The 57,671-nt window shown below is 46.0% G+C and carries 57 protein-coding genes (1 of these 57 running past the window's edge); 20 read left to right on the top strand and 37 right to left on the bottom strand.

Annotated features, from left to right (window positions below):
* From RIC07_RS16030 to RIC07_RS16020, 3 genes are all read right to left on the bottom strand, one after another.
* A protein-coding gene (locus RIC07_RS16030; RefSeq protein WP_446395404.1) for a GAF domain-containing protein crosses the window boundary here: on the bottom strand, nt 1-403 show its 5' portion. 1,928 nt of this gene lie to the left of the window's left edge; 403 of the gene's 2,331 nt are visible here — the first part of the coding sequence; the start codon lies at nt 401-403; the stop codon falls past the left edge of the window.
* An 842-nt stretch (nt 404-1,245) separates the two neighbouring features.
* The gene (locus RIC07_RS16025; RefSeq protein WP_446395403.1) at nt 1,246-1,461 is read right to left on the bottom strand and encodes a hypothetical protein; all 216 of its coding nucleotides are present in this window, start codon (nt 1,459-1,461) and stop codon (nt 1,246-1,248) included.
* Nucleotides 1,440-4,325, bottom strand: a complete 2,886-nt coding sequence (locus RIC07_RS16020; protein ID WP_446395402.1) for an NACHT domain-containing protein — start codon at nt 4,323-4,325, stop codon at nt 1,440-1,442. Before RIC07_RS16020 ends, RIC07_RS16025 begins: the two co-directional genes overlap by 22 nt.
* Before the next feature lie 317 nt (nt 4,326-4,642).
* Between RIC07_RS16020 and RIC07_RS16015 the strand changes: the two genes are divergently transcribed.
* Complete coding sequence (locus RIC07_RS16015; protein WP_446395401.1) at nt 4,643-6,007, top strand: NAD-dependent succinate-semialdehyde dehydrogenase; 1,365 nt, start codon at nt 4,643-4,645, stop codon at nt 6,005-6,007.
* A 235-nt stretch (nt 6,008-6,242) separates the two neighbouring features.
* Complete coding sequence (locus tag RIC07_RS16010; protein WP_446395400.1) at nt 6,243-7,889, top strand: acetolactate synthase large subunit; 1,647 nt, start codon at nt 6,243-6,245, stop codon at nt 7,887-7,889.
* A gap of 102 nt (nt 7,890-7,991) precedes the next feature.
* Here the strand turns inward: RIC07_RS16010 and RIC07_RS16005 are convergent, their stop codons facing one another.
* From RIC07_RS16005 to RIC07_RS15985, 5 genes are all read right to left on the bottom strand, one after another.
* Nucleotides 7,992-9,146: an AAA family ATPase gene (locus RIC07_RS16005; protein ID WP_446395399.1), complete on the bottom strand. Its 1,155-nt coding sequence runs from the start codon at nt 9,144-9,146 to the stop codon at nt 7,992-7,994.
* Nucleotides 9,147-9,344: 198 nt separating this feature from the next.
* Entirely contained in the window at nt 9,345-10,124 is a 780-nt protein-coding gene (locus RIC07_RS16000) for an RNA ligase family protein (protein WP_446395398.1), read from the bottom strand.
* Nucleotides 10,125-10,647: 523 nt separating this feature from the next.
* Complete coding sequence (locus tag RIC07_RS15995; protein WP_446395397.1) at nt 10,648-11,280, bottom strand: hypothetical protein; 633 nt, start codon at nt 11,278-11,280, stop codon at nt 10,648-10,650.
* Nucleotides 11,281-11,742: 462 nt separating this feature from the next.
* Nucleotides 11,743-11,979 (bottom strand): addiction module protein, encoded by a 237-nt coding sequence (locus RIC07_RS15990; protein ID WP_446395396.1) that lies wholly within the window; start codon nt 11,977-11,979, stop codon nt 11,743-11,745.
* Between the two features lie 227 nt (nt 11,980-12,206).
* Nucleotides 12,207-12,833: a Uma2 family endonuclease gene (locus RIC07_RS15985; RefSeq protein WP_446395395.1), complete on the bottom strand. Its 627-nt coding sequence runs from the start codon at nt 12,831-12,833 to the stop codon at nt 12,207-12,209.
* A 254-nt stretch (nt 12,834-13,087) separates the two neighbouring features.
* On the opposite strand from RIC07_RS15985, the gene RIC07_RS15980 reads away from it, so the two are divergent.
* Nucleotides 13,088-13,441 (top strand): DUF433 domain-containing protein, encoded by a 354-nt coding sequence (locus tag RIC07_RS15980; RefSeq protein WP_446395394.1) that lies wholly within the window; start codon nt 13,088-13,090, stop codon nt 13,439-13,441.
* 191 nt (nt 13,442-13,632) lie between these two features.
* Here RIC07_RS15980 and RIC07_RS15975 read toward each other — a convergent pair whose 3' ends face one another.
* From RIC07_RS15975 to RIC07_RS15955, 5 genes are all read right to left on the bottom strand, one after another.
* Entirely contained in the window at nt 13,633-14,883 is a 1,251-nt protein-coding gene (locus RIC07_RS15975) for a DUF4365 domain-containing protein (protein ID WP_446395393.1), read from the bottom strand.
* A 286-nt stretch (nt 14,884-15,169) separates the two neighbouring features.
* Nucleotides 15,170-15,505: a XisI protein gene (locus RIC07_RS15970; protein WP_446395392.1), complete on the bottom strand. Its 336-nt coding sequence runs from the start codon at nt 15,503-15,505 to the stop codon at nt 15,170-15,172.
* The gene (locus tag RIC07_RS15965; RefSeq protein ID WP_446395409.1) at nt 15,493-15,657 is read right to left on the bottom strand and encodes an element excision factor XisH family protein; all 165 of its coding nucleotides are present in this window, start codon (nt 15,655-15,657) and stop codon (nt 15,493-15,495) included. The genes RIC07_RS15970 and RIC07_RS15965 overlap by 13 nt, the downstream gene beginning before the upstream one ends.
* Nucleotides 15,629-16,258 carry a TIGR02646 family protein gene (locus RIC07_RS15960; protein ID WP_446395391.1) on the bottom strand — a complete coding sequence of 210 codons (630 nt, stop codon included), beginning with the start codon at nt 16,256-16,258 and terminating at the stop codon, nt 15,629-15,631. The genes RIC07_RS15965 and RIC07_RS15960 overlap by 29 nt, the downstream gene beginning before the upstream one ends.
* Nucleotides 16,242-17,615, bottom strand: coding sequence for an AAA family ATPase (locus tag RIC07_RS15955; protein ID WP_446395390.1), 1,374 nt, complete (start codon nt 17,613-17,615; stop codon nt 16,242-16,244). Before RIC07_RS15955 ends, RIC07_RS15960 begins: the two co-directional genes overlap by 17 nt.
* Nucleotides 17,616-17,649: 34 nt before the next feature.
* On the opposite strand from RIC07_RS15955, the gene RIC07_RS15950 reads away from it, so the two are divergent.
* Entirely contained in the window at nt 17,650-17,772 is a 123-nt protein-coding gene (locus RIC07_RS15950; protein WP_446395389.1) for a hypothetical protein, read from the top strand.
* Between the two features lie 29 nt (nt 17,773-17,801).
* Here the strand turns inward: RIC07_RS15950 and RIC07_RS15945 are convergent, their stop codons facing one another.
* Complete coding sequence (locus tag RIC07_RS15945) at nt 17,802-17,930, bottom strand: element excision factor XisH family protein (RefSeq protein WP_446395408.1); 129 nt, start codon at nt 17,928-17,930, stop codon at nt 17,802-17,804.
* A gap of 177 nt (nt 17,931-18,107) precedes the next feature.
* On the opposite strand from RIC07_RS15945, the gene RIC07_RS15940 reads away from it, so the two are divergent.
* Entirely contained in the window at nt 18,108-18,965 is an 858-nt protein-coding gene (locus tag RIC07_RS15940) for a bile acid:sodium symporter family protein (RefSeq protein WP_446395388.1), read from the top strand.
* Nucleotides 18,966-19,140: 175 nt separating this feature from the next.
* Here the strand turns inward: RIC07_RS15940 and RIC07_RS15935 are convergent, their stop codons facing one another.
* Both RIC07_RS15935 and RIC07_RS15930 read right to left on the bottom strand, forming a co-directional pair.
* Nucleotides 19,141-19,620, bottom strand: coding sequence for a GNAT family N-acetyltransferase (locus RIC07_RS15935; RefSeq protein ID WP_446395407.1), 480 nt, complete (start codon nt 19,618-19,620; stop codon nt 19,141-19,143).
* 85 nt (nt 19,621-19,705) lie between these two features.
* Nucleotides 19,706-19,894: a hypothetical protein gene (locus RIC07_RS15930; RefSeq protein WP_446395410.1), complete on the bottom strand. Its 189-nt coding sequence runs from the start codon at nt 19,892-19,894 to the stop codon at nt 19,706-19,708.
* Nucleotides 19,895-19,939: 45 nt separating this feature from the next.
* On the opposite strand from RIC07_RS15930, the gene RIC07_RS15925 reads away from it, so the two are divergent.
* On the top strand, nt 19,940-22,999 hold the full coding sequence (locus tag RIC07_RS15925) for a poly(A) polymerase (protein WP_446395387.1): 3,060 nt from the start codon (nt 19,940-19,942) through the stop codon (nt 22,997-22,999).
* On the opposite strand, the gene RIC07_RS15920 is transcribed toward RIC07_RS15925, so the two are convergent.
* The 4 genes from RIC07_RS15920 to RIC07_RS15905 form a co-directional block, all read right to left on the bottom strand.
* A complete protein-coding gene (locus RIC07_RS15920; RefSeq protein WP_446395386.1) occupies nt 22,994-23,632 on the bottom strand; it encodes a hypothetical protein in 639 nt (212 codons plus the stop codon). The two genes, RIC07_RS15925 and RIC07_RS15920, sit on opposite strands and share 6 nt — an antisense overlap.
* 190 nt (nt 23,633-23,822) lie before the next feature.
* Entirely contained in the window at nt 23,823-25,166 is a 1,344-nt protein-coding gene (locus RIC07_RS15915) for a CmpA/NrtA family ABC transporter substrate-binding protein (RefSeq protein ID WP_446395385.1), read from the bottom strand.
* Nucleotides 25,167-25,411: 245 nt separating this feature from the next.
* Nucleotides 25,412-25,984 carry a hypothetical protein gene (locus tag RIC07_RS15910; protein WP_446395384.1) on the bottom strand — a complete coding sequence of 191 codons (573 nt, stop codon included), beginning with the start codon at nt 25,982-25,984 and terminating at the stop codon, nt 25,412-25,414.
* A 175-nt stretch (nt 25,985-26,159) separates the two neighbouring features.
* Nucleotides 26,160-26,930, bottom strand: coding sequence for a gamma-glutamyl-gamma-aminobutyrate hydrolase family protein (locus RIC07_RS15905; RefSeq protein WP_446395383.1), 771 nt, complete (start codon nt 26,928-26,930; stop codon nt 26,160-26,162).
* Between the two features lie 109 nt (nt 26,931-27,039).
* Between RIC07_RS15905 and purU the strand changes: the two genes are divergently transcribed.
* Nucleotides 27,040-27,909 (top strand): formyltetrahydrofolate deformylase, encoded by an 870-nt coding sequence (gene purU, locus RIC07_RS15900; RefSeq protein ID WP_446395382.1) that lies wholly within the window; start codon nt 27,040-27,042, stop codon nt 27,907-27,909.
* A 208-nt stretch (nt 27,910-28,117) separates the two neighbouring features.
* Here the strand turns inward: purU and RIC07_RS15895 are convergent, their stop codons facing one another.
* Nucleotides 28,118-28,327 (bottom strand): hypothetical protein, encoded by a 210-nt coding sequence (locus RIC07_RS15895; RefSeq protein WP_446395381.1) that lies wholly within the window; start codon nt 28,325-28,327, stop codon nt 28,118-28,120.
* A gap of 104 nt (nt 28,328-28,431) precedes the next feature.
* Between RIC07_RS15895 and RIC07_RS15890 the strand changes: the two genes are divergently transcribed.
* Entirely contained in the window at nt 28,432-29,367 is a 936-nt protein-coding gene (locus tag RIC07_RS15890; protein WP_446395380.1) for an NAD-dependent epimerase/dehydratase family protein, read from the top strand.
* Here the strand turns inward: RIC07_RS15890 and pgsA are convergent.
* From pgsA to RIC07_RS15865, 5 genes are all read right to left on the bottom strand, one after another.
* Nucleotides 29,313-29,870, bottom strand: coding sequence for a CDP-diacylglycerol--glycerol-3-phosphate 3-phosphatidyltransferase (gene pgsA / locus RIC07_RS15885; RefSeq protein WP_446395379.1), 558 nt, complete (start codon nt 29,868-29,870; stop codon nt 29,313-29,315). The two genes, RIC07_RS15890 and pgsA, sit on opposite strands and share 55 nt — an antisense overlap.
* Nucleotides 29,800-30,369: a hypothetical protein gene (locus RIC07_RS15880; RefSeq protein WP_446395378.1), complete on the bottom strand. Its 570-nt coding sequence runs from the start codon at nt 30,367-30,369 to the stop codon at nt 29,800-29,802. The genes pgsA and RIC07_RS15880 overlap by 71 nt, the downstream gene beginning before the upstream one ends.
* A gap of 128 nt (nt 30,370-30,497) precedes the next feature.
* Nucleotides 30,498-31,133 carry a sugar transferase gene (locus RIC07_RS15875; RefSeq protein ID WP_446395406.1) on the bottom strand — a complete coding sequence of 212 codons (636 nt, stop codon included), beginning with the start codon at nt 31,131-31,133 and terminating at the stop codon, nt 30,498-30,500.
* A 606-nt stretch (nt 31,134-31,739) separates the two neighbouring features.
* Nucleotides 31,740-33,470, bottom strand: coding sequence for a hypothetical protein (locus tag RIC07_RS15870; RefSeq protein ID WP_446395377.1), 1,731 nt, complete (start codon nt 33,468-33,470; stop codon nt 31,740-31,742).
* A gap of 411 nt (nt 33,471-33,881) precedes the next feature.
* The gene (locus RIC07_RS15865; protein ID WP_446395376.1) at nt 33,882-36,233 is read right to left on the bottom strand and encodes a hypothetical protein; all 2,352 of its coding nucleotides are present in this window, start codon (nt 36,231-36,233) and stop codon (nt 33,882-33,884) included.
* A gap of 456 nt (nt 36,234-36,689) precedes the next feature.
* Between RIC07_RS15865 and RIC07_RS15860 the strand changes: the two genes are divergently transcribed.
* The 5 genes from RIC07_RS15860 (at nt 36,690) to cobT (ending at nt 41,225) form a co-directional block, all read left to right on the top strand.
* A complete protein-coding gene (locus RIC07_RS15860; protein WP_446341464.1) occupies nt 36,690-37,397 on the top strand; it encodes a Crp/Fnr family transcriptional regulator in 708 nt (235 codons plus the stop codon).
* A 134-nt stretch (nt 37,398-37,531) separates the two neighbouring features.
* A complete protein-coding gene (locus RIC07_RS15855) occupies nt 37,532-38,365 on the top strand; it encodes a DUF2232 domain-containing protein (RefSeq protein WP_446395375.1) in 834 nt (277 codons plus the stop codon).
* 211 nt (nt 38,366-38,576) lie between these two features.
* On the top strand, nt 38,577-39,080 hold the full coding sequence (locus tag RIC07_RS15850; protein ID WP_446395374.1) for a DUF4278 domain-containing protein: 504 nt from the start codon (nt 38,577-38,579) through the stop codon (nt 39,078-39,080).
* Nucleotides 39,081-39,114: 34 nt separating this feature from the next.
* Nucleotides 39,115-40,077, top strand: a complete 963-nt coding sequence (cysK, locus tag RIC07_RS15845; RefSeq protein WP_446395373.1) for a cysteine synthase A — start codon at nt 39,115-39,117, stop codon at nt 40,075-40,077.
* Nucleotides 40,078-40,118: 41 nt separating this feature from the next.
* Nucleotides 40,119-41,225 (top strand): nicotinate mononucleotide-dependent phosphoribosyltransferase CobT, encoded by a 1,107-nt coding sequence (cobT, locus tag RIC07_RS15840; protein ID WP_446395372.1) that lies wholly within the window; start codon nt 40,119-40,121, stop codon nt 41,223-41,225.
* A 13-nt stretch (nt 41,226-41,238) separates the two neighbouring features.
* On the opposite strand, the gene RIC07_RS15835 is transcribed toward cobT, so the two are convergent.
* Entirely contained in the window at nt 41,239-41,658 is a 420-nt protein-coding gene (locus RIC07_RS15835) for a hypothetical protein (protein ID WP_446380741.1), read from the bottom strand.
* Nucleotides 41,659-42,090: 432 nt separating this feature from the next.
* Here RIC07_RS15835 and RIC07_RS15830 point away from each other — a divergent pair, with 432 nt between their 5' ends.
* Nucleotides 42,091-43,284, top strand: a complete 1,194-nt coding sequence (locus RIC07_RS15830) for an extracellular solute-binding protein (protein WP_446395371.1) — start codon at nt 42,091-42,093, stop codon at nt 43,282-43,284.
* Nucleotides 43,285-43,344: 60 nt separating this feature from the next.
* Here RIC07_RS15830 and RIC07_RS15825 read toward each other — a convergent pair whose 3' ends face one another.
* The 3 genes from RIC07_RS15825 to RIC07_RS15815 form a co-directional block, all read right to left on the bottom strand.
* Nucleotides 43,345-45,006, bottom strand: coding sequence for a pentapeptide repeat-containing protein (locus RIC07_RS15825; RefSeq protein ID WP_446395370.1), 1,662 nt, complete (start codon nt 45,004-45,006; stop codon nt 43,345-43,347).
* A 338-nt stretch (nt 45,007-45,344) separates the two neighbouring features.
* Entirely contained in the window at nt 45,345-45,488 is a 144-nt protein-coding gene (locus RIC07_RS15820) for a hypothetical protein (protein WP_446380738.1), read from the bottom strand.
* A 103-nt stretch (nt 45,489-45,591) separates the two neighbouring features.
* A complete protein-coding gene (locus RIC07_RS15815) occupies nt 45,592-46,377 on the bottom strand; it encodes a hypothetical protein (RefSeq protein ID WP_446395369.1) in 786 nt (261 codons plus the stop codon).
* Nucleotides 46,378-46,807: 430 nt separating this feature from the next.
* Between RIC07_RS15815 and zds the strand changes: the two genes are divergently transcribed.
* From zds to RIC07_RS15800, 3 genes are all read left to right on the top strand, one after another.
* Nucleotides 46,808-48,277: a 9,9'-di-cis-zeta-carotene desaturase gene (gene zds, locus RIC07_RS15810; protein WP_446395368.1), complete on the top strand. Its 1,470-nt coding sequence runs from the start codon at nt 46,808-46,810 to the stop codon at nt 48,275-48,277.
* 290 nt (nt 48,278-48,567) lie between these two features.
* On the top strand, nt 48,568-49,017 hold the full coding sequence (locus RIC07_RS15805) for an SRPBCC family protein (RefSeq protein WP_044207922.1): 450 nt from the start codon (nt 48,568-48,570) through the stop codon (nt 49,015-49,017).
* A 337-nt stretch (nt 49,018-49,354) separates the two neighbouring features.
* Nucleotides 49,355-50,377, top strand: coding sequence for an acyltransferase family protein (locus RIC07_RS15800; RefSeq protein WP_446395367.1), 1,023 nt, complete (start codon nt 49,355-49,357; stop codon nt 50,375-50,377).
* Between the two features lie 164 nt (nt 50,378-50,541).
* Here RIC07_RS15800 and RIC07_RS15795 read toward each other — a convergent pair whose 3' ends face one another.
* Nucleotides 50,542-51,777, bottom strand: coding sequence for an RRXRR domain-containing protein (locus RIC07_RS15795; RefSeq protein WP_446395366.1), 1,236 nt, complete (start codon nt 51,775-51,777; stop codon nt 50,542-50,544).
* Between the two features lie 304 nt (nt 51,778-52,081).
* On the opposite strand from RIC07_RS15795, the gene RIC07_RS15790 reads away from it, so the two are divergent.
* Nucleotides 52,082-52,318, top strand: a complete 237-nt coding sequence (locus RIC07_RS15790) for a hypothetical protein (protein WP_446395365.1) — start codon at nt 52,082-52,084, stop codon at nt 52,316-52,318.
* A 58-nt stretch (nt 52,319-52,376) separates the two neighbouring features.
* On the opposite strand, the gene lipA is transcribed toward RIC07_RS15790, so the two are convergent.
* Nucleotides 52,377-53,306 carry a lipoyl synthase gene (gene lipA / locus RIC07_RS15785; RefSeq protein ID WP_446395364.1) on the bottom strand — a complete coding sequence of 310 codons (930 nt, stop codon included), beginning with the start codon at nt 53,304-53,306 and terminating at the stop codon, nt 52,377-52,379.
* A 302-nt stretch (nt 53,307-53,608) separates the two neighbouring features.
* On the opposite strand from lipA, the gene RIC07_RS15780 reads away from it, so the two are divergent.
* Together RIC07_RS15780 and RIC07_RS15775 are read left to right on the top strand one after the other, a co-directional pair.
* Entirely contained in the window at nt 53,609-54,163 is a 555-nt protein-coding gene (locus tag RIC07_RS15780; RefSeq protein ID WP_446395363.1) for a response regulator, read from the top strand.
* A 36-nt stretch (nt 54,164-54,199) separates the two neighbouring features.
* Nucleotides 54,200-54,991, top strand: a complete 792-nt coding sequence (locus RIC07_RS15775) for a tryptophan-rich sensory protein (protein ID WP_446395362.1) — start codon at nt 54,200-54,202, stop codon at nt 54,989-54,991.
* A 99-nt stretch (nt 54,992-55,090) separates the two neighbouring features.
* On the opposite strand, the gene RIC07_RS15770 is transcribed toward RIC07_RS15775, so the two are convergent.
* From RIC07_RS15770 to RIC07_RS15750, 5 genes are all read right to left on the bottom strand, one after another.
* Nucleotides 55,091-55,978, bottom strand: a complete 888-nt coding sequence (locus RIC07_RS15770) for a hypothetical protein (RefSeq protein WP_446395361.1) — start codon at nt 55,976-55,978, stop codon at nt 55,091-55,093.
* 67 nt (nt 55,979-56,045) lie between these two features.
* Nucleotides 56,046-56,207, bottom strand: a complete 162-nt coding sequence (locus tag RIC07_RS15765) for a hypothetical protein (protein WP_446395360.1) — start codon at nt 56,205-56,207, stop codon at nt 56,046-56,048.
* A 103-nt stretch (nt 56,208-56,310) separates the two neighbouring features.
* Nucleotides 56,311-56,820 (bottom strand): hypothetical protein, encoded by a 510-nt coding sequence (locus tag RIC07_RS15760; RefSeq protein WP_446395405.1) that lies wholly within the window; start codon nt 56,818-56,820, stop codon nt 56,311-56,313.
* A gap of 11 nt (nt 56,821-56,831) precedes the next feature.
* On the bottom strand, nt 56,832-57,140 hold the full coding sequence (locus RIC07_RS15755) for a hypothetical protein (RefSeq protein ID WP_446395359.1): 309 nt from the start codon (nt 57,138-57,140) through the stop codon (nt 56,832-56,834).
* Nucleotides 57,141-57,160: 20 nt separating this feature from the next.
* Nucleotides 57,161-57,671, bottom strand: a 511-nt coding sequence (locus RIC07_RS15750) for an IS200/IS605 family accessory protein TnpB-related protein (protein WP_446395358.1), incomplete at its 5' end; no start/stop codon positions are given.

Below are 57,671 nucleotides of genomic sequence, written 5' to 3'. Positions count from 1 at the left end.
ATAACTGTTCGAGGGTTTTAGCATCAACGTTTATAAATAAATCAAATAGGTGAATGCCCTGGTGTTGTAAGTTCCCCGTGGGAGAATCAATCCCGATTAAGCGGCAAAAAGCATGATTGGCATAATACAGAGCGAAGTTCCCCGGCTCAACCCACGCCATCAACAGCTTGCTATGGTGCTGAAAACGCGCCAACCAATCATGATTTCCCGAATTCGCCTGATTTGTCATCGTCGTGCGATCGCTAAATGTTGATTCATCCGTTACGGGTTGAGAATGGGAATTAGAGTTAGACATCGCAGGCGGGTTAATCTCCGGGGAATTATCGGGAATGGAGTATCGGTTTTTCTGCCACATCAGGGTAAAAGGGTGATGAAACCATAAGCCGTCTTTCCATTTGATCATAGAATTTAAAACTTGACAAGTGAAGCGAAATATAGTCTTAAAATTTTGCAAAATTTTTCTCATAAACCACTTGTCATGAGTCACGATTAACATAAACCCCATCGTAGGGTGGGTTAGGCGGTGTTTAATTAAGCCAATAATCATTAAAATTGATATCCGCCGTAACCCACAAAAATGGAATAGATATTACGATTAAATCGGGCGCACGTCAGCCGTAGGGTGGGTTAGGCAGTATTTAATTAAGCCAATAACCCTTAAAATTGATATCCGCCGTAACCCACAAAAATGGAATAGATATTACGATTAAATCGGGCGCACGTCAGCCGTAGGGTGGGTTAGGCGGTGTTTAATTAAGCAAATAACCCTTAAATTTGATGTCCGCCGTAACCCACCAAAATGGAATAGATATTACGATTAAATCGGGCGCACGTCAGACGTAGTGGCGTGGCACATCTTAATTGGTGGATTAGCATTGTAGGGGCGCAAGGCTTGCGCCCATTTTAACAGTAAAATCTCTCCCACAATTTTAGCTGTGTCACGCCGCCATCGTGAGTTAGGCAGTATTTAATTAAGCCAATAACCCTTAAAATTGATATCCACCGTAACCCACAAAAATGGAATAGATATTACGATTAAATCGGGCGCACGTCAGACGTAGGGTGGGTTAGGCGGTGTTTAATTAAGCCAATAACCCTTAAAATTGATATCCACCGTAACCCACAAAAATGGAATAGATATTACGATTAAATCGGGCGCACGTCGGTGCGCCCCTACGGTTTCTGGGCAAAATAATCTATCACATTAGGTGTGCCACGCCACGACAAGGTGACGAACCTTGCTTGTTAATCCGTTGCCACCATATCCCACAGCGCATCAATCCCGCAGCCGATATAGTCTGAATCCTGGTGCTGCTCAATCCATTGCACGATAAGTGGCAAAATATCAGGGTTATTTTTGCCCAATTTACCTAAAGCTTCAGCAGCCGATTCACGCACGTCAGAATCGTCATCATCTAAGTGCAAAAGCAGAGCATTGACTACCTTTTCTCGGCAGTCCATACAGACACAAGAGAATTTTGATCATCTAAGCGTAAAAGCAAGGCATTGACTACTTTTTCTGAAGTGTGTCCCAACTCGCCTAACGCCCGGGTAGCCGAGGCACGTATGAGAGAATTCTGATCATCTAAGCGTAAAAGCAAGGCATTGACTACTTTTTCTGACGTGTACCCCAACTTGCCCAAAGCATGGGCAGCCATGAAAAGCACAGAATAATCATCTAAGTGCACAAGCATAGCATCGACCACTTTTTCTGAAACCTGCTTTAAGTTGCCCAAGACAAAGGTAGCCCAGGTACGCACACCAGAATTCTCATGGTCTAAACACAAAAGTACGGCATTGACTACTCTTTCTGAACCCTGCGCTAACTTACGCAAGACAAGGGCAGCCAAAGCAGAAACAACAGGGTCCTGATCATTTAAACGCAAAAGCAAGGCATTGACTACCTGTTCTGAGTCTTCTCCCAACTTGTTCAAAGCTTCAGTAGCTGATTTACGCACATCAGCATTCTCATCTTTTAAACGTGATAAAAGAAGTTCGATGACTGCTTCCCGTTCCCCCAACGCTGCCCGATATTCCAGCAATCGCTCTTCATTAATCCTTTCCGCCCTTGCCTTCAAAAGTTCCAGCGCTTGCTGCTCAAACTCCGTCTCATTCAGATGGCAAAAAATCTCGTAAACCTGCTGGCGAACCCTTTCACCCACCCGCGCCTTATCACTCACCTCCAACTCCACTAATCCCGTCAAAATCTCCTCAACTAAACCCTTATCAGCCCCCTTCAACCCCTTAATATTTTCCGTCAACAAGGTGCCAGCCCAGAATAAATCCCGATGCAGCCATGACTCATACTCACTCTGATGATTCAAAATCGCCCGTATCGCTTTCGCCGCCTTCTTCGGCTTTTGCTGGGCAATCAACAACAACAAAACCTCTCGCCAATGCGGATCATGCAGATGCTCTCGGATATGATTGAGAATAATCTCAAAATCCCCCTCATTATCTGCTTGATAATCAATCTCCTGAGCGCAGAAATATTCCTGAAATGTCTTATGCACAAAAGCATAATAATCTTGCCCTTGTTCATTCAATAATCCCGTGCGTTCTCGAATGAAATTGACAAACCGCTCCGCCTCTTTCTTTGCCTCATAGCGTTGAATCTGTTTCAGCGTCTGAATCTCTCGACTCAACTGATCAATCAAATCATCCTTCTCAATTAACGTTCCGCCCTCTTTATCCCCGCCACTGCCTTGGGTATGAATCCAATATGCCAGGATTTCCATCAACCGCCGTAAATCATCTAACTCTAGATACTTTAATTCAGTCTGATTCGTCAGTTCTTTATTGGCATCCCAGGAGGTTAATAGCGTTTCCACTGCCTTATCATACAGCTTGTACCGTTCTTTTGGTAAATGAGCTTGATAGCGGTGAATCAGGGCAATAATCGTTAACAGTAGCGGATTTCGCGCCAGTAATTGAATCCGGGGATTATCTGATAGTGCCGTTCTTAAACTCTGCTTACGCCGCTCTGCTTGTGCTTTATCGGGAACGCGGCTATCATACCAACGGTTAATAAATTCCTCAATCTGGTCATCATTAAAAGGTTGTAACTGATAGTGAGGAAACTCCTGGGTTTTAAAGAAATCTCGCTTATATCCCGCCAGACGAGAGGTAATAATGGCGCGGTTTTGCTTATATTGCCCCAGAAAATTCTCAATCCGCCGCACCACCTGATAACGTTTGCCTTCTTCGGCAACTTCATCCAAGCCATCTAATAAAATCAGCGCCCGTCCGTCTTCTAACCAATACTTAAAAAATCCCTCTGGTAAGGGTTTAACTGCCATTGTATCTTCAGCAAACTGCCGCACATAATCGAGAATACTGATCTCCGGTTGTCGAGCCAAGTCGCGAATTTTAATTAAAATCGGTAGCCAATCTATAGTGGTATTTAACCCTAATACATTGTTCCCACTATCTCTATGTAATTCTCCTATCTCCCCCCTTTTTAAGGGGGGCTGGGGGGGATCTAAATTGTCAACCGCAGCGAAATCAGTCAAGACATAATTTTGCTGCGCCAGCATCACAGCAAAATAACTCATTAACGTGGTTTTACCTGAACCGGGCGCACCCAACAGCACGACTTTTTTCTGACGTATAGACTCCAGCCCTCCACCGAACAACTGCTGTGCATTAAACCGTCTACCTGCACGGTTTTCTAACTTCACTCGTTTTCCTTGTTCGCGGAGCAAATCCAGTTGATGATTCTCAAATGATCCATGTCCTGAGAAATGCAAAATCTCCCCTTTTTGCCGTTCTTCCACGACATCGGGCATGACAAAAATTTGGGCAAGATGTTCAGATTTTTCTATCTCTTGTCCAGCAACGGAAATTCCAGCAAACTTAACATCATCAAACCAATTGACCAATTGCTGACAATAATCAGCTTTCGCTACCTGAAATCTTAAATACTCCGTCGTTCGCTGAAAATAAGTACGAACAAATACCTCCATCCACGGCTGAACCAGCGACTCGTTAATCTGGTTCATCTTAGAATCCTGTTTTGCCGCTTGTTTAAATGCGGCGACTAAATAATCAACGTCTGGTATTCCTTGATTATTCAGGGGTTTCTGTAACTCGGCTAATCCAGAACCCTTGAAAAACTGTGCCAAAAACCGAGGGATAAAATCTGGGGGACAGCTATAGAATAATAGTCTGTGTTGTTCCTGTGCTGCTGTCGTCGCCGCTTTTAAGGCTTTGTCTATGTCTTGAGGATTAAGTTTACTGCGAACTCCGGTGAGTAAGGTTTCCGCAATCTTTAAGGTAGCAAATTCGCCTAACCATCCACCAAGCATGATTGATACGGGTTCCATCTCTGATTTGAGCAATCGCCTTTCATTGTTATTATTGCTTACTTGATTAGGGGCAGACAGCCAACAGAACGGGGAATGGTACTGACTTAATCTGGCTTTGTCTCGGCTAGAAGCGAAGACAGCGCTTACTACAAACCTGGCTTTGTAGTCGGTACGAAGCGTGCCAGAAGCGAAGACAGCGCTTACGACAAACCTGCCGACCCATGCTAAAATGTAAAGCAATGTAAATGTATTGTCTTTTACCAGACACCATCGCAGTAGACTTGAGAATGAAACTGCTAACTCCATCAAAAGTAATGGAGTCGAAGAGGAAGGCTATGGGGATCGCCACAATTAACCCAGCAACGGGAGAAACGCTCAAAACCTTTGAGCCACTAGATCATGAGTCGATAGAAGCCAAACTCAGCCTGGGACAACAGGTGTTTGAGTCGTACCGGAAGACGCCAATGGCGCAACGGGCAAACTGGCTGAATGCGGCGGCGGATATTCTGGAACGGGATAAGGTCAAGTTTGGTCAACTGATGACCTTGGAAATGGGCAAACCGATCAAAAGTGCGATCGCGGAGGTGCAGAAATGTGCCTGGGTTTGCCGTTACTACGCTGAGAACGCGGCGACGTTTTTGGCAGATCATCAGATTGCCACCGATGCCAGCCAGAGTTTTGTTCGCTATCAGCCCTTAGGGATTATTTTAGCGGTAATGCCGTGGAATTTTCCGTTCTGGCAAGTGTTTCGGTTTGCTGCACCTGCGTTAATGGCGGGAAATGTCGGTATCCTGAAACACGCCTCGAATGTGCCGCAATGCGCCTTGGCAATTGAGGACATTATAAAGGAAGCAGGGTTTCCGGAAGGGGCATTCCAAACCTTATTAATTGGTGCGAGTCAAGTTGAAGCCATTGTCAGTGACTCCCGGATTAAAGCCGCTACCCTAACCGGAAGTGAACCCGCAGGCGCATCGTTAGCCGCTACTGCTGGGAAACACCTAAAGAAAACCGTGCTGGAACTCGGTGGAAGTGATCCATTCATTGTCCTGGAAAGCGCCGACTTAGACGCCGCCGTTACCACCGCCGTTACCGCCCGGATGCTGAATAATGGTCAATCCTGCATCGCCGCTAAACGCTTCATTGTAGCCGATGCGATCGCGGATGAGTTTGAAAAACGTTTGGTTGAAAAATTTAAAGCCCTGAATGTGGGTGATCCAATGGAGGAAAGCACCAATATTGGTCCGTTGGCAACGCCTAGCATCCTCCAAGAGTTAGATCAGCTAGTACAAGCTTGTATCGAAAAAGGCGCTAAAGTTCTGATTGGAGGCAAACCCTTAGATCGTCCGGGTAATTTTTATCCGCCGACTATCTTGGCGAACTTTCCTCCAGGAACCCCCGCCGATAACGAAGAATTTTTCGGACCGGTGGCGTTATTGTTTAGAATTCCTGACATTAACGCGGCAATTGCTAAAGCCAATGCGATTCCGTTTGGTTTAGGGGCGAGTGCGTGGACAACGGACGAAACCCAAGCCCAACGGCTCATTGACGAGATTGAAGCTGGCGCTGTCTTTATCAATGGATTAGTTAAATCTGATCCGCGTCTACCCTTTGGCGGAATTAAGCGCTCCGGCTATGGACGGGAATTAGGGATACAAGGAATTCACGAATTTGTCAACATTAAAACCGTTTGGATGAAATAGTTAAGAACTATGGACGGGAGACGACCGTAAAGGCTATTGTTAAAAAAACCGAATTTTAACAATAGGATTTTGATCCTTAGCTTTGAATTTTTACCGGGGATAGCTAACAGCCAGTCCTAGCTTTAGCCCCCTCTAACTTGTCCTGCTGAAATGACAGCAGGCACGAATTGCGACGAAATAGGACATTGCGCCAACCATCAAACGATAACCAAAACAGATTAAGGGGAAAATTGAGATGGGCGAAATGAATACAGCCGACATGCTAGTCAGATGCCTGGAAAATGAAGGCGTCGAATATGTGTTTGGATTGCCGGGAGAAGAGAACTTGCATGTGTTAGAAGCACTCAAGCACTCCTCCATTCAATTCATCACCACCCGCCATGAACAAGGGGCAGCCTTTATGGCGGATTTGTATGGACGTTTAACCGGAAAGGCGGGCATCTGCCTTTCCACTTTAGGACCAGGGGCAACCAACTTAATGACTGGGGTAGCTGACGCTAACCTAGATGGTGCGCCAGTGGTAGCGATTACCGGACAGGTGGGAACCGATCGCATGCATATTGAATCCCACCAATACTTGGACTTGGTGGCAATGTTCGCCCCCGTAACCAAGTGGAATACGCAAATTGTCCGTCCGAGTAATACCTCGGAAATTGTCCGTAAAGCCTTCAAACTGGCGCAAAGTGAGAAACCGGGCGCAGTTCACATTGATCTGCCGGAAAATATCGCCGCCATGCCCGTTTTTGGGGAACCCCTGACGAAAGATGAACGGGAAAAAACCTATGCCTCATTCCGGAGTATCGGCAAAGCGGCGGTTGCCATCTCCAAGGCAAAAAATCCCTTAGTTTTAGTCGGGAATGGGGCAATTCGCGCCCATGCGGCAGAAGCCTTGACGGAATTTGCCACCCGGATGAATATTCCAGTGATCAATACGTTTATGGGCAAGGGGGTGATTCCCTATACCCATCCCCTAGCCCTATGGACAATGGGATTACAACAGCGTGATCACGTTAGCTGTGCCTTTGATGAAACGGACTTAGTGATTGCGGTGGGTTACGATTTAATCGAATATTCACCGAAGAAATGGAATCCAGAGGGCAAGATTCCGATCATTCACATTGGTGCTAGCCATGCTGAAATTGACAGTAGCTTTATTCCGTTGGTGGAAGTGGTTGGCGATATTTCGGATTCGCTGAATGAAATTATGAAACAAGCGGATCGCGAAGGTAAGGCGACGCCCCATGCGGTGGAATTACGTTCCGATATCCGGGCGGATTATGAACAGTATGCCAATGATGAGGGATTTCCGATTAAGCCGCAAAAACTCATCTATGACTTACGTCAGGTGATGGGACCTGAAGATATTGTTATCTCCGATGTTGGTGCCCACAAAATGTGGATGGCACGCCACTACCACTGCGATCGCCCTAACACTTGTATTATCTCCAATGGTTTTGCGGCTATGGGGATTGCCATGCCGGGCGCGATCGCGGCAAAATTAGTGCATCCGGATCGGAATGTTGTCGCGGTGACGGGGGATGGCGGTTTCATGATGAATTGCCAGGAATTGGAAACCGCCCTGCGAGTCGGCACAAACTTTGTCACCTTAATTTTTAATGATGGTGGCTATGGGTTGATTGAGTGGAAACAACACAATCAATTTGGCGACTCAGCATTTATTAAATTTGGCAATCCCGATTTTGTCAAGTTTGCTGAAAGTATGGGGTTAAAAGGCTATCGGGTGAATTCAGTGGCGGAGTTTATTCCCACGCTGAAAGAAGCCTTAAGCCAAGATGTGCCGACGGTGATTGATTGCCCTGTAGACTACGGCGAAAATCTCCGCTTTAGTCAAAAAGCTGGGGATTTGAGTTGTAAGATGTAGGTCATAAAACTGGCGTTTTCTGAAGTCTTGAGTGACGCACAAACGCCACCTATCGTAGGGGCACGACAATGCCGTGCCCCTACAGGTATAGCTTTCACTTATTCAGCAAGCCCTATCTACAACCCACTCTACCTGATGAGCTTCAGTAATATCTGGAACCTCTAAGCGATCGCGCATCCGTTGCATCACCGCTTCCGGCACTTTGGCAGCGCGAGAACGATTGCGCCGCAGCAATTCTTCCCAAGCAACTTCTAGGTAGACAATGCGAATTCGTGCATGGTAGGCAGAAAATAGACTAATTAGCGACGAACGCAGTTGGCGAGAGAGATTGGTCGCATTCCAAACAAAGGATTTTTCGGCTCTCATGTAGTCTTTCGCGATCGCTCTTGCTCGCTCTGCTACAGCAGCTTGGTTATCTGTAGGAGAAATCTTCATCGCTTGTCGCAGTTCATCTAAGGAGATTACTGTCCAATCGGGAAGATTCTCCTGAATCCAAGAGTCTTTACCAGCACCCGGTAAACCTGACATCAGGACAACCTCGAAGCGAGTGTCATCAAAAGCAGCATAGTTGGGATCGCGATCGTCTTTTTGGAAATAGACAAATCGACTATGATCTGAGGGGAACGGTCGGGGATCAACGAAGCAATTATTCTCTTGACAATATTCTCGAAAGAACTCAACCCGCTCCAGCAGTTCTAGCGGGTCATCACACAGGCGACCCCGAATATCCGCTTCTGCCAGCAGTGCCAGCAGGTCGCAGCGAATCACTTGACTGGCTTTAATCACAGCGCGTTGGGGGTTGGGTTTGTCCCAAAACCAGAGGGGAAGACTGCCATGCTGCACCAGCGAGACAATTGCCTCCCGTTGATGAAGGGGTACATTGAGCGACCAGAGGATTTGCCGCGCCATTTTTGCCCCTTGGCGGACATGACCCTTGGACGTGATCCTGCCATCGGCTTCAATTTCAGTAGCCGCAGGTTTTGCTACATCATGGAGTAAGGCAGCCGCAAATACAAGCGATCGCTCAATAGAGGGTAACTCCCGCCAAGTGGGTAATGCAATTAACGCCTCACAAACCAAGCGAGTATGGGTGAGAACATCGCCTTCTGCATGGTAGCGGGGGTCTTGGGGACAATCCTGAAGCGATTGAAGCCAGCTAAACTCAGCCTGAAGCGATGCCCAATCTAGCGTCCAGTCTGGAGGCGTGGGACACCAAGGAAATGACCAGGATGGCAATTGAGAAACAGAAGAAGTCATATAACATTACGTCTTAAGGTGAATGGCACTGACTTTAGAGTTTGTAGTAAGCGCTTCAGCGCTTCTGGCACTAAAGTGCCTACTACGAACCCAGCTTAAGTCAGTGACATTCGTCTTAAGGTTAGGACACATCTTTAGGAAACTCAATCACAGCTTACTGTTGCCTGTTGCCTATTGCCTGTTCCCTAGCGCGTAGCGCTATAACTGAAACAAATCAACGCCGGGACGTAGGAGATTGGGTATGATGGGGCGGTTGAGCCAATGGCTATCCGATTGCAGTATGGTGGTTGAAAAGCTAGGACGGACGTATTTGTAACGAGCCGTTACAACTGTTTCCTCTTCGACCTTAATATACAACCCTTCCATCAGGGGACTGGGGTCAGTTTGTTTGAGACTTCGCTCCACATCCAATCCCTGTTCCTCACAGGCTTGGCGGAAGCGTTCTAAATGCCCTGACTCAATGAAATGCGAGTGACCCAGCAATCCCATTAGCTGCTTGTGGGACGTTAATACACCGGAAAACAAGACGGGAACGGAAACCAGGGGTAATCCGGCGAGTAACTCCTTCCGCCGTTGGGTACTGAGAAACTGCTGCTGTTCAACATCTAGCACATCAAATTCTAAGAAATAATGGGGTAAGGTGTCGTAAAAGACGGTGTGTTTGGCATAGAGCCATTCGCCATAGAGGATATAGCGATCGCCCAGCACCTGCCAAAAGGTTCCAGTATGACTGTACGCCCATTGTTTGAACAAGTTAAAATGCTTTTCTCGCTCTCCTCCGGTTAAATAATGTCCCCGACTTTGCAACAGTATTTGCCCATCAGGACTAAAACTGATGGCAGCATTGGCTCCATCCACTTTTTCTTCGACTACTACATATTGAGAGGCGATCGCGCTGAAAGGCACGTTATCCAAGTCTTCATCCCCCGGTTGGAGCCGTGAACCTTGGATATGAGGGGTGCGAGGGTATTTGTACATCAAATAACAGAAGCTGAAATTGTTATTTATTGGATAGGTTATTCAACAAATCCAGGATGAGTTTTCTACAACTGGAGAAAAGGAGTTTAACTGTCGCGTGGGAAGAAATGCGAGTGCTGACATAGTAAGCTGATGTGTATTTAATTAGCATAAGCTGAATCACAGGAAGGACGCGGGGACATGGAGATGCAATTTAAATGACGATTAGCTTAAAACTTTCCTCTCTCCACAGGACTAAGTTGAAGGCTAGAATGCGATCGGGAAATTAGATTTCAAACTGTAAATCTAGCAGTCACACTTCACTCTCGAAGCATTGGTCGTACCTGCAATCTCTAAAAGTTCTAATTAGAATCTCCAATGATTAGCCTTCATTTGATTACAACCTGTCGCTTATGTTGCATACATAGCGTTCTAACGGTTCGGGTCAGCGGGGTCTTTGTATCCTACCCAAGCGGCTTCGGTCAATCTGCTGTACCCGAATTGTTAGCCTGCCGTCTATAACAGCATATGGTTAGGCATTACTTCAATCTAACTGTGCCTCTACCTCTTCCATTAGGCTTCCTAAAAAATTGTTTACTCCATTCAAATAACGCTGCATATCTAACGGAACCTCCATCAGCTTTTCTCCCTTGTAGGGGGCGAAGTATGGAAATTCCTCCAACTTCTTTCCAACTGTTGGATTATGTTTAATGGCATTATTAACCACTCTGCACTCATTAGCATCCTGAAAGCTGTCACACTTAGAGAGGACAACACCCATGCTTCTTTCATACTTCTTATTAAAGTCATCCCATCCAGAGGGTGAAGAGACCGTGTCGGCATCAACGCTGGTTGTAACAGCAATATATTTTCTGTATATCTTCCCTAGAAATTGCTCTGCAAGCGCCCATAAACCTACAACGCACATCTGATCAATAAAACCAATCACACGCTTATTTTCTTGATCCTGAGCAATAATTGAATCTAAAGTTCTTGTTTTCTGTAGTTCTTTGTAATACTCTTCTTCCGACAAATCAAGCGTTGAGCTTAATGTAAGTTCTCCCTTATTTTCCTGAGTAAAGCGAGTCAATCCTTCCTCAATATGCACTATTTCTTTGTACACAATTTGGTGCATACGGCAGAAATCAAAGAGCAATAACCGTAACTCAGTATACATTATTCCTAGATGACCTACAACCCAATAACCATTGGGACCACCTGGGATTGCAGATGGATACTGAAAAGTTGAGTAGATTGGCTTTCTAGTCACAGAGTTAACAAGCAAACAGTTAACCTAAGTCTACCATCCTAACCCAGAGATGAGGCGGGCTAACGGTTCGGGTTAGCGCTTGCTGGGGTCTTTTTATCCTACCCAAGCAGCTTTGGTCAATCCGCTGCGGCTTTGCTGCTTGCTGGAAGCTCCGCCTTGGTATGTTCCGCGAAGGCGGAGCATTGGAACGAGTGCGATCGCCCCTCGCTGTAGGTTGGGTTGAGTCTGTCAAGTCCTTGCTTGGGAATCAATAGGTAACGTGAAACCCACCATGACTCGATTGGGCGATCGCATCAGAGTTAAGGTGGAGAGGCACAGATGTGTGTTGGGTTTCATCCTTCAACCCAACCTACAAGATCGGGCGATCGCTCACCCAGAATCTTTTCTGAGGCAATTCATGAATATTCGCTCCTTAGCTGCTTCCCATGAACTACCTGAGCCAGGATTCTGCAAATAGGTAGCCTTTCTCTTGGCTAGCTCTTCTTTTTGCCAATCAAGCACAGGAATTTGCTCTGGAATTTGGGCAATGCTGTCCCATAAATCTTCCAGCAGTTGTAGTTTTTCCGAGAGGGTTAACTCAAACATTTGAGTGAACTCTGTGTTCATGCTGACCTCACCATCGCAATTGGTGTCTTGCTTCAAGTTTATCACCGATAACGATATTGCTTCCTCCTCTGCTATTAAGCCTGCTGAATCTACCGCAGCTAAACAAACTTGATAGCCTCTATTGACGTTATCTCCCAGGCTTAAGACTCGGATCGTGACGATAATGTGATCACGCCATAATGAGGGTTTCAGCCATTTTTAGTGAGGTTGTTTAACCGGATTTGGTCTTACCTGCTAGCCTTCAACACCTGTTCAGCCGTTAGTTTTAAATCTGGGAAGGTTGGAGAGACAATAGTCTGATTGCCCCGAAACTGCTGAATTTCATACTCCCCATCCACTAACCTACAGACAGAGAGAGTGGGTTGTTTAGGCTTTCCAATATGTCGAGTACCACCTAATCCTGCATAGTCTGCTATCCAATATTCGGAAATGCCCAAAACTGCGTAGTCTTCGACCTTACGGGCATAATCATTTTGCCAGTTGCTACTAACTACTTCTGCCACAAATTTAATCGAACTGCCTAGCGTTAGGATTGATTGCTCAGACCAAAGCGGTTCTTTGACGAGTTCATCTCGATCAACAACTGCAACGTCAGGTCGAAATGCTGTCATCCCAACGTTAGAAGGGCGCAATAGTCCCCGCTGGAAGACAAACCAAGGTAAGCCTATTGCGTCAATCTGGACACAGATCTTTGCGCTAATGAAGGCTACAACTTCTTCATGTAAACCTGTTGGTTCCAAATCGAACACCTCTCCGTCGATCAGTTCGTAGCGGTTATCGCCACCATGACGAGCGAGAAACTCGTCAAAGCTAAGTGGCTTCTGTTGAATTGCTGGATCGACTGCAACGGTCATAGGTCAACTTAGCCCAATTAATGCCTCAAGTCTACCAAATCGAGTATGTGATACATACGACGAATCAAACCTCTGATTGCTTTGCCCCAGAATATTGATGTTCCAGTATGAACGAATGGTATGGCGGTAATTAGATAGTTGTTTGCCCTGAGATCGCAGTTCTATGAGTCGAGCGATGGTCGCTACGCGAACTGCCTTCGGCATCGCAAACGCTATCCTAATATTATCCCCTATGAATCTATAAGCCTAGAACAATGCAATTAGAAGATTATTTTGATTTCCTCAGTCCTGATGACATTCGGATAAAAGGTACAAGAATAGGGATTGAAACTGTTTTATACGATTTCATCCATCGATGTCGCACCCCAGAGGAAATTGCCCAGAGTTATCGAACCCTAGATTTAGAACAAGTCTACGCTACGATTCTATACTATCTGCACAACAAAGAAGCAGTCAGTACCTACCTCGCTAATTGGATTGAGCATGGTCGCAGGATGCGAGAGGAACAAAAACACAATCCTCCACCTGTTTCTGAAAAACTGCGGAAACTGAGAGCAGAAAGAGAAGTAATGAGGAAAGTAAGTGGCACTGAAGTATCTTTTAGATGAGAATGTCGATCGAGTTTATCAAACTCAACTTTTGCGGCAATATCCTGAATTAGTTGTTCTTATGGTAGGAGAGCCTGGTAATCCTCGGATGTGCTTGAGGCTGCAAAATGTGCAGGTCAAGAACTAGCTCGATGGTTAGAGCAATCTAGAAAACTTGGGGGGCTTACCAACGCCAAGCCCAGAAAATTACGTCACGCTTTGTAGTATTTACTGCTAAATCCTACAGATAGCGGTGCACCCTCATACTGACAAGATACACTAATCTTTAACTTTTTATTGTGGTCGTAGTAGGTGTGGAAGTTTGTCTGTTTGCGGGCTGGTTCTAACTCAGATGGGTTAATACTAAATACTCCTAAAATCGCCTCAGAATCGAACGGGCGCTTTTGACTCCAAGGCGCAGTCTTTTTTAATTCAACATCCACATAGTTAATAAAATTACCTTCTGCTTCTAACAACATGTGAGCTTGCTCGGAGTCAACGATGATATTGCCTACTTCATTGGGCTTACCACCAACGGATCTCGCTGCATCTGCAATAGGCATGCCAATATACTGGAAAGGGCGGTGGAAAGGTGCTCTCAACACATGCAATCCATAAGTGATAGCCCGGTTTACTGCATCTCCAAGCGTCAATGTCCCAAGATAATCACCATTTTTAGGAATAGCAGATGCCTGTGAACTAACTATCGAAGCAAGTTGGCTTGGCAAGGTATTTATATCTTGATCAAAACAGTTTTCGATAGGAACTGGAATTGAAACTGTTTTTTGGCGTTGCCAATTTTTTTTGAATGAGCGGAGGAAATTTTGAGGGAAAGACCAATAAAATAAGTGGTTTTGACAGTCAACAACAATTAAAAATGTTGGATTTGACTGAAGTGACCAATAATTGAGGGTTGTCACCTTGATAGGAACTGTAATTGAATTACCTTTTACTTTTGCTTCTTCTTTACCTTTGCATTGAATATTAAATAATTTTCCTGTCGGGTGTTCTCCCTGCATAATTTCACAGATGAAGTCGATGCCGAGATCTCTCTCTTGAGGAACAGGAATAACGTTGCAAAATTTGTCAAAGACAAAATTCAGGAGATCAGCAGCACTTACACCAATCTTTTGAGACTTAGTACGTTTGGGTAAATTAGTCATTATAATGCTAGAGATTTTCCCTCTCTCCCACAATTCAGGATCTAAATGCTTACCTTCAGTGAGAGATATCAAGTGAGGGATAGAAGACAAGTCAGGACTGTCTATATCAGATCCAGCCGATTTATTTCTACTGATCTCTTGTTCCCGAAGACTCAACAAATATTGTATTTTTCTATCGTGTGCTTTTTCTGCGTCAGGGTCACCAAAACCACCGCCATTTTCTGTAAATGATATGAGGGACTCAAGCTCTTTATCTATATCCTCTATGCTTCTTCTTTCCATTAGTTCTCCAAGGATCATAGTTCAGAATTATAACATTTATTGTACAGAGATTTACTTTAGCTCCGTCCGTTGGGGACGAATAAACGTATCCCTTGCTGTAGGTTAGTTGAGTTCACTCTGTCAAGTCCTTGCTTGTGAATCAGTAGGTAACGTGAAACCAAACATGACTTGATTAGGCGATCGCACTCTTGTTTGAGGTGGAGAAGCAGTGATGAGTGTTGGGTTTCATCCTTCAACCCAACCTACCAAATCGGGCGATCGCATATTGGCTGCATGAGCATTGTTCAACGGCGACGTGATTATCTCAAGCAGCACCATACTCTGTGTACTGCCGTTTGTAAGGAGGCTGTAAACCCAACACAATATCTTCTCTCTTGACACCCATTTCAACCAAGTCCTCAGCAGGATTCTGATCCGTCAGATTCTGCTGAAGCCAAATTTTTCCGTCTTTGATATCAAAATGGACAATACAACGATAAACTCGGTTAAGCTGTTGCCATCCCACGTTCATCCATTGATAATGATCCCGCTCCGTGTCCAAGATAAGTTGCACTTCGACTTCATCATCCGAAACATCATCCTTGGCGTACTGGCTTAGTAACGTTTGAACGTACTCCCGATATTGAGCTACCTTGTCCATCGAACTATCACCTCATTAACTGGATCATACACAATTATCAAGACCTGATACCGTTGTACCGCAAATTGAGTGAATTCGTATTGAAAAAACGTTTGGAAAACATCAACTGGAACAGAGTTGCTTTCAAGATTGAAGCCAACTTCGCAAGATATTAATTACCACTGGAGTAAAAGGTTCCATCTGACCCTGTTGGGGTTGGGATAGGTCATCGATTAACATCTCTAACAGTTCTTCATCCTCTAAGCCTTCATCAGGGTCTATACCGTTTGTCCATAATAAGGCATTAGACAATTGCTTGCGTTTTTCGATCAGGGCACGGTTATTTTTTTCGTGATCTCCCAGGTTTAAGACTCGGATCGTGTCGATTGCCCGCTCGCTTAACCCTTCTACCCGACCACTAATTTTAAAGCGAAGTTCTGTTTCACATTCTGTCATCAGAGGAGTTAGGGGTAGGGGTTGGGATTTATGAGCATCACCACATTGATTAGAGGTATTACAACTGGCGACAATATTTGAAAAGTCAAGTGTGCGTCTAGGATTCAACTTTTGAGCTTCTATATGCTCATTGTGGCAAGCATCAATGTCTTGGATGCGCTGGCAGCAATAGGCACAAAGGTAGAATTGTTCTGCTAGAGCAGATTGCCGAATAGTGTGGCGAATGTCTACAGGTAACTGTTTGTAGCCTTTGTGAGGGTTTTCTCTTTTCCAAACTGTCAAACTGGAGGGTTCAGTCCCTTTACGAATGGTTATCATGACGCAATTCTTGTTTACGGAGCAGTAATTTGGCTTTGACCAATTCCAGATGATTGGTGGGTAGTTCCTCAGTTAATTTGGCAAGGAGTTGTTGAGCCTCTGTTAGCTTTGAATCTTGTATGGCATCCAGTAGATCATTCAGTTCAGCATCGATTTCCTGATTACGGATGCTGGTGTCCATCACATCTAATAAGACAGTATTAGCATCTTGCCCATACTGAGAAGGCAATTGTCGCAATTCACCATTGGTTAAGGTGTAAACTAAAACATTTTTACAGTCACTGATCACCAGAGGTGAATGAGTAGTCAGCACAAACTGACAATTTGGGAACGTTGCGATTAGGCGATCGCACAGGCTGCGTTGCCAAGAGGGATGCAGGTGCAAATCGACTTCATCAATCAAGACGATACCATCTCCTGCTAAAGGATTCTCTAGGGCAGGATTCAGCATGGCTAGACGGCGAGCAATATCACCAACCAGAGCCATGAGCGATTTTTCGCCTTGTGAAAGTTGGGCTACATTCAGAGTTTCACCGTTTTTATCAATCGCCATGTAGAGACGGGGTTTACGACGGACTCTCAGGTTGTCCATCTGGGGCATAAATCGGCGAATGGCGGTGCGAACGGCGGTTAATTGCCGATCTTTGGCTGAGGCATTGAGTTCTTTCAACCGTTGCCATGCGTCTGGATTAGTTTCCAATAATGGTTTCAGTTGGTTGAGAACATCTTCAGGCATTGCTGATTCATTTTCGGTATCTTCTCGTTCCCGAAACCACTCAAAAAAGCGGCGAAAGTCAACCCCCTGACTTAAAGAATTATCGTAACCATCGAGTTGCAAGAAAGTGTGCTTATTCCTAATTTTTAGGGGAATATCAAGTACGACGCGCTCGACGGGATAAAACGCAATGATGGGCAGGCTAGTTTTGTGATCACGGGTAAGGGCATCACGGTAACGATTGGCTAAACGGGTGCAGTCGTTGAGATTAGTAGTGTACTGGGCTTTACGTCCTGTTCTATTTTTGGCTAAAGTCCACTTGAAGTGATGCTGGATCTCGTTTTGATTCGGATTGTCTGATGTTCCAGAAGCATCACAAATTTCTATTTCAATACTGGCGGCGTTGGCGGCGTTGAATATGTCATCTTCAGGGATAGGGTTACCACTACCCTTTTCTGTACGTAAACGAGCAGTAAACCAACTAAGGGACATCGCTAAGGCTTTCAGCACAGAGGTTTTACCCGCGCCGTTATTACCCACAAAGACAGTGATATTGCTGGGATTTTGCTCAGTGGGTGCTAAGGGAATTTCCAGGTTTTCAAATAGCCCAATATTATTTAAGATAACCCGTTGGATTTCCATAGCGGTAACGTTCAAACCTCTGAGGTTTTCGACATTGACAACAGTACTTCAAACGGCACTTGAAGGCACTTACCCCTATTATGGTCTCAAAACAGTTGCACCTAGCCAGTTTCATCCCAGTCTCATGACTCGATTGGGCGATCGCACTCTTGTTTGAGGTGGAGAAGCCGTGATGAGTGTTGGGTTTCATCCTTCAACCCAACCTACCAAATCGGGCGATCGCATACGCTCTGCACCCAGATCAACCCGACAGTTGACATTACCAAACTTAAACCTGAGCGCGTCATCAGTTATCACCCACTGCTCTTTTTGCAGCGCTCGTTTAATCTCTCAGACTGGAAGACAGGTTTTTATGCAAAAATACCGCTAGTTGTTGCAAAAGTTTACAGGCTGGTGAGTGTGTAGCACAGACGTGAAACTCACTCGTGGCAAACAGTGAAAAGTTTACCTTATCTACGGGCGCTGTCAACGTAAGGAGTGTGTACAGGAGCAATGGAATCAAACGTTTTAACCGCAATTTTTCTCCCTTTAGCCCTATTTATCATCATGCTGGGCATGGGATTAGGGTTGACTGTCAGTGATTTTAAGCGGGTATTAGTTGAACCCAAAGCCGCAATTCTCGGACTCATTGCTCAGCTTATCATGCTGCCTGTAGTAGGCTTTTTACTGGCTAGCCTTTTCCCGCTTTCTCCAGAATTGGCAGTTGGCGTGATGGTTTTAGCGGCTTGCCCTGGCGGACCCACATCCAACCTAGTAACCTACTTAGTACAGGGTAACGTTGCCCTATCCATTACGCTGACGGCAATTAGCAGCGTGATTACAGTATTTACAATTCCTTTGGTCGTTAACCTAGCGATGCAGCGTTTTCTGGGGGAGGCTACTATCCTACAGCTACCCTTCTTGACGACAGTCATTCAAATTGCTGTCATTACCCTGATTCCAGTGACATTAGGCATGGTAATTCACCACTACACTCCTCGTTTTGCCGCACAGGTGGAAAAATGGGTTAAGTGGCTCTCTCTATTCTTTTTAGCCCTAATTATCGTGGGTTTGTTGGCAGCAGAACGCGCCAATGTTGCCAGCTTCTTCTTGAAAGTGGGCTGGGTTACCCTCGCTTTAAACGTGAGTACAATGCTACTGGGGTTTGCACTCGCCACCTTGGCTAAGCTAGATATCCGCAGCGCCAAAGCCATTACGGTAGAAGTCGGCATTCAAAACGGTACTTTAGCCATTACCATTGCCAGCGCACCAACTCTTTTAAACACGCCAAGCATAGCCATTCCAGCCGCCATCTATAGCTTAATCATGTTCGCAACAAGTGCCGTCTTTGCTGGGTTAGCACGACGTTGACAAGGCGGATTTGGTATCAAACAAGCAAGAGGAGGCGATTGAAATCGCTGCTACACAAACAAAGTCCGCCTGCGCGGACTGGGTGATAACGGGGGTAGCGTTCCCCGGATTGTGGGTATAAAGCGGCAACAAAGGAAGCCTACAACCGTACCCATAGGGTCGGTGTAGGAGGACGTCACAGTTTCTTGAAGTATCTGGCAACTGGGAATAGCCCGAAACCCACCTTTTCATAGGTGTGACGGGCTGGGGCATGACCAGGATCGCCTCCAGTTTCAACCATAGCAATAGACATCCCAGCATCTTTCATCCAAGCCAGAGCGAATTCTATCAAAGCACTACCAATGCCGTGACCTTGAAAGTCTGGATCGACAGCAACCATGTAGATTTCACCCATGCTGTCCTCTGAGTGTAGTTTCACAGCTACAAAGCCCACAGTAGAATCGGCATCGATAGCAACCCATACATTCGTGTCTTGGGCAGCACATACATCCTCGACAGCTTTTTGCTGACTCACATGCCAATGATTGGGATAGAATGCCTGGTACACATCAGCGTTGATCACGTTCTGAATCGAATCAAAGACCGGAGTCCATGCCCGAAGCGAAAGACGAATAATAGCATCCAGGTGGCGAGGGTCGTAGGGTTCAATTTGCATTCCCAGATGAACTCCAGTGAACTCTGCAAGCTTCATCGCTCATGCTACAATATGCTACAAAATCGGATAGCTTGGCTTTGAATGTTTACCGACTAGAAGCAACGGCTATTTCTGCCAAGGAAATTTGGTACCCATCTCCGTTAGCGCCGAAAAGACGAGATAAAGGATGAGTACACCAACGCTGACCAGAAAAAGAACCAAGTCGTTGTCCATGCTTACTACAGAGGTAATAATCGGGTATACGGTTAATCCTATCTTCAATGAGCCGAGTCATGGTTTGAGCCTTTAATCCGCATACATTACACCCCTTGGCGTAGCCATGTCAGAGCAAAGAGTCCAGAAGAAAAAAATGGCGACGATTCGCGAGATCTACGATCGCATTCTCTGGGATGCCCGTCTAGACCGCAGCGCCTTTGCCATTGGCTATATCGAGCGTATGTCTGAAGAGGGTATTCGCGAAAAACCCTTTTCAGAATGGTCAACGGATGGAGACATCCCCATGCACCGCATCCGTTATATCCGCTGCGGGGAGGAAATCGTTTGGGATCGCGACCAACACTTGGATCGGTTCTCAGCCGGACAACTGCCTGATGCTGCCTTTCTAGCGCATCCACAAGAGGAGACACATTGGGCTACAGTCACACCCCCTGCACCAAACCAAGACCTACTATTCAAGCCACGATCGGTCTACCAGTACAGTTCACAAGGTTGGCAACCAACTGAGCAACCGTCAACAGAGGCGACAATCGGTACGCTGACCATTGCTAGTTTTAACGTGCTGTGCGATCGCTACGAGCAGGAGCGCATCCAGACCGCACAGCGCCTGCCTGTGATTGTAGAACATCTGCGCCGATGCGATGCGGACATTATCGCGCTACAAGAAGCGACGCCACCCCTACTAGATGTGCTGTTGGAACAGGATTGGGTACATTCTTACACCATTTCCGAATCACCAGCAGGACAAACTCTCAAGCCCTATGGTCTTTTGCTCCTATCGCGACTGCCGTTTACGCTAGTCGAGCATCAGTATTCGGCGCACAAGCGGGTGCTGGTGGGGACGTGGGAGATTAACGGGCGATCGCTACATTTAGCCGTCGTGCATTTGACCAGCAATCGCGCCCACAACGCCCTTGAAGTCCGGGCGCATCAACGTTCTGTATTGCTGAATTATCTCAAGACACTGCCAGGAGACGGCTTCATCGTTGGAGATTTCAACAGTAGAGGGGATGAGCAAGAGGAGGAGTTGAGCCAAAGCGGTTTTGTCGATGTTTGGACGCTGCTGCATCCTGATGATCCAGGCTACACCTTTAACCCAGAACGCAATCCGTTAGCCAAGCTGATGAGTTTGAGGGGTGAGGCGGCGCGGTTCGATCGCATCTTGCAGCGCAGTGAGGATGGGCGCTGGATGCCCCGTTCAATGGAGTTATTCGCCTGCGAACCCGTACCGGATACCCAAGGAACCCTTTACCCATCCGATCATTTTGGCATCCGTGCCGTTTTGGACTACTCAACATCCACAACAGCAGCATTGCAAGCAATACCGCCAGTTTATCGCAGTGCAGTTGTGGTGATTCCCTCAGCTGAAGTCTTACCTGCCATTCAAGCAATTCGCCGCCGTTACGATCGCAGGTTTGACCGTTGGATGCCCCACATCAATCTGCTGTATGGCTTTGTGCCAGAGGAGTATTTCGAGGAAGCCGCACAAGCGATCGCACTTACACTTGCCCAATGGCAACCCTTTGAGGTAACGCTCACCAGCTTCGAGACGTTCAAGCATCGCTCTAGCTGTACGGCATGGTTGCGCCCCGTTCCCCAACCCCCAGATGCACTCTATCAGTTGCAAGTCGTTCTCCAGCAGTTGTTCCCGCAGTGCGACGAGCAAAGCAAAAAGTCAGCAGCAGGGTTTACGCCGCATCTGAGCGTGGGTCAGTTTCCCACTGCACAAGAAGCCAAAGCCCAGCTTTCTTCCTGGCATCCGGTGAGTTTTCTCGTAGACTCCGTAGCGCTGATTAGCCGTCGCGGTGATCAGCCGTTTAAGGTGCGATACCGCATACATTTGGGGCAAGGGAGCAAGGATTGTAGAGACGCGCCATGGCGCGTCTGGGAAGCTGGGGAAGAGAAGACTAACCTAATGCAGCGACTGAACCACCTCGAACCTGAGCTGAGTCAGGCGCAACGCCAGCATCGCGAAACAATCTTAGCGTTAGTCGAGCAAGCTTGTGCCGAGTGTTTAGGCTTCCCAGCATCGCTGCATCGATTGGGTTCGGCACGTTTGGGCGTGCAGAGTCCGCAAAGCGATTTGGACGTTCTTTGCCTGATTCCGGCGTATCTGTCTGGGGAGGCATTTTTGGAAAGCGTGGGACAGCGCCTGGAGGGGTTATGCGATCGCGCCCAAGTCGTCTCATCCGCAAAAATACCTCTGTTGAGGATGGGATTTGAAGGCGTGTCTGTCGATCTCCTCTATGCCCGTCGTCCTTCTGAACTAGGGACGCTTGACCCGTTCACAGAGGCAGCACGACCCTTGTTTGATCCAGTGAGTTGGAAAGCACTGGTGGGTTGTTTGGAAGCTGATATCCTTACAGATATAGTACGCCAGTCTGTACCGCTAGAGTCTTTCCGAGCGCTATTAAGGGCAGTGCGGGCATGGGCGAAGGTACGCCAAATTCACGGCAATGCTTGGGGGTTTCTGGGCAGCTTCTCCTGGGCATTACTTGCGGCTTGGAGTTGCACTCGTTATCCCCAAACTGATGCGGATAAAGGGCTTGAGGCATTACTTGCCCATTTTTTCCAGGTACTCAACCAGCATGATTGGAGTCAGCCTGTAGCCTTAACCCCAGCAGGTAGACAATACCAGAGGTTGCACTATGACTGGCTACCTGTGATCACCTCCATTGAACCCTGTCAAAACAGCGCCCGTAATGTTACGCGATCAACTGCCCAGATTTTGCGCGGCGAATTGGAGCGAGGGGCGGCAATTTCAGAGCAAGTGTTGGCTGGCAAAATAGGTTGGGACGCTCTTTTCGAGTTAGCTGATTTACCGACGCAATCCGATTGGTTCTTGGTGCTGACAGCAACCCATGAAAACAACGATCGCTTGTCAGCCTGCTGCGGTTGGCTGGAAGGTCATGCGATCGGATTGGTCATTGCTCTGGAACAGCGACTCAATATATACGTTAGACCTTGGACGGGAATTAGGAAAGGGCAAAACAGGATTTGCGTGGTGCTGGGATTGAAGTGTTCCCCAGAGTGTGATTGTGTTGCGATTGAGCAGGTTGCTACAGATTTTCTCCTTCAGTTTAATGCTAATTCTGATGGCAGTATGTTGGAGTGCGTAGTGTGCGATCGCTCCTCCAGAATCTTTTTTGAGGCAATTTCATGAATTGCCCCTACATCCATCTGTCATTGCCTCTAATTCTAGTTCGCATTGCCTAAACACATAATTCAGTGCTGCCAAGAGTTGTTCAAGATTATATATCGTATAGGCTACAAAATTCTTGGTAAAACGGTTGTTTTGGAGTTTGCCAAACTGCCAAAGCTGACCATTAGATACGATTCCATATATCGTCTGCTGTTCAGATTGGTCATTCATTTTCTGAATCGCCACCATTTCAGCTAAACATTGACCCCATCCCTTAATAAAATCATCCCGTTTAGCTTCAACAGCCACAAAAAATGGCTGCTCAAATATTTCTTTGCCCAGAGGCGATCGTTTGGCTATGATATAGTCAGGTACACCTGATAATTTTTCATTATAAATCAGCGACTTGTGGCTCCACAAAGTAAATTCATCTCGATAAAGACGATAAAGCTCTTTCAGAACTGGAAAAATAATCGTTTCACAAATCGCATAGTCTGACTCCTCAAAGGTTAATTCTCGCAGACAAAACTCTAAATCATCTCTAAAGGATTCTCGAACAGCAATTTCAGTTTCGATGATATAGTTCGTTCCCGAGGAATTAATTTCATACTTTTTTAAGACTTCGCCAATATTTTTGTAGAATTCAAAAGACACAATAAAAGATTACCTCTTGGACTGTAACTTTACATTAAGTAGAATGTCACTGATTTAAGCTGGGTTCGTAGTAGGCACTTTAGTGCCAGAAGCGCTAAAGCGCTTACTACAAACTCTAAAATCAGTACCATTCACCTTAAGTAAAATGTCACTGATTTAATGTTGGTGGGTTGAGCGAAGTCGAAGTGGCTTATGCCTGAATTTCAAAATTATTCAGATAAGCAATCGGATCACTCGGATCAAACTGGCGTTGGTCAATAAAAACGGTAGCAGGTTCTACTTTCATCGGATCACTGGGTAGCTCAATTTTCAATGCCTCCGCCACTTCTGTATAAACGTCTAACGGATAAATTTCCTCCAATATTTCATCGGCATCCTTGGGATAATCTTGCTGCTCAATTTGACCCCAACGAATCATCTGAGTCAGCAACCACATTCCATGAGAACGCCAGGGATAGTTAACTGGATTCGGCTTCTCTGGATCATCGCTATTGTCACCATAAAACTGATAAAAATTCGGAATCGTTTCCAGCCGTTCCTGGTTGTCAAACCCACCATAACTATAGTTACCCAATAAAGCAGGTTCAATATAGTCCTGATCCGTATCCAAATACCTGCTTTGGGCAATAATTTGGGCAACTTCGCGACGATTTTTTGCTTGTTCGCAAAACTGGCAGGCTTCTATAATTGCCGCAACTAAAGCCCTAGCAGTTGCGGGATGTTCCTCCACCCAAGCTTGCATTGTGGCTAGCACATTTCCCGGATGTCCCGTCCAAATATTCTGTGAGGTATTGCCGATAAATCCATTTCCCTGCAAAACCGTCTGTTGGTTCCACGGTTCACTGCTGCTATAGGCATCCATCACCCCGGCTTGAATTTTATAAATCATTTGGGAAGGAGGAATCTCCATAAATTCAACCTCACTTTCCGGATTAATTCCCATCGCGGCTAACCAATAGCGGCTAATGTAATAATCCATGGAAGCATTCGACTCAGTAGCAAAGATAGGCGGTTCCTGGAATTTGCGAACATATTGGCGATAGGAATCGGCAAACTCCTGAAAGGTGAAATATTCAATCGCTGGTCGAATTCCCGCATCCCAGGCTTTGGGAGATAAGGTAATGCTGCTGCCATGGAGATTGAGTACCATCAGGGCAATCATGGGAGCGGCTTCTGCTCCTAATTGTGCTATCATTGGCATTCCATACAAAGCTTGAGCCGCATCTAACTGGTAGTCGAGTAAGCCATCCTGAATTTGCTGCCAATTCTCTTGCTTACTCAGGCTGACATTAAGTCCATAGCGAGCAAAAAAGCCTAATTCTTGGGCGATAACCAGGGGCGCACTTTCGGTAATCGGGATAATGCCGAGGTTTAGGTACGTTTTTTCGAGTTTGCCAAAGTCAACAGTTGAGGCAGATGAGGACTCAGCAGAGTTATTCTTTTGGGAGGTGGACAGATTCCCCGAGTTACAAGCAGCAAAAGCTAATCCTGTGCTTGCCAGACTGGTGTATTTGAGAAAGTGGCGTCGCTTCATGGTCTTTTTCTCCTCACCCAATAAATTATAGATGCTGACTTGAATCTACCGCGTTTGGGGGACAAGGAGATGGGGAAGCTGGGGAAGCTGGGGTTGTAGAGACGTTCCGGTGGAACGTCTGGGAGCTGGGGGAGATGGAGAAAAAAATTCAATCTTGAACGTCAATAATAGCAAAATCCTTGTAGTGCGAGCATCTTGCTCGCTACTAATACCCAATTTAGATGCATGACCGCTTATCCGAACAATCAGGTATCGACTACCGTTTTACTAATCGGTTGACCTGTCCAAACGATAACCGATAAAAGTTGGCTACGTGGTTCAGCCTTAAATTCCCCAAACACGGGTTTAATTTCCAGGAAAAAGATTTCCCAGCAGGCGGGTTCCATAACCCACTGTACCGGGGTGTTTGGCAAATGTGTGCCGAATCGCTGGACTGATGATCCATAAATCGGGCGAATCGTTGAAGGACAAAACAATATATCAATAACGTTAGGGTTGAACCCATATTTACCCGCAAAATAGGTGACATCTTCCCATTGATAAATTAACTTGTCGTTAGTCCCTAAATAGTCATCATTTTCTGAACAATTTGCTCCAAGTAACCAAACTAATCTAGAGCATATCACTTCTACACGCAGGCGATCGCTCTTAAGTAGGTTTACCTCTTCAGGTAGCAAGATGGCATCTGATTTGGGCGACCAAATCTGGACGGAGGTATTGCCATCAATGGATACCTCTCTCAAGGTGAGATGCGGCGGATATCCGGCAGGATACGCAGGCGCGATCGCGAGTTCCTCCGGAATGAATCGATTAATCATATTACTCACTGCAATGTCTGCCACTCAATCGAGGAGTGTTCTACTTTGCAGTTTCGTATATTTAGGCATGAAATTCGGATAATTTATGCATTTAACGAATCAAAATCATTTTATTTATGCATAAATTATCCTAAAATTGGCAATTATCTCAAAAACCGTCACGGTTTAGGTCAGTTCATCCACATCCCCAGCCTGTCGTCTGCAAATGAAAACTATTCGGGTTTAATTCGTCTTGATCAAAGCTTGCGGCTTGAATCAACGCTTGGAAAATGGCGAAATGTCTGGAATCTGGGAGGGAGAGTTCCGGATGCCATTGCAGCGCGATCGCAAAAGGATGCTGTTTATGTTCTAATGCTTCAATTAAGCCATCTTCGGCTTTAGCGACAGTCTGCCAATCACAAGGTATTGTACGCACAGTTTGATGATGCCAAGAGACAACAGTAAGTTCCTCCTTTCCCATAATTCCAGATAGTTGGCTATCGGCATAAATCCGCACCTTATGCTGACTCGGTTTGAGCATTTCCTCGCGATGCAAGATATCTTCCCCAAATTCATCTGGTAAATGGGGGACTAAATCACCCCCACTCGCTACCATCAGCACTTCTAAGCCGCGACAAATCCCTAAAACAGGCTTGTGTTTCGCCAATGCTAGTTTCGCCAGTGCCAATTCAGCCTGATCTCGTTCCGGATCAGTGCCATAGATTGTCGGATGAGGGGAACCATTGTAGAAATCGGGATCGATATCACCCCCCCCTGTAAAAATTAACCCATCCACCTGGTTCAGGATCACCGCAGGATCAGATTGAACAGGCGGAAGCAAAATGGGTATCCCTCCGGCAGACTGGACTGCCTGAGTATAACCCGCCGGGGAATAAAAATTTCCCGTTGGCTTATAGTTATAGGTGGTAATTCCAATGATTGGCGGTGTCATCGGCTTTGGATTCATCAAGGAAAGCGTCGATAAGGGTTTTCTGATTTAGCCTATACAATTTTTACCGAATAAATTGATAGAATCACTGCATTCTCGTCGATGAATTTCAGCTACAGGGAAAAAAATGAGCAAGGGAAAGCATCAACCCCAAACGGCTACGCTGTTAATCTCCTGTCCTGATCAACCGGGATTAGTTGCCAAGTTTGCCAATTTTATTTATGCTAACGGCGGTAACATCATTCATGCCGACCAGCACACAGACTTTGACACCGGGCTATTTCTCACCCGCATTGAGTGGCAATTAGATAATTTTAACCTACCACGGGAGTTGATTGACCCAGCATTTGCGGCAATTGCCCAACCCCTACAGGCAAAATGGCAGCTTCATTTCTCGGATAGCGTGCCTCGAATTTCCATTTGGGTGAGTCGGCAAGATCATTGTCTGTTCGATTTACTTTGGCGGCAAAAAGCCCAGGAGTTGGGGGCGGAAATTCCTTTAATTATTAGCAATCACCCCGATTTACAACCGATTAGCGAACAGTTTGGCGCTGACTTTCACCACATTCCGATTACTCAAGACAATAAAGCCGAACAAGAAGTCAAACAGCTTGAACTGCTACGTCACTATAATATCGATCTGGTGGTCTTGGCTAAGTACATGCAAATTATTCGTCCTGAATTTATTGAGCAATTTCCTCAAATTATCAATATTCACCATTCTTTTTTGCCTGCGTTTACGGGAGCAAAACCTTACCATCGTGCCTATCAACGTGGGGTAAAAATTATTGGGGCAACGGCTCATTACGTCAAACCCGAACTGGATGCTGGACCGATTATTGAGCAAGATGTGGTACGAATTAATCATCGGGATAATGTGGCGGATTTGATTCGCAAGGGGAAAGATTTAGAACGGGTGGTATTAGCCAGGGCAGTACGCCTACATTTACAGCATCAGGTGTTAGTTTACGGGAATCGAACTGTGGTTTTTGCTTAAGTAAAATCTGTAGAGGGTATGGCTATGCCTATTTCCCTAGAACGTCTCATTTTTTCTGGCTAAATAAAGGTTATTTAGTCGCGGCTAGTCATTGCACTGATAGATTAGGATTGTACTCTCTAATTTTAGAACTTTCTTTGGTTAAAAAAGTTTGTAGTAGGCACGAAGCGTGCCAGAAGCGCTAAAGCGCTGACTACGAACTCGTATTCTAGGGGTTATTAAACTGAAAAGGCGATCGCGGATTTCCCGATGCATCCTGTTGCATATATATCGTCTCCGTCAGTTTGTCAAGCTTCCACCACTGTTCATAGACACCGCAAATCGATCGCAGGTAGTCGGTAAAATCGATAGAGTAGTCTTGAACCATGGCAATGCGGTAATCTAGGCAATGCGATCGCTCTTCAACGAGGACGATCAAATCACTAATTCTCTGGTGGTGGTTTGGATCAGGACTTTTGAGGTGACAAACCCGTAACCCAGGACAAATGACAAATGACAAATGACGAATGACGAAGGATAATCATGCGAATTTTAATCATGGGTGGTACTCGCTTCATCGGAGTCTACTTAACCAAAATCTTAGTTGAACAAGGACATGAGGTGGTACTGTTCAACCGAGGGAATAAACCCGCCCCTGTTGAAGGGGTACAACAGATTCACGGCGATCGCAAAGACGCTACCCAACTCAAGGAAAAGCTGTCAGGAGAAGCGTTTGATGCCATTTTTGATAATAATGGGCGGGAACTCAGTGACACTCAACCCCTAGTTGAGATATTTAAAGACAAAGTACAGCATTTTGTCTATATGAGTTCGGCGGGAGTCTATTTACAATCTGACCAAATGCCCCATGTTGAAGGCGATCCCGTTGATCCCAAAAGTCGTCACAAAGGGAAACATGAGACGGAAGCGTATCTAGACGCCCAAGGAATTCCCTTTACCGCGATTCGTCCAACCTATATCTATGGACCTCAAAACTACAATGACTTAGAAGCCTGGTTCTTTGACCGTATTGTTCGCGATCGCCCGATCCTAATTCCCAGTAGTGGTCTATATATCACACAACTGGGACATTGTAAAGATTTAGCCCGTGCCATGTCTCTGGTACTAGGGAACCAGCACGCCATTGGACAAGTTTATAATGTATCCGGCGATCGTTATGTCACCTTTGACGGCTTGGCAAACGCCTGTATTGTCGCGGCGGGTAAATCTCCAGAGGATTTTGACCTCTTACATTACAACCCCAAAAAATTTGATTTTGGCAAGCGCAAAGCGTTCCCCCTGCGAACCCAACACTTTTTTGCGGATGTCCATAAAGCCAAGACTCAACTCGACTGGGAACCGGAGTATGACTTGATATCGGGGCTGAAGGACTCATTTCAAAACGATTACCTCGCATCTGGGCGTCACGAAGCGGAGGTGGATTTCTCATTAGATGACCAAATATTAGCCGCAAGTTGAGGCACAAGGTAAATTCCCCCAGAAACTAGGGTAAGGACAACCGATAGCCAAAATAGGACAAGGGATGGCATCTCCCACACCGGAGGGAGTGGTGCAATTAATAGGGCAACTGCCGTAATTTGAGTTACAGTTTTGAGTTTGCCCCAAATATTTGCGCCACTAATTTCCTGGGTCAAATTGGGGTTCACTCGCCAACCCGCGATCGCTAATTCCCGCCCTAAAATTAGAAACACACCCCAGGCGGGAACTTGACCCAATTCGATCAAGGCTAAAAGGGGGGCTAAGACTAATAATTTATCCACTAACGGATCAAGAAATTTGCCCAAATCTGTCACTTGATCCAGTTTTCGCGCCAGATAGCCGTCTAACCAATCCGTACCTGCGGCAATTAGAAAGATTGCCAGACAAATCCAGCGCGTCTGATCCGTCGGATCATGCAGTCCGTATAGAATAAAGGGCAGTCCCAGTAATCGAGAAAATGTAATCCATGTGGGTAGTGTCATCAGATTTATGAATCAGGGCGGGTTTTGTTTGGCTGTTATCGGTGAGAAAGGGCGGGTTTTGTTTGGCTGTTATCGGTGAGGAGGGCGGGTTTTGTTTGGCTGTTATCGGTGAGGAGGGCGGGTTTTGTTTGGCTGTTATCGGTGGGGAGGGCGGGTTTTGTTTGGCTGTTATCGGTGAGGAGGGCGGGTTTTGTTGTTCCGTTATCGGTGAGGAGGGCGGGTTTTGTTTGGCTGTTATCGGTGAGGAGGGCGGGTTTTGTTGTTCCGTTATCGGTGAGGAGGGCGGGTTTTGTTGTTCCGTTATCGGTGAGGAGGGCGGGTTTTGTTGTTCCGTTATCGGTGAGGAGGGCGGGTTTTGTTGTTCCGTTATCGGTGAATAGCTGAATTTAGCCCCTAAACCCGCCCCTACGATTGTCCCTAAACCCGCCCCTACGATTGATTCCCTAAATCCGCCCCTACGATTGTCCCTAAACCCGCCCCTACAATTGTCCCTGAACATTATTTTTTTAGTTTAATCAAGTTAGGATTAGAAAACTTTAATTGCTGGATGTTGTTTAAATATTAAGGATTGAAAAATTACAAAGAATTTTTTCGGCAATAGCAACTTAAACCGAGATACACGTCGGTTCAATGCGCTCCTTGCTTCTTCAGAACTACAGCAATCGTTTTCAGAATGAGCTGGAAGTCATAGATAAGAGACCACTTGCGCTGATAAGCCAGATCCATCGACACGATATCTTCAAAATCAATCACACTAGAGCGACCATTGACTTGCCATTCTCCAGTCATTCCTGGCTTAGTTCTCAATCGTTGCCAATGATGCGGCTTATAGTGTTGTACTTCATTCAGGGTGGGCGGACGAGTCCCGACTAAGCTCATCTCGCCGTTAAGCACGTTCCAAAATTGAGGCAATTCATCCAAGCTGGTGCGCCGCAAAAACCGACCTACACGAGTGATGCGAGGGTCGTTGGTATTTTTAAAGATATGACCTCTTGCCTGATTTTGCACCAAATGTTGCCTGCGATCAGCATCTACAACCATTGAACGAAATTTCAAGATGCGAAAGGGTTTACCTCGTAAACCACAGCGAAGTTGACGATAGAAGATAGGACCAGGATCGTCAATCTGGATCGCGATCAGAATTGGTATGGCAAGAAAAGCAGTCAGAAACAAGCCAACCACAGCTCCCAGAATATCAATGAGACGTTTAATTTTACAGGTCGCCGACTGATGCTGCACAATTAACCGGGAGAAACTTTGGATCTGGGAGGGATCACCCGGCAAGGGTGTGGAACAGTTTGGTGTAGTAAACACAGTGTAAGCTCAGTTGTATTACAAGTTGTAAGTTATTTAGCCGATTATCATGTTCTATATTATTGAGAGGTTTGCGAAAAAAAAATAGTCCGTTGGATACACTTCACGAATTCTTTACAATTCTATAGTGACTGAACGCAGTTTTTATGAAGATATGATGAAGATCATGGATTGAGATGAACGAGGATTACCCAATCTCACAATTTCTAATCAAAGCTGAAAGCGCGATCTAGGGTCTAAGTAATGACTTTACCTTTGGCATCTATCCTAAGATGTAGATTATATAGTCATAGTTCGTTTAAATGAGGCGTGAACATGAATGGGGCTAAAACCCTTATCCAGTGAGGGTTGCCATTTCACAACTGATTTAGAGGTTACTGAATAAGTAGGGGCTGCTAAATAAGTCTTGTGGTAGGGAGAGGCAATAGGGAATAGGGAATGGGAAACAGAGAACAGTTGTAGTGCGAGCGTCTCGTTCTCTATTTTGTCAGGGTTTTTATCTATGTTTCATAAGAAGACGCTATATGCAACGTCTCTAAAGTATGTTGATAGCTTTTATTTATAGCAATGATGAAAATTAATGATTAAAGGCTCATCAAACGTTTGAGATAGACTGGATACAATCAGTCTGAGGTATTGACGTAGACGGTCGTGTTGCTGGAAATTGGCACGATAAAGCCGATCGCCTACGGGTGAAAACAGTTTGGCATCAGCCAGATCCCCATAAGGGAAATCTTGGGGAGAAGCTAGAGAGAACCCCTGTAGGCGATCGCGAGTTGGGATCAATCCTGGCGGTAACTCACCGTCCAAAAACCCGATTAAACGTTCATCACAGGCGACTGTGTTGAGACCTTGACGTTCTAAGCGTTGCTTAATTTCTGCCAGAGTGTAATCCCGAATTCCTGATTCCTTTTCTGTCGGGGGAAACGCCTTAAGCAGTTCTAATAGCAGAAAGTAGTCACTATATTGCTGCTGAAAGCGATTAAAGACATGGGGATACAAGGGTAACCTCGCCAGTCCAGTAGCGACCCAAGGCGGGGACGATACAGTATCCTGGATCAGTGCAGAATTAGGTAGTTTGTCCTGAAGCCACTGCTTCACCCTGTTTGACTTAGCGCTTCCTCCCGTACAGATAGCTTGACTGATCGCCTGTTGGGATTGTCCGGCTTGAATCAGTAGTCGGTTAACCTGTTGGTTGAGTTGTTCAATAAACGGTGTGATAATGGCACTGTTGAAGTCTTTTTGCTGCACCGTCCAGCGATACGCACCCAATTCCAGGGTAAATTCGGTTTTGTGTGGCAAAATCAGCTTCAAATATTCAGCCGCTTTCAGTAGCGCCTGTCCTAACACCGAATGCTGTAACTCGAATAAAGCGCGATCGCGTCGTTTGGGGTCAGGTTGACCGGGTAAGGGGAGTTCTAAATCCTGGCTAAGATTCAGTTGTGCTAATTGCGCCTCAGACATCTGAGGGTAGATTAGCTGCCATATAATATCTTGATTAATCGCCTCACCTGCGTAAGACCAACTTTGAAGTTTAAAATCGGCGTAGGTTAATTGGCGGGGATTGTAAGGCACATCCACTAATGCCAATTCCGTAGTGGTTGCGCCACTATCGATCACCAACGTCCAGCCACGTCCAAGTGTAGTCGATTCAGGCGTCAAGGGGGGAGAGGCGGGTTCAGGCGTGGGAAAAGCGGCTAAGAGGGACGCGATCGCATCTTCTAAGAAGACAATTTGTTGCGATTCCTTGACTAACTTGGCAGCCAATACTGCTTCCCGAACATTAATCTGGTAGGTATCGCCCCAATCGGCTGGATAACTGACAATGACACCTGCGAGTTGTGCCAAAGCGTCTGCTAGTAATTCGGATTCTAGACTGATCGCCCCCACCTGCAATGACACCTTGGTGCGAACCGTCTCTGGGGTTAAAGTGGCTAACATTGCCTGTAAGGATCGTCGCACCCAGTAAAGAGGAACCTGTCCATCCGGTAACACTAACATCGGTTCCCACTGACGACGTTCTGGGCAATAGTAAGGAATTGCCAACGGTAAATAGGGTTTCACCGTGGACACCGTTATTCCTGCTGCTTTTGCCACGGTAGGACTCGCGGAGGTTTGTGTCGGTAAGCGAAATACGCGATCGCCAGAATTGGGATTGGTGGTTGACGATTCCTGTTGCCAATATAAAGGGTAGTGCTGACCTGTGTTTTTGTTCAACACCACAGCCGACAGCCCCGTGGTGCCGAAATCAATTCCTAAGTACCAGAGAGGATTATTAGTATCCACTAGCAAATTCGATAATCAAGTCACACCACCTACCTACCTGTAGGGGTACGGCAGTGTCCATCCGCGTCAATTTAAGGTAGAAAACCAATGCTGGCAAGATTTTAAGCTGTGTCTATCTACTTCTCGACATTTCCCCCTCATCCCCTAACCCCAACTCCCACCCCCCTCGTTCCCCCCTACCCCCCTCGTTCCCCCCTACAAGAGGGGGGAGGACAGAGGATGCTTCGCGTTTTTTGCACGGGGGAGGACAGAGGATGCTTCGCTTTTGTTGCACGGGAGAAGGGGAACCGGATCTCTTGCTCCCCTCTTGCTCCCCTCTCCCAAGCTTGGGAGAGGGGCTGGGGGTGAGGGCTGGCGTGGGAGAGGGGTTGAGGTTAAGTTGACACCAATGGACACTGCCGTGTCCCTACTCTAATCCCTATTTTGTTCGCCATCCTCTAAAGACGTTTCTTGAGGTTGGCTCACGGACTGTTGATCAGGAGTCACGGAGTCTTCCAAGACATATTCTTCTACCACATTGTCTTGCTCTAAGTCAATCGATTCCTCGAACCAATCATCAGAAACATCGTCCAACTCTGGAGATGGTGGTGGCGTCGTTTCCTCAGAGTCACTCACCAAGGGATCAGGTTCGCGAAAGTCTCGGTCAGTTGGGGTAGTCTGTTGCCAATCTGGGAAGATAACATCTTCTTGGGATAGGTCATGGAGGGCAAACTCTTCCCAATCTTCTGCCAACAACTCCTCTGACATGGGCAACGACTCGATTGAGTCTAAATCGAAGTTTGGGGGTGGGACAATGCGATCGCGAGACGGGGACGGCTGAGGGACAATATTCAGATGGTCTTCGGCTTCAAAGCTGTGTAGGTCTTCACTAAGCTGCTGGAGGGTAGTTTGGTCTAGCCTAATCTCTTGACCGGAAAACTGTTGCGATTCATCGCTGACTAGCAAATCTTCATCGGGTGAGGCGGGAATATAGTGATCCTCAACTGAGGTAACGGGGGAATCAGTTTCTCCAGGGTGTTCCAAAAACCATTCTTCCTCACGAGTCGCCGCTATGGATGGGATATCGGCTACGGGGGGGGAATAACTTAACCCCATTTCATCGAGTAAATCGGTTAGGGCAGTAATTGTTTTAACGTCTTGAGACTCGCCGAACCTTTCCTGGTGAGGATAAGTGGCGGGTTCTGGCGTGGCGACTATCTCTGACTCAATCGGGGCGTCAGGTGTTGGCGTTTCAAATAATAAGGTTTCCCACGATAGTTGATCCTGATTTATGCCTTCAATCCAGGGTTCGGATACACTCGTTTCATCAGCCGGATCAGTGAATCCGTCAAATAGATAATCAGCAATCTCCACCGATTCAGTCTCACCGAAAGCCTGATCCGGGGATCGATCATCTTGCCAGTCCGTTGTCGTGATTGATGTCGCTGAGGTATTCGCATCCGTCACTTCGGCGGTATTGGCTGGAGGAGGGGTATTAGAGTCGGGGACAGCGTCTGTGCCAAATAGGGTGTTATACAACTCATCAATTTCATGGTGGCGGTTCTCGACTTCAGTTTGATCGGCAACCTCCGGGTCTACGGGTTGCTTGGCGTCCGCCTGAGAGATTGGGGTTGAGGGGGATGATGATGGTGTGGACTCCGGCGTACTATCGATGCCTAAGAGGAAATCTAGGTCTTGAAATTCTGAATCCTTGTCTGAGATAGAGGTATCCATATCCCAGCCAATCAAGGCGTCTAGGGGATTGCCTCCTAAATTTTCTGTATCGAGTTCTTCCGTCCATTGCTGATCGGCAATTTTAGACGGCAGTTGAGCCTGGGTTGGTGGGGATGGGGTTAAGGCGTTGGCAGATAGGGTCACATTGAATTCAGGCTGAGACACTGGATCAATGCCCACAAAAATGCCCTCTTGTTTTGACGTCGATGACGTTGAATCAGGCACTGACTGGGATAATTCTGTCACCTCTGACCAAGGTTGAGACGATTGCACCAAGGTTGAGGTTTCTCGTCCCAATAGCTGGGCGAGGCGATTGACCAGGGCTGTAAATAACAGCTCTCCTTGATTGCTCAAGCGATGCATTTTGTCAAGTCCTTGAGACAAAGACTGTTGATACCCCTGTAGATCCCGATCAAGTGCATCAAAGAGTGACCGTTGGTTGGCATCGAGATTGAGCAACATGCGATCGCTCTCCCGTTGCAGTTGCCGCAGTTGCTCTAAGCGTTCTTGAGGTAACATTATCCCAGAGGTAGGTTGCCCTGGTGATCCCGATGTTGATGAAGGGTTGAGCAGTTGGGCTTCTAAATTCAGTAAGATTTGAGCCAGTTGCTGGGTCAGGCGTTCGGTTGACTGGTGAATTAAATCCTGAGCAAATTCTGGGAGAGGTTGCTCTTGTCCCCTCCCTTTAGCGGTAACAGTATTTTGCAATTGCTGTTTCTTCTGCTCAAGGTGCTGAATTTCTTGAGTCAAGGACTCTCGCTGTTGACGTAATGCTGACAATTCAGCCTGCAAGGGTTCTGTCACCTGTTGGCGGATGCTCTCCATTTCTTGGGCAACCGCTTGCACAATCGGTGTAATGGCTGATTCGGGGGATGGCGACATTGCCATCTCCTCTGACTGCATCGACAGCAGATAGCGACGCACCCGTTCTAGGAGTTCGCGATCGCGGGCTAAATCGTTGGGTTTAGACCAAGGGAAACGGGAGCCAAACTTGGCAAGGAGACTGTCAATATCAGCAATCAGCGATTGGATTTTCTTCTGTTTAGTCACGGTGGAACGCCTGACAACTTATGTTCACGCTTCGCAGGAGGTATTGCGATCGCCTGCTTTTATTATGTAGGAACTTGAACGCTTGCCGTTAGCCTAGTCTGAAAACGTATTCTGGCTAACCGATGTCCTCTCAAGTCCTGATTACAGGCATCTAAGTTGTTAAATCTCCCTCAATATGCAGCATAATAGCTGTGTACCAATCTCCGGCTGATTAGCTTTAATTTCCAATAGGATTAGAATTGAAGGCACTTCGAGGGAGTATAGCGCCGTTCATCGATCAGGACATAAGTCCCTTGTATCTGCCATTATGGCGGGTCTGGATGGGGTGATGAGGGGCGCTTGTACCACAACGACTCAATTTTGTGTCTGTTGTGGAACAGGAAGGGACTTGCTTAAGTTTTTGAGGATAACAAATCGCCGTACTTGTCCACGGCGTATACAATGTGGTTTGGCTTCATGGATGATCGATACAGCTCACACGAAATGAACTCTAATGTTAATGAGTTGATTCGCACTGCTCCTTTATTTTCTGGCTTACCAGAAGCCAGTGTGAATCAAGCGACTTCTCATGTTGTTACTCGCAGCCACCCCAAGGATCGAGTTATTTTGCTGGAGAATGACTGGGGTGGCTCGGTTTACTTCATTTTGGAGGGCTGGGCAAAAATTCGTACCTATAACCTGGAAGGGAAAGAGGTGACCCTCAACATTTTAGGGAAGGGGGAAATTTTTGGCGAAATGGCGGCGCTGGATGAGGTGCCTCGTTCTACCGATGTGATTACCTTAACGCCCACGACGATTGGCAGTATACCTGCCCAGGATTTTATCCAGCTTATTCATGATGAACCTTTAGCCGGGGTTCGTTTGTCTCAGCTTATGGCAAAGCGCTTGCGCCAAGTTAATCGCCGTCTCCGCCTGAGAGAGTCGGATAGTACCTCACGAGTGGCAGACACGCTCCTGTTTTTGGCAGAGGGTCAGGGTAAAGTCAAGCAGCAAGGTACTGAGATTCCCAACTTACCCCATCGCGAGTTAAGCAGTTTGAGTGGATTGGCGCGGGAGACAGTGACGCGAGTTTTGACGAAGCTAGAAAAAAAAGGCTTGATTAAGCGAGAACACGATATTATGTTTATCCCGGATCTGGCGGCATTAGAACGCATTATTGCTTAGAAGTGTTATTTGTCTTATGTCCTTTGGCATTGGTAAGGTTTGAGGCAGATTTAGCTACCTAAGGGGATCAAGCGATCATGTCGAGGTGAAAGGGGCGTTAAAGTGGAGGTTGATCAAGCGTTGATAAAAGCTGAATGAGCGATTCTTTTGAGGATGCCCAAGTGCCTCGCCCTAATCCCGATCAGAATACTGAATCCTCCTCGAAGGACTCAGAAAATGTTAATGACGAATGGGATTTGGTGGAGGAACTAGAGCCAGAGACGGAACCATCAACCAATGCTAGACCTGAAAGGCTAATCCCTAATCAGGACAGAAATTCGGCGAGTCCCCAACAGCAGGCACAACAGCGACAATTCAATACCACTGTCGTCATGGTGGAAACGGCGTTCCTCGCCAGTACAGCGAGTTTGATTTGGCTAATTAATTATTATTTTCCCCTCGGTCCAGTCTTGAAGATGTTTTTCCCGGTGCCAATCGCCTTGGTGTATATGCGTCGGGGAAATCGAGCCTCTTGGATGGCGGCACTGGTTTCAGGGTTATTGCTGTCGGTGCTACAAGGACCAACCCGCAGTATCCTGTTTTTGATTCCCTACGGTTTGATGGGCGTTCAGTTGGGCGCGTTGTGGAAACGTCAAGCCAATTGGTTATTTTCGATTGGGATTGGTACGCTACTAGGAACTTTAGGATTCTTTTTTCGCTTTTGGTTACTCTCGATTCTTTTGAGTGAGGATCTGTGGGTTTATGTGATGACTCAAATTACCGAATTAGTGGAATGGGGGTTTGTCAAGCTGGGGTTGCTGGCTCAACCCAGTTTAACGTTAATTCAGTTGGTGGCAATTGTGGCAATTGTGATCAACAATGCCATTTATTTATTTGTGGTTCATCTGGTGGCGTTACTCATCTTTGATCGCCTGAAAAGTCCCATTCCTCGTCCGCCTCAGTGGGTACAAGTTTTGCTGGATTATTAATTTTTGTAAACACGCCTCAAACCCTTAGATAAGAAGAATGACGTAGCTGTCTTCTCAAGGGAGCGAGTATGACAAATGACGATTCCTACCATCAACTTTAATTTTGTCCGACTACTTATCTGTCAATATTGCTACAACAGGGTTGGCTCACCTGTTGATACGTTGGTAATTCGCTAAGATAACAGATTAAGTAGGTTACAGGTCACTAGATATGTCTTTATTGTTTATCATTCCCTTGGGGATTTTCCTCGTCACTGCGTATCTTTTTAAACAATTGGCTAATGAAATGGCTTATCTTGCCGCTGCCATTGCTTTAGTTAGCTTAGTTGTAACGTTATGTTTAGCACCCTGGCAAATTCAATTATTGCTGCTGGCATTAGTCATTTTTAGCAATCATAGACGCAGTTCTTCATCGTCTCAGCCCGCCACAGAGTCCTCATTGCTGGATGAGAATAACGTTAAGCTGGTTTATCGAGGCGTTAACTATGACCTAAGCCCTGCCCAGGTTGAGGTAACGGAAGATGAGGTGATCGGAAAATATCGGGGTCAGGCTTTGAGAGTTCACCATTTGGTGAAACCTCCAGCTACGTCAACTATCTTACCCTTGAAATATCGAGGGGTTAGCGTTAGCGATCAAAAATCGCTGATACCTGTGGTAAAAGAACAGGAATTAACCCAAAACAGTAATTGGAGTAAAGGCGGTAGGATAGATTAACTCTGAAGTGACGAGTCGTTGATAAGGAGAAACTATGCGGATTGCTCATAATATCACAGAAGTAATTGGTCACACTCCCCTAATTCAGCTCAACCGGATTCCTCAAGCCGAGGGATGTGTAGGACGAATTGTGGTGAAACTGGAGGGAATGAACCCTGCCGCTTCTGTGAAAGATCGCATCGGGATGAGTATGATTCAGGCAGCAGAAGAAGCGGGTCAGATTCATCCGGGAAAAACGGTGTTAGTGGAACCAACATCGGGGAATACAGGTATTGCCTTAGCCATGGTAGCCGCCGCTAAAGGATATGAGCTAATCTTGACGATGCCCGATACGATGAGCATGGAACGGCGATCTATGCTGAAAGCGTATGGAGCCAAACTAGAGCTGACACCCGGAAGCGAGGGAATGAAAGGAGCAATTCGCCGAGCCAACGAAATTACCGAAAGCACTCCTGAAGCCTTTATGCTGCAACAGTTTCAGAATTCAGCTAATCCCAAAATTCATCGGGAGACGACGGCTGAAGAAATTTGGGCAGATACTGAGGGGCAGGTCGATATTCTTATTTCTGGCGTTGGCACTGGTGGTACGATTACTGGTATTGCCGAAGTGCTTAAGCAACGTAAACCCGATTTTACCGCGATCGCCGTTGAACCGACCAGTAGTCCAGTTCTCTCTGGCGGACAAGCCGGACCCCATAAGATTCAAGGGATTGGTGCTGGCTTTGTCCCTCAAGTTTTGCGTACAGACTTGATTGATGAAGTGGTTCAAGTCAGTGATGAAGATGCTATCGCTTTTGGTCGCCGTTTGGCACGAGAAGAAGGGTTGTTATCGGGAATCTCCTCCGGTGCCGCTTTATGTGCCGCAATTCGGGTGGCGAAACGTCCGGAGAATGCGGGTAAGTTAATTGTTATGGTACAGCCCAGTTTTGGTGAACGCTATTTGAGTACACCTTTGTTTCGAGAACTGGATCAATCCGAAACACCTGTCCTAGTTTAATGGTTATTGGTCATTTGTCCTTTGTCATTCGTCCTTTGTAATTGATCCGCATCTATACCCAGTTTGTTCAAGGAAATCAATGGTTGCAGCAGTATCGGGGACAACCGCCCCTACTCGCTTGCATTTTAGGATTTACGGCAACAGGGTTGATCCCCGGCATTTCTGCGGCTGGGGCAACTCCAGAGGATCGGAAGTATACTGCGATCGCGGATGCTGAATTCTTGGTTAATGGTTTTACTGCCAATCCTCAGTATCCTCTACCTCCCTTGGATGCTGGGGCGTCGCCTGTCCTGATTTCTCGTGCTGTCGTTGAAGCTTGTCACCTTCCGGTTTATCTATTCAATGCGGGTTTACTTCAACCGCCAGCCGTCCCAGCTATAGATTTAGGAGGTTTACCCGCTAACTGTTTAACCACGGGAAAAGCCTTGCCCATCAATACTGTAAAACAGCTATTTGAGCAAGGCTTAATTTGGGGTCAAAAGCTGGCAACTCTAACCCCAAACGGATATGTAATGATTGCTGAATGCGTCGTTGGCGGAACCACAACGGCTTTGAGTGTGTTGACGGGGTTGGGTATTGCCGCCATGGGTAAAGTCAATAGCAGCCATCCTCACTGTAATCATCGCCAAAAAGCAGAAATCGTTCGGATTGGACTACAACAGGCAGACTGGGAAGAGAAACTGGCAGAATTCATTGATCCCTTCGAGTTAGTCGCCGCCGTAGGTGATCCCATGCAAATTACAGCCGCCGGAATGGTGATTGGGGCAAGTCAAAGCGTTGGTGTTTTGTTAGCTGGAGGGACACAAATGCTGGCGGTTTATGCACTAGCACGGGCGTTGGCGCTTCTTCGTCTTGATTCCTTACCATGGCAACCTAAGCAGGTGGTTGTCGGTACAACTCGCTGGGTGGCAGATGATCCCACGGGTGATACTGTGGGATTAGCACGAGCGATCGGCGGTGTTCCCCTTTTGGCAACTGACTTAAGTTTTGCCCAGTCAAGTTATCCGCAGCTACGGGCTTACGAACAAGGATATGTCAAGGAAGGTGTCGGTGCGGGAGGATGTGCGATCGCGTCCCATCTTTACCAAGGATGGAACACTACTCAATTACTGCAAGCCATTCAAGCACTTCTGGCTCAACACCATTAACCCGGATTGATGATCAAGAGTGAATACGGCGGGCGAGAAGCTGTTCTTCTAAAGCCGCAATGCGATTGTAAGCGGCGGTCAATTGGGCGGTGAGACGTTGCACTTGCACATCAGCAGACAGGAAATTCTCTGAATTATGATTTCCGTTGTGATTCGTATGAAATTGAGCGACTTCACCGTTATCCTCGATCAGGATATCTTTATGTTCCATCCCAGAGTCCAGCAGTTGGGGATTCGCATAGACGGGGATGTCATTAACCTTTGCGGTTGATGCCTGTAGCTCAGAGTCTACAGTTGACATCGGTGGGACTTCAGGGAGACACTGGGATACCTTGTTGTTGAGTTGCTCAATACTTTGGTATATGGCATCAACTTTATAATTTAGGGCGTTGATTTGTTGTTGAACTGTATCCATCTGATTACCAATTTCCATAGCGAGTTCTATTTCATGCTAGTCAATTTACACTCAAAAGCTACCTTCCTGCGGATTCATTTAACTATTTGAGACAATTCATATCCCTATATCCGGCTGATTGTTCACAGCGCATAAGTTTCAACCATTAAGTCAACCCTCAAAATTATTTATCTTGGGCTTTAATCACCTTTTTTTCCTAGATTTTCGCTGTGTCTTCCTTCAATGTCACCGAATCTAAATATTTAATATTTTATTTACAATTGTGCCTTCAACTCAGTCCGAACTCTGGATAAGTTCCCAGATTTACTCAACGAGTTACGGAACACTGGTCACTTGTATAGCAGATGGATTCTTTGGCTGTCAGTCTCACAGAACACCAAAATTGTGTTAGTTTGTTGGGAGCAAGCGTATACAACGTAGTATTTTTACTCAATTCACCAGATTTTTGGGATGAAACGACGCTCCTTTCTCATGGGCGCTAGCGCCCTAGCACTGGGGCAATTGGCGTCTGGGTGTGGCAATAGACAGTCAACGGCTTTAAATGTAGGACTGTTGCAAAATTCAATTCCGGTTCAGTTATTGGCTGAATTTCGCCGAACCCTGGAGTCACCCGTGAGGCTCAAGTTTGACCCACAAGCCCAGCTTAAGGATATATACCAGAACCTTCGGGTGTGGAAACGACAATCAGAAAACCCAGAATCCTCGCCTGGGTTTTCCCTTCCTCTGATTAGTCGCAAACCTCCCGCGATCGCTAATTTAGTGACGTTGGGCGATTATTGGTTAGAATCTGCGATTCAGCAGCAACTGATTCAACCGCTACAACTGTCAACATTACCAGGATGGGAACAGCTACCCCCGCGTTGGCAAGGGATTGTCAGACGCAATCGCCAAGGACAACTGGATGAATCGGGATTAATCTGGGGCGCACCCTATCGCTGGGGGACAGTAGTAATTGCCTATCGCCGGGATAAGTTTGAGGAATTAGGGTGGACACCGACAGATTGGAGTGACTTATGGCGTCCAGAATTACGCGATCGCATTTCGTTACTTGATAGTCCGCGAGAGGTGATTGGGTTGACCTTGAAAAAATTAGGATTTTCCTATAATACCGCAAACTTGAGTCAAGTCCCCAATCTGAAAACTGAACTCTTAGACCTGCATAAACAGGTTAAACTCTACAGTTCAGATCACTATCTAGAACCCTTAGTGTTAGGCGATACCTGGTTAGCCGTAGGTTGGTCTACCGATATCCTATCCCTGCGCGGACGCGATCGCCAAATTCAAGCTGTCATTCCTCGTTCAGGAACCTCTCTTTGGGCAGATGTGTGGGTACAACCTGCTGTGAAGAAGACGGCTGCTGAATCGCCAGAACCAGAAACGTCCCAATCATTAACTCAGCAATGGATTGATTTTTGCTGGCGACAACAATCCGCGATCGACATTTCGTTATTAAGTCATGCGGCTTCACCAATACTGGTTACCCTAAATCCGGCTACGTTACCTGACTCACTGCGACAGAGTTCGGTACTCTTACCCGAATCCTTTGTTTTCAATAACAGTGAATTCCTGCATCTTCTACCTAACAGTACAAGTCAGCAGTATCAAGCTCTGTGGAAAAACATTCGTAGAATTCGATTGGTGTAACAGACTCAGTGTATTGATGCAACTTCTATTACTGATGATTCATTACGGGTCATCATATCATTACTCATATGAAGATTCCTCTGGAGAATTAACTTTATTTTCAACCTTAGTCTCAGACATGATTGTCCCCTTTAATTTAGCATCTTTCAAGTTAGTTCCTCCAAAATTTGCTCCTTCTAGATTTGCATCTGAAAGGTTTGCTTTTTCCAAGTTAGCGCCTGAAAGGTTTGTATCTGACAAATTAGCATCTTGGAGATCGGCTTTAAACAAAATAGCATCTTGTAGATTCGCACGATTTAAATCTACACCATTCAAAAGAGCTTCACTAAGATTTGCCCACTGTAAATCAACCTCACCTAGAGAATAGTTTCTTAGATCTGCACCATTTAAGTTACACTGTCGGCACTGGCGAGAACTTCTGAGCTTTCTCACATTTTCAGCTACCTCTTGGCTAACTGTTAAGCCTTTAGATGAAGGTTGCCAAGTTTTAATTTCACCCAAAGTACTACCAGTTACAAGAGTTTTACCGTCAGAACTGATAGCGATTTCTTCAACCCAGGACGAATTTCCTTTAAGAATACGAATTAAATCACCATTGCTGATATTCCAAATCTTTACGCTTCGATCCCTAGATCCAGCAAATAGTGTCTGTCCATCAGGGCTAAACGCCAGAGAATCAATGATACCTGTTGCCGCAGAAATAATTTGAACCTTCTCTTGAGAATTTATTGATTCTTTTATTCTCAAAAAGCGCTGTAAATCATTTGGCTTTTTAATTGTCAGATGCCAAAGTTCAACCGCTGTGTAATTTCCGCTAATGGCAAGCCATTGTCCATCATCATTAGCACCAAAGGCAATTTCTTGAACATCTGGAAACCTTCCTCTTAGGCTAGTCAACTTTTTGTTACTCCCTAAGTGCCATAAATCAACGCGGTTAGATTCCTCACTGGCAATTGCAACAAGTTGCTCTTTTAAATCGAAGGCGGCTGCACGGACTTTTCCTAATCCCCCTGTAAGGGGATCAAGGCGTTTATACTCTTTTTCAATAATCCAACGTTCTATTGTTTTTATGGTCTGTTCATCATTATCAGGGTTTTGTCGATGACCAACAGCAATTAAGGTTTGGTTGTCAGGGAATGCAACTAATTTAACCTCACTGGAATCGGGTTTAGCCTTACTGGAGTCTGGTTCAACCTCACTAGAATCGGGTTTAGCCTCACTAGAATTTAGCATAAATTCCTCAAAAGTTTGCAGTAAATTCCCTGTCTCAAAGTCCCACAACTTAACGGTTTTATCATCGGAACTACTGGCAATTCTTTTTCCATCAGGACTAATCGCAACTGAAGAAATTGCATCTGAATGTCCTCGCAGAGTCCGAATCAGTCTGCCCGTTTCTAACTCCCAAATTTTTACCGTCTGGTCATCAGCGCCACTAATCAAATGTGTCCCATCAGGGCTAATGACCAACGCGGTGATCCACTTTGTTCGACTAACGGCGTCTGAGATCGTCTGTTCAAGCTGAACATTTCGCCAAATTTCGGAGGCTTCAGTTGTCTCTGAATCAGGAAGTTCTGATTTTTTGGGAGTGGAGCGTGATTGGAACCACCAGTACAATCCAGCCAATGTTATCACAACAACAATCAGTGTTGTTAAGAGATTTCGGGATAGTGGTCTTGAGTTCATTAGAAGTCCGATAAATTCATCTTCTTTCAATTGAAACACGGACTGTCATATTCTTTCAGGCGTTGATACCGTCACATAGATGGAGCATCTTCCGAGTGGTAGGTTAGCTCAGATATTATCTGCTTTCACGCTCCATGTTCTCTTTGGGTTCAAGTACGTAGGCGGAGCCTCCTCGAATGGTAACTCAACTCCGATGAGAGCCTTTGGATTTCACGATCGCTCTACCCAACCGACAAGAACGTTTTGTGCTTGCCCTGACATACTTCCCAAGTAATTAGGGGCTGCTGAATAAGTGTTGTGGTGAGGGGGTCTCACCACAATTGCCCAAAGGCTCATACAACCTGGATTAACCGTAGAATAAGGCTTTCTACACTCTGTCAAAATTTCGGGTCGGTCAAAAATGCTCGAAACCTACTCCAGGCAAAGGTTTCGACGACTAAGATAGCAAAACTTTTGAGAAATGTGGGAGCAGAGGAAGCTGGTGGAGTAATGGTGCATTGTTCCGGGTTCGGTGATGCCATGATGCGTGAAGGATGCTACCAGATTTCCTGAAAAACAAGTAACTGTTAACACACATCAAAGTATTGATGGCTAAGGGTTTTGGAGTTGTGCAGCCAGCCCTAATTAATATCCCAGTTTCTGGTAATGACGCTTGAGCAGGCGTTGAGCTGCATCCGAGGAAATATTTACAGGTTCAAAGGCTTTAGCATCGAATCGGCTTGTGCTAATCGTCATCAATTGCCAATTGCCTTGCTCATGCTGGAGAATGGCATCTCCACCAAGCTCTTCCATCGCCCACGTTACAATCGCATAAGGCTCATCAATGGTGATTTCTAGAAACCGAACATTGTCGTGCCATTTATCCCAGTCATCTAGCAGCTTTTTTTCTAACTTATCTTTGCTTTCGTTAATAGTTATTTGCTGATGCTCGGTCAAAACCGGGGCTTTAACTAACAAGACGGTTAGCAAATTTAAGTGAATATTTAAATGATAGATCATCGCCCCCAAACGACGAATCGCATAGGCTAAATTTTCATCAACATTCTTTAGATCACTCGGATTATTGCTGTGTTGCAGTTTCTTGCGACGTTCCAGGGAATGATTATAATCTTCAACTAAACCGAATATGCTCGTTGTCTTGCTGTCAAGCATGTAGAGAACATACTCATCCACCAATAAATGTTGAGGCGGGATTTTATAAATAATTTTTTTTAATTGGTCTACATTGATTGGCTCAACCTGACTCTTCTCAAATGCTTGAATGTTGGGATGATCGAGTAAACTCAGTTCATGGCGAATGACTTGATCCGCTTTACGAAGCTTCAAAAAAATAGTATCGACTTCAACCGCTAGGGAAGATAGTAATACTTTCTCTTCCTCTCTTTTAAGTTCTTTGTTGTTCAAACACATTTGAGTTGCATTAAGAATGATTGAGCAAAAACAGTGACATGAAAACTGCTATTGCCTGTCGGCTTGGTTAGGATTAGGCTCACGTCTAAGACCTTAACTCAGTAGAAGGACTTTGACTGGTGTTTTACCTTTGATTAGCAACCCTGATGTTCTGATTGAGTAACCTTGCCTGCTTTCTCTTTGGCGAGATATTCGCGTTACCCAATTTTTGTAGACTGGTAAGCCTGTAATACGTAATGTATAACATGTAAGACACTGTGTACATTCTAATTCCTATTGGCTGACATCAGCAAGTCGGTTTAGCCAACTTTATCAAGATTTCATCCCCGCAAACAAAACTGGGATCAACGGCGATCGCAAACCAATAAGCTGCATCTGGAACCCAAATTCTATTACAATCTGTAAAGAAAACCGAAAAGGAAGGGCTACGATGCGCGTTGCGATCGTTGGGGCAGGACTTGCCGGAATGGCGACGGCTGTAGAATTAGTCGATGCCGGACATGAAGTCGAAATCTTTGAATCCCGTCCATTCGTGGGCGGCAAAGTTGGCAGTTGGGTAGATGCCGAGGGCAATCACATCGAGATGGGGTTGCACGTCTTTTTTGGCTGCTACTACAACTTGTTTGACTTGATGCAGAAGGTAGGGGCATTGGAGAACCTACGTCTCAAGGAACATACCCATACCTTTATTAATCGGGGTGGGCGCACGGGGGCGCTAGACTTTCGCTTTATCACCGGAGCGCCGTTTAATGGACTCAAAGCCTTTTTTACCACCTCCCAGCTATCACCCCAGGATAAGCTACAAAACGCGATCGCACTCGGAACCAGTCCCCTAGTACGCGGGTTGGTAGACTTTAACGGGGCAATGCAAACGATTCGCGACTTAGATAAAATCAGCTTTGCCGACTGGTTCCGCAAGCATGGGGGGTCTAACGGCAGCTTAAAGCGGATGTGGAATCCCATCGCCTACGCCCTCGGTTTTATCGATACAGAGAATATCTCTGCCCGTTGCATGTTGACAATCTTCCAGTTCTTTGCTGCAAAAACAGAAGCCTCTGTTCTCAGGATGCTGGAAGGTTCGCCTAATGAATACTTACATCAACCGATTATCAATTACCTAGAAGCGCGAGGAGCAAAAATTTATACCCGGCGACGGGTGAGAGAAATCCTCTACACCGAGACAGGAGACTCAGCTAACGTGACAGGTTTAGTCATCGCCCAAGGTGAAAGCGAAGAAACCATTACCGCCGATGCTTACGTTTGCGCCGCCGATGTGCCAGGAGTGCAGCGTCTGTTACCAGAATCATGGCGCAAATGGTCAGAGTTTGACAATCTCTACAAGCTAGACACCGTACCTGTCGCCACCGTACAACTGCGGTTTGATGGTTGGGTGACAGAACTCCACGATCCTCAAAAAAGGAAGCAACTGGCACAAGCGACGGGGATGGATAATCTCCTCTATACTCCCGATGCAGATTTTTCCTGCTTTGCTGACTTAGCCTTAACCAGTCCCGGTGACTATTACAAAGAAGGACAAGGGTCATTGTTGCAATTAGTGCTAACGCCCGGTGATCCATTTATCCGGCAAAATAATGAATCCATCGCCCACCATGTCCTCCAGCAAGTCCATGAACTCTTCCCGTCTTCGCGAGAATTGAACATGACCTGGTACAGTGTGGTTAAATTAGCTCAATCGCTTTACCGAGAAGCTCCGGGCATGGACCCTTATCGCCCTAACCAAAAAACCTCAGTGAGCAACTTCTTCTTGGCAGGGAGCTACACCCAACAAGATTACATCGATAGTATGGAAGGCGCGACTCTATCCGGACGGCGTGCGGCTAAAGCGATTCTAGAACATGCACAACAACCTGTAGAACCAACCCTCGTTACCACGACTTAAAAGATATCTAAGAACCGGGGAAGCAGGGGTGTAGGGGCGGGTTTTACTGATAACATTCTGGAAGCAACCGATAACGTGACTAAACCCGCCCTTGCAGGGGAAGCAGGGGGAGAGAAACTACTATTATGATCTACAACTTGCTATGAATTATGAATTTGAATTACTTGTTCCCTGTTTCCTATTCCCTGACAAATGACGAATGACAAATGACAAATGACGAATGACAAATGACAAATGACAAATGACAAATGACGAATGACAAATGACAAATGACAAATGACGAATGACAAATGACAAATAACTCTGACTGGCTAGAACACAGTGTACAAGTTGAAGTCGAGGTGCCAATGGAAACTGTTTGGAGCCTCTGGTCTGATTTAGAACAAATGCCTCGCTGGATGAAGTGGATTGACTCGGTACAAGTATTAGAAGATAATCCAGATTTATCCCGTTGGAAACTCGCCAGCAGTGGCTTTGAATTTAGCTGGATCTCTCGCATTCTGAAATTAGTCCCCCATCAGATTATTCAGTGGGAATCTGTTGATGGTTTACCGAATCGGGGTGCAGTACGCTTTTATGATCGCCACGGTAGTAGTGTTGTTAAACTTACAGTGGCTTACGATATTCCCGGTATTTTGGGTAAGTTGATGGATGGTTTGTTTTTAGGTCGAATTGTCGAGTCTACGATTCAAGCCGATTTGGATCGGTTCCGGGACTATGCGCTTAAAATCCAAAGTTAAGAACGTTGATTGTTGAGCAAGAGGAGGCGATTGAAATCGCTGCTACACAAACAAAGTCCGCCTGCGCGGACTGGGTTATAACGGGGTAGCGTTACCCGGATTGGGTATCACTCTTCGTTCCTGATTAACCATCTGTTTAAATCTGTTAAAATCTAACCTAAATTCCAAAATGTTTTATTTTCAGTATAATTAAACATTCCCATAGATATAGCGCTTTCTCAGCCTGTGAGGTACATCTAAATGAAGGGTCAATGTAGGGGCGCAAAGCTTGCGCCCTTAACGATGTATCACATCGAACCGGGAATTGCTATATGCACCCTGAGTTGAGGATTGGCTGATGGCTAATAACTCTAGACAAATCCAAACTCCATTAGCGACTAAACAGCGGGTGCAATGGGTTGATTATGCCAAGGGGATCGGAATATTTTTAGTCGTTTTTGGTCATACGCTCCGAGGTTTAGTTAATAGCTCAATCCTTGAGACTTCAACAATAGTTGTCTCGATTGATCAGTGGATTTATTCCTTTCACATGCCACTATTCTTTTACCTCTCAGGATTATTTATTGAGCGTTCCGCCTCCAAACCGCTAAGAGAGTTTGTCGTCAGTAAGCTCAAAGTTATCGCCTACCCCTACTTAGTCTGGTCAGTGCTTCAGACTGTCCTTCAGGCTATAGCATCAAGTTATACCAATAATTCAGTTTCCTTGGGTAACTTGTGGCGAATTATCTACCAACCCGTGATGCAATATTGGTTTCTCTACACTTTGTTTGTCATCATGGTGGTCTACGCAATTGTCCGCAAATTCAATGTTTCTTCCAGAGTATTTTTAATTTTGGCGATTTTGTTTTACTTGACGCAAATTGTTGATGTTGGCTTGGGTTCGTGGAGGGTTTTATATTCAGTCCGCCGCTATGCTATCTACCTCGCTTTGGGGGCGGTAGTAGGCAGTAGTCGATTCATGTCACAGTTGAGTCAATGGAAAACCCAAACTTTGCTCATGGTTACAATTGCTGGATTTTGGGCTGTGGGATTAGCGGTTGGGTTCAATTTGATGGCGGTCAAATTACTGACGCCTATAGTGGCTATCTTTGGCATCACCGCCTCAGTTGCTTTGGCGATTCTCCTGGATCGGTTTAATAGAATTGAGTTTGTGAAACAGTGGGGAAGCTTGTCGCTAGAAATATTCGTGGCTCATACAATCGCTTCGGCATCACTACGAATTTTCCTCCAATATGTTTTCGGGTTTACCAATCCGATCGCGCACCTTATCCTTGGCACAGCCCTAGGTATTTATGCGCCGATCGCACTGTATCGAATTTGCCAACCAAGTCGGCTTCGATATATGTTTCGCCTCGCTTAATACCCGTTGTGCCGTTCGCCCGGTATCTGAGTCAAGACTATTTTCTCAAAACCCAATCACGATCGAGACTGATGAATTTTCATCGTATACCTCGTGAGACCCCACATTCAGCGAAGCAATGCGGGGAGGGATAGAGGTCAAATCGACCCTTTACTTCGACAAGCTCAGTACAAGTCAACAAGGGGAGATTTGACCCTTCGGCTTCGCTCAGGGTCAACACCGAGCGGAGCCGAGGTGTTGACAATCCAGTTGAAGGCGCGACATTTCGACTTCGCTTGGCGGCGAACGATTAACCCCGTACTTCGCTGCAACAACCGAACTTTTTTGGCAGTAAACTGCCCTAACCGTTTCCAACTAGCATCGCTAACTGAAACCTGTTTCTCGGTGTCTCCAGAACACCAACCGATGTATACCTTCCCGGCTTTTTCGGCTAAAACCTTGTCACCCTTTCTGAACCCATGACGGGTAACTGTACCGCCATACTTGCGCCGTTTGTTTCCTTTGGACGGAACACAAAGATGTAATTGTCTGCGACTAACGGGCGGTCTACGGATTATCGCAAATGGTGCAGGTGTGATTTGAACATCGCCGCACCAACTTCCATGTTTGGCATTATTCGAGTGCCATTCCCGCCATTGGATAAACTCAAACGCGGCTAAGGCGACGCCATCGACAGCATGGGTTGCAGGTGTCTGATTAGCTTTGTTTTTCTTGTCTTTGGCTAATCCTAACCACTGTCTAAGTTGGCTAGTTCCATTACCATCCCTTTGCCATCCTTGGTGGGTTGTCACTGGAGCTAGTTTAGACAACCAAGTCAACATTTGTTTTTGACCGACCATGACTGGAGAGAAGCCAACGCCAGACCGAGCCGATTTGCGACCACTGGTTCTGTCTACGTCAGCCATAACCAACTCATAATGAATGGCGCTGACGGGGAACAACTTAAACAGCTCTTTGACTACCCGCAACTCTAGCTGTTTGTTAGCTCGAATTGAGGGAGGTAGTTTGGCTTGCTTGCGATTATCAAACCGCTTTTGACGATGACACCGCTCAGAGTAGGGTAACTTTCGGTTAATCCGCCTTCCTCGTCTTGCTCGACGCATGACCCGACGTAACTCCATCCGCTCTTTAACTGTTTTGAACGGTAGAACTAGGTGAGCCATCCAGAGGGTAGCGTGACTTGATTGAACCCCAATGCCTGAGTAGCATTTGCCTGGATCTATGCCCAAAGCTATAGGCTGCGTTTCCTCTGCTGTTTCAAAGGTTAACTGAATGGCAAAACATTCTAAGTCGTTGTGTGCAATTTTGGCTTTACCTTCTTTTAACCAACGTCTAGCTCTACTAGCTTTTGTTGGCATTAAGGGTTTGCCTGATTTTGATAGAACTGGTACTCGTAGCATGGTGATAAACCTCACGAGTGAAAGTGTGTAGTCCCTTCCCGCATCTAAACCAAGATGTCCTAACTGAATAGCGGCTCGACAAAAAGCCTTAAAGATAACTTGGACTAGGGAAGTATCCAAGAGTTTGTACCAGGTTTAGACTCTGTGCGGATATTCAACTCTTGCGTTGCTAGATTTGTCTCTAGCAATCCCTAACCTCAAGCGATAGCTAGGTTAGGGTTGTTGAACCTATTTGCAGATTCGATTTACTCGAATCCTAAGATAGGTTGCAGTTATAGATAGTCGCAGGATTCACAGAAACATTATGGCTGATATGACTCCTAAAGCAAACAACGAACCCAACCCAAAAGAAGCCGGAAATCTTTCTGATGTACCCATCGAAGATACTGACTTGGTTTCGGATACACCTGTAGACGATAAAGATACTGAGGAAGCCGTTATTTCCAACCTCCCCCAGGAAGTGACTGAATCTTATGGAACTGGTGTTCCTCTTGATCCAGCGTTGAATGTCGGTGGACGAACCACACACGATCAGGCTTGATGAATCCAATCACTATTCCCTGTTCCCTTGTCCTCCTAGTGAATCCCGTTCATTCTGGTCACTCGCCCGCGTGATAGGAACTACGAACCAAGGGACCCGAACGGACATGAGTGAAACCCATGTCTTTGGCGATCGCACCCAGTCGCTCAAATTCCTCTGGTGTCCAATAGCGTTGCACTCTCAGGTGTTCCAGGGAGGGACGCATATATTGCCCTAGGGTGAGGCGATCGCATTCAGCACGGCGTAAATCCTCCATGGCTTCGATTACCTCAGCTTCCGTCTCTCCATGTCCTACCATTAATCCTGACTTCGTGGGAATTGTCGGGTCAAGGGCTTTAACGATGCGGAGAACATCAAGCGATCGCTCATATTGGGCACCCCGGCGCACTCGCCCTTGCAATCGCTTGACGGTTTCAATATTGTGGTTATAACAAGCCGGACGCGCCTGAACCACCGTTTTCACCCGTTGGCGCTGCAACTCGGTTGGCGTTTGATTCTCCTGAGTTCTCCCGCCCCAAAAATCTGCCGTTAGCACCTCAATCTGAGTATCTGGATTCAGTCCCCGGATGGCATCCATTGTGGCAACAAACCAACCTGCACCCTGATCGGGTAAATCATCTCGCGCTACGGATGTCAGTACCACATACCGTAATCCCAACAACTGAACCGATTCGGCAATTTTCTGGGGTTCTTCGGGATCAAGAGGCATCGGAGCATGACCCTTATCCACTTGACAAAACGCACAAGCACGGGTACAGGTTTGACCCATTAGCAAAAAGGTCGCCGTTTTGTTGGCATAACACTCCCCGCGATTGGGACAGCGCCCCTCTTCACAGATCGTGTGAATTTGCCGTTGTTTCACAATGCGCTGCACCGTAGAGATATCACTGGCATTACCAATGGGGCGTCGTAACCAACTGGGTAGAGCAGTAATTTCCTCTCGCCAAAGGTTTTTAGCAGACAGATTGGGTTGAGTCGGCAAATCCATAATAATTGTGGTGAGCTATCAGCAACAGTGTTACTCTGTACGATAAAAATGGTAAAGCATTTTACTCTGACTCTGATTTGATCCGAGTTTTGCTCTCAACCAACCAAGCAGATTACTCTAGAATCATGGACAACGAGTGCTTTTGGGTTCAATCTCAAAACAGCAAAAGAGTTACAGGTGTCGGTCGGTCATCCGTTATTTTCCCGCAAACAGACTCTATGAGGTCTGTCTGAGTGGAGTTATGGGGTCTGGTCTACCTGGGCTGAAGACGTTTTTCTTTTACCTTTCCAAAGGAGTCAGTCGTGGCAAGCCATAAAATATTAGTTATTGATGACAGTAGAGTTATCCGGATGCGTGTTAAAGAAATGTTGCCGCCCGGTAACTTTGAAGTGTTAGAAGCCAAAGATGGTATTGAAGGTCTTAATCAAATCCGTCAGGAGCATCCCAACCTAATTATGTTAGATTTTCTTCTTCCTAAAATGAGTGGTTGGGATGTTTTTCAACAAATTCAAAGTGACGCTACTCTCCAGAGTATTCCTTTAGTATTAATGTCAGGTCGTAAGGAAGAAGTAACCGAGAAGATACCAGAGCCGTTTGAGTATTTTGCCTTCGTCGAAAAGCCCTTTGAAAAGAAGCAACTGGTTGATGCAATTAAGGAAGCGATGGCGAAGGCGAAAAAACGCCCCGTTATGGCTCCACCCCCCAAAGAAGAAGCCCCTGCGGGTGAAGCTCCTGGTGTTTCATCAGACGAAGTTCAAGCATTAAATGCAAAAATTGAACATTTACAGTCAGAAGTTGATGGGTTGAAAAAACAAATGGGACAACTCGTGTCATTTATTAAGCAAAAACTCAAGTGACCTTCAGCATAACCGAGATTTCAACTCGGTGAGACTATGAAACGGCTCAATTCCTATTTAAACTCAGATCGCCTCCGGCAAGTTCTCACATTGAGTGCGATCCTTGCCGCTTTTGGTATTAATGTCTGGGCAAATATCGCGCCGATTGGTGGACTAACAATCGGCGAAATCTCCAATACTCTCTTTGGGGAAATTAAGATTATCCCAGCCAGCTATGCTTTTGCTATATGGGGGATCATTTATCTGGGTTTGATTAGTCTGGGGATCTATCAGGTACTCCCTAACCAGCGGCAAAATACTTATCTGCGTCAGATGGGTTATGGTTTAGTGCTGGCGAGTGTTGCCCAGATTGTTTGGGTATTTTTGTTCCAGTATCGCCAGTTTGCGCTGTCGCTGGTGGCGATGCTGGGGATTTTAGTGCCACTGATTCGAGTGTATTGGCGGTTGGGTATTGGTTCTGTCAAGGTGTCTCGGAAAGAGAAATGGTATGTTCACATTCCCGTGAGTATCTATTTGGCGTGGATCAGTGTAGCCACGATTCTGAATGTGGCAATTGTACTCTATGACCTTGGCTGGAATGGCTGGGGGATTGACCCCTCGGTGTGGACAGCAATTGTCCTACTTGTCGGGGCGGCGATTGCAGCAACGGTGATTATTCAGCGAGTGGATCTTGCTTTTCCCCTCGTAATTGCCTGGGCGTATAGTGCGATCGCGGTGCGTCATGCGGATACCTTGCTGATTTCTGGAGTCGCTGGGGGATGTGCGATCGCACTTGTGTTATTCGCTGGGTTGAAACGTTACCGCAAGGAGAGATCAAGACTAACATAAAGTCCGCGCAGGCGGGCTTTGTTTGTGTAGACGTGAATTACATTCGGCGTCTACTCATTCGCCGTCTACTTTTTATAGATTGAACGGGGAATTTATTGATCAAATTTCAGCCGCAGCTCGTTCAATTAAACGGTGGGCGACGGTTTGAGTACCAGTATGTTCGTAATAATTCGTTGACGTGTCTAAAAATGCAGCTAGATAATCCAACTTATCATCCGCAATTTCCACAAATCCTTGCAGATTATTAACCACCTTTTGTGGCGTTAACCCTCTCGCCGCGACTACGCCACCCATCCAACCTTTCACCGCATCGAAGCTTTCCCCAATAAAGTTCAGCTTTCCTTCAGAACTATTTCCCGGAATTAAACTGCTGATTTGTTGAAAGCTGGAATTTTGCTCTAAGCGCGAGGGACTTAATCCAGAAAGCGTTGATTGTGCCACTTGAATGAAATCAGGACCCAGGGGAATCAAACCATCAATACAGATAAGTCCCGCCATTCGGATCATCGACTCACCGCTATAGTCCGCTAAAGCATTGACAAAATCCCCGATACTGTCTCCAGGAATGCCGTTAATTTGACAAAACGCCACCAATTCTGCCACAACTTTTAAACACAGATCGATGGTTTGTGCCGTATCAGCTTTGGGCGTAAGTCGATTTAAAAATCCCAGAAACGAAACTCGTTCACCGATTTTATTGGCTAAAGCTGCCGCACCGAGAGCAAAATCCGCACTATCAACAGATTGGAACAGCCAAATTGCCCGTTGATAGCCTTGGGACTTGTCGTTATAGAGCCAAAGAGCGCGTTCACTAATATCCTGAATTAATGCCGGATCATCTTCCCCTGTAACCTCGCGCACGGTATTTTCAAAGCCAACCACATTTTGCCAATCACCAGGAGCAACAAAGTCTAAGGCTTTCAAGACGGAAACGGTTAGTCCACCTTCAGGTAAATTATCAACTAATTCAATAATAGATTTACTCATGTAAAATCTCCTATAAATCGTTTCAATGATATCTTTATAGCACTACGAGGATACGTTAGGACATCAGTTAATCCCAACAGGGAACGGGGAACAGGGAACAGGGAACAGTAGAAAATGTCCTAACCTGCCTTAGTAAGGCTATACTTTGTTCCCAATGACCAATGACCAATGACCAATGACCAATGACCAATGACCAATGACCAATGACCAATGACCAATGACCAATCATAGAGAACTAACCTTTCTGTGTAATCAGTGTAACTAAGCTTTCATCCCCTACCCGCATCTGGACAATAAATCTGGGAAATCAGTGTTTTGACGAATGACCAATTTTATTTGAGTTGGGATAATCCTTGCAGATCAAACTTTTCTAACCAAGCCTCGCGATCGCTAGGGGTAAAAGAGTCGTCACGGGATTGGACTTTGACTTGGAAGCGATCGCGAACCAGAATCGCTGTTTGTGTCTTCCCCCGTTCCACACCAGGATACCCGGCAATTGTTTTAGAACTATCCTGGAATTTCTTCGCTGCACTGGGGTTATTGGCTAAATCATTAATCGACAGCACCGCCACATCCTTACCATCCTGTTTCAGCTTGGCTTCGGCAAATCCAGTTTTCTCTTGGGCAAACACTCGCTTATAATCACCGCTAGCGTCGGGGAAGAATTGATTAAACTGCCCCCCAGCCAAAGGTTCACCGGAAACCTGAGTGGGTTGCTGAGTGCTAGTTTGAGGTGCTTGGCTAGAAGGTGGGGGAGCGGTTGACGGTGCGGCACAAGCCGTCACGAGTAAAAATAGCGAGAGTGATAAAGCGGTGAGTATTTTACCGATTCTGAACATCAGGGTTAGCGTCCTCATCGTGTGTGCCAAGATTTCCTCATTTTGACATAGCGATCGCGCAAATACGTTTGCCGTTGTTGCCAGATGGCTTCGAGTCGAGAAAAGGCTTCTTTTGTGTATCGTTGAGATTCTTGCTGGATGAGTAACCAAAGGGTATTGAGGGTTTCCAGGTTTGGGCAGAAGCGGATTAGGGTACGACAAGCGGCAATCCACTGTTCTAGCTTGCGGTAACTAATAAAGTAACCGCCCAATCCTTCGATATGTACCCAGAGGACGTTATAGTTGGTAAAAGTATAGTCAAATATAGACAGACTGAATTTCATTGCAGAAATTCCCTTCGCTTTTACTTTGAGAGATTAATTCTCCTTGGATGAACTACGCACCTCTCTATCCCATAGCGGTTAAACGCATTTGGGAATGCTTTTCGCAAAATATTGTAGGAACCTATAACATCAGATTGAACAAGAACCCCCTGCTCTGTACGATATAAACCTCGTTTAATTCTTTTTCCTGAAAAAACAGGTTTTTCCGTGAGCTGTCCATAAATTGGTAGAGGATCTAAATTCAAAAAATTAGAAGCTGAGGTATAAGATTCTTCTTGAAGAATCACAGATATTCCGGCTAATTGACATTTGTAAATAATCATGTCAATTAATCGAGCATGAGGAACAGTCACAAATTTTTGATTGTTGACTTTTCCTAAGTTCACTTCTTGTTTCCAACCGTCATTTTTCCCAATGACTAAAGTGGTGATATCTTGGTCAACTAAGAGATTGACTAAATAACGACTAGCTCGATGAAGATAATTATCTATCTTCTGATTACGGCAACGGGTTAAACGACAAATTCTCTGG

The sequence above is a fragment of the Coleofasciculus sp. E1-EBD-02 genome (genome assembly GCF_040218245.1).
Lineage (GTDB): Bacteria > Cyanobacteriota > Cyanobacteriia > Cyanobacteriales > Coleofasciculaceae > Coleofasciculus.
This window is presented reverse-complemented; position numbering and strand designations above follow the sequence as displayed.

Bases quoted from the DNA above. Each gene is read 5' to 3' on its own strand.
- RIC07_RS16010 (WP_446395400.1), top strand. From the start codon at position 6,243: ATGGGCGAAATGAATACAGCCGACATGCTAGTCAGATGCCTGGAAAAT.
- RIC07_RS15795 (WP_446395366.1), bottom strand. From the start codon at position 51,777: ATGCTACGAGTACCAGTTCTATCAAAATCAGGCAAACCCTTAATGCCA.
- RIC07_RS15860 (WP_446341464.1), top strand. From the start codon at position 36,690: ATGGATGATCGATACAGCTCACACGAAATGAACTCTAATGTTAATGAG.
- RIC07_RS15970 (WP_446395392.1), bottom strand. From the start codon at position 15,505: ATGGACAAGGTAGCTCAATATCGGGAGTACGTTCAAACGTTACTAAGC.
- RIC07_RS15830 (WP_446395371.1), top strand. From the start codon at position 42,091: ATGAAACGACGCTCCTTTCTCATGGGCGCTAGCGCCCTAGCACTGGGG.
- zds (WP_446395368.1), top strand. From the start codon at position 46,808: ATGCGCGTTGCGATCGTTGGGGCAGGACTTGCCGGAATGGCGACGGCT.
- lipA (WP_446395364.1), bottom strand. From the start codon at position 53,306: ATGGATTTGCCGACTCAACCCAATCTGTCTGCTAAAAACCTTTGGCGA.
- RIC07_RS15855 (WP_446395375.1), top strand. From the start codon at position 37,532: ATGAGCGATTCTTTTGAGGATGCCCAAGTGCCTCGCCCTAATCCCGAT.
- RIC07_RS15890 (WP_446395380.1), top strand. From the start codon at position 28,432: ATGCGAATTTTAATCATGGGTGGTACTCGCTTCATCGGAGTCTACTTA.
- RIC07_RS15805 (WP_044207922.1), top strand. From the start codon at position 48,568: ATGACAAATAACTCTGACTGGCTAGAACACAGTGTACAAGTTGAAGTC.
- RIC07_RS15990 (WP_446395396.1), bottom strand. From the start codon at position 11,979: ATGAACACAGAGTTCACTCAAATGTTTGAGTTAACCCTCTCGGAAAAA.
- RIC07_RS16025 (WP_446395403.1), bottom strand. From the start codon at position 1,461: ATGGACTGCCGAGAAAAGGTAGTCAATGCTCTGCTTTTGCACTTAGAT.
- pgsA (WP_446395379.1), bottom strand. From the start codon at position 29,870: ATGACACTACCCACATGGATTACATTTTCTCGATTACTGGGACTGCCC.
- RIC07_RS16015 (WP_446395401.1), top strand. From the start codon at position 4,643: ATGGGGATCGCCACAATTAACCCAGCAACGGGAGAAACGCTCAAAACC.
- RIC07_RS15905 (WP_446395383.1), bottom strand. From the start codon at position 26,930: ATGAATCCAAAGCCGATGACACCGCCAATCATTGGAATTACCACCTAT.
- RIC07_RS15835 (WP_446380741.1), bottom strand. From the start codon at position 41,658: ATGGAAATTGGTAATCAGATGGATACAGTTCAACAACAAATCAACGCC.
- RIC07_RS15955 (WP_446395390.1), bottom strand. From the start codon at position 17,615: ATGGAAATCCAACGGGTTATCTTAAATAATATTGGGCTATTTGAAAAC.
- RIC07_RS15850 (WP_446395374.1), top strand. From the start codon at position 38,577: ATGTCTTTATTGTTTATCATTCCCTTGGGGATTTTCCTCGTCACTGCG.
- RIC07_RS15800 (WP_446395367.1), top strand. From the start codon at position 49,355: ATGGCTAATAACTCTAGACAAATCCAAACTCCATTAGCGACTAAACAG.
- RIC07_RS15975 (WP_446395393.1), bottom strand. From the start codon at position 14,883: ATGATCCTTGGAGAACTAATGGAAAGAAGAAGCATAGAGGATATAGAT.
- RIC07_RS15815 (WP_446395369.1), bottom strand. From the start codon at position 46,377: ATGTGTTTGAACAACAAAGAACTTAAAAGAGAGGAAGAGAAAGTATTA.
- purU (WP_446395382.1), top strand. From the start codon at position 27,040: ATGAGCAAGGGAAAGCATCAACCCCAAACGGCTACGCTGTTAATCTCC.
- RIC07_RS15755 (WP_446395359.1), bottom strand. From the start codon at position 57,140: ATGAAATTCAGTCTGTCTATATTTGACTATACTTTTACCAACTATAAC.
- RIC07_RS15910 (WP_446395384.1), bottom strand. From the start codon at position 25,984: ATGATTAATCGATTCATTCCGGAGGAACTCGCGATCGCGCCTGCGTAT.
- RIC07_RS15980 (WP_446395394.1), top strand. From the start codon at position 13,088: ATGCAATTAGAAGATTATTTTGATTTCCTCAGTCCTGATGACATTCGG.
- RIC07_RS16020 (WP_446395402.1), bottom strand. From the start codon at position 4,325: ATGGAACCCGTATCAATCATGCTTGGTGGATGGTTAGGCGAATTTGCT.
- RIC07_RS15880 (WP_446395378.1), bottom strand. From the start codon at position 30,369: ATGTTCAGGGACAATTGTAGGGGCGGGTTTAGGGACAATCGTAGGGGC.
- RIC07_RS15770 (WP_446395361.1), bottom strand. From the start codon at position 55,978: ATGAGTAAATCTATTATTGAATTAGTTGATAATTTACCTGAAGGTGGA.
- RIC07_RS15925 (WP_446395387.1), top strand. From the start codon at position 19,940: ATGTCAGAGCAAAGAGTCCAGAAGAAAAAAATGGCGACGATTCGCGAG.
- RIC07_RS15820 (WP_446380738.1), bottom strand. From the start codon at position 45,488: ATGGCATCACCGAACCCGGAACAATGCACCATTACTCCACCAGCTTCC.
- RIC07_RS15765 (WP_446395360.1), bottom strand. From the start codon at position 56,207: ATGATTGGTCATTGGTCATTGGTCATTGGTCATTGGTCATTGGTCATT.
- RIC07_RS15940 (WP_446395388.1), top strand. From the start codon at position 18,108: ATGGAATCAAACGTTTTAACCGCAATTTTTCTCCCTTTAGCCCTATTT.
- RIC07_RS15960 (WP_446395391.1), bottom strand. From the start codon at position 16,258: ATGATAACCATTCGTAAAGGGACTGAACCCTCCAGTTTGACAGTTTGG.
- RIC07_RS16005 (WP_446395399.1), bottom strand. From the start codon at position 9,146: ATGACTTCTTCTGTTTCTCAATTGCCATCCTGGTCATTTCCTTGGTGT.
- RIC07_RS15985 (WP_446395395.1), bottom strand. From the start codon at position 12,833: ATGACCGTTGCAGTCGATCCAGCAATTCAACAGAAGCCACTTAGCTTT.
- cysK (WP_446395373.1), top strand. From the start codon at position 39,115: ATGCGGATTGCTCATAATATCACAGAAGTAATTGGTCACACTCCCCTA.
- RIC07_RS15775 (WP_446395362.1), top strand. From the start codon at position 54,200: ATGAAACGGCTCAATTCCTATTTAAACTCAGATCGCCTCCGGCAAGTT.
- RIC07_RS15995 (WP_446395397.1), bottom strand. From the start codon at position 11,280: ATGTATACTGAGTTACGGTTATTGCTCTTTGATTTCTGCCGTATGCAC.
- RIC07_RS15935 (WP_446395407.1), bottom strand. From the start codon at position 19,620: ATGCAAATTGAACCCTACGACCCTCGCCACCTGGATGCTATTATTCGT.
- RIC07_RS15930 (WP_446395410.1), bottom strand. From the start codon at position 19,894: ATGACTCGGCTCATTGAAGATAGGATTAACCGTATACCCGATTATTAC.
- RIC07_RS15915 (WP_446395385.1), bottom strand. From the start codon at position 25,166: ATGAAGCGACGCCACTTTCTCAAATACACCAGTCTGGCAAGCACAGGA.
- RIC07_RS15790 (WP_446395365.1), top strand. From the start codon at position 52,082: ATGGCTGATATGACTCCTAAAGCAAACAACGAACCCAACCCAAAAGAA.
- RIC07_RS16000 (WP_446395398.1), bottom strand. From the start codon at position 10,124: ATGTACAAATACCCTCGCACCCCTCATATCCAAGGTTCACGGCTCCAA.